Here is a 57,671-nt window from a genome sequence, read left to right as displayed (position 1 = left end):
ATATCCTGCGCTGAAAGGGGCTTCAGTTCAAAGACAGTAGAACGCGAAATCAGCGCTCCGTTCACCTCAAAATAAGGATTTTCCGTTGTCGCCCCGATCAGGGTCACCGTTCCGTCCTCGACGAAAGGAAGCAGATAATCCTGCTGGGACTTATTGAACCGGTGGATCTCGTCGATAAACAGGATCGTCTTTTTACCGTACATTCCCATACGGTCCTTCGCGGCTTTTACGGCCTCCTCCATATCTTTTTTCCCGGAAGTAGTCGCATTGAGCTGCACAAACTCGGCGCTGGTCGTGTTCGCAATGACCTTGGCCAGCGTCGTCTTGCCCGTCCCGGGAGGACCGTAAAAAATCAGCGATCCCAGCTTGTCCGCCTGAATCGCCCTTCTCAAAAGCCTGCCCTTCCCGATGATATGTTCCTGCCCGACGACCTCATCCAGCGTCGTCGGACGGATGCGTGCCGCCAGCGGAGACTCCGTCTGCTGCTGCTCCTGCCGCATGTATTCAAACAGATCCATGCAAAAATCCTCAATTCTGTTAAAACGATCCAGTTAAAGCGATCCTGTTAAAACAAGACTCTTAAAACGATCCTGTAAAAATAAATCCTGTAAAAACAGGTTCTGTAAAATAATTCTATAGAAAAAATCTTGTGGAAACAATCTTGTTAAAACCAGAATGAAGAGCACTCTCCCCGCCAAATACTCAGCGAAGAGAGTGCTGTTTTACTCAAAAATCATCAGCATCTGTCAATACTGCATCTATGAATACTGCATCTGCCAATACTGTATCTGTCTATGCCGTATCTATCAATGCTGTATCTGTCAATACTGTATCTGTCAATACTGTATCTGTCAATGCTGTATCTGTCAGGGATCAGAACTCTGCCAGTTCCTCCATGACCAGATGTCTGGGCAGACCATCGACAAAGACAGGCTCCAGCTCGCCCATGATCAGCGGACGTGCATAGTCGAGGTATGCATCGGTGATGCCGCAGCCGTCCTCGGTGATGAACTCCTCCGGAACTGCCTTCTCGACGTTCGCGATGTCATGGATATCGTGCAGATCAATGGCGCACAGATAAGGATCCTGGCTGACTCTCTTGAAGACAGGCATCATAGCGGTCTTGCCCTCAGCGGCAGCCTTTGCGGAAGCGCGGCCCGCTGCGAAAGCTTCGTTGATGTCGGTCAGGGAAGCGATGTGGGAACCTGCTCTCTGAAGAGTGGAGAACTCGATCGCGCGAGTCTTCAGGCCGGTCTCCTTGGCGATGATCCTGCAAAGGTTGGCAGCCGTGCCGCCCAGCTGTTTGTGGCCGAATGCGTCGACGGGAAGAACCGCACCGCCGGCTTCGCAGACGAACTTGCCGTCAGCTGTCGCGATACCCTCAGAAACCGCGATAACGACGGAGCGCTTGGTCTCAGACAGATATTTGACCTTTTCCATGAAAGCGTCGAGGTCGAAAGTCCTCTCAGGCAGATAGATCGCGTCACAGCCGGAGCAGTCACTGCCCTTTGCCAGAGCTGCAGCAGCGGTCAGCCAGCCTGCGTGACGGCCCATGATCTCAACGATGACGATCGTAGGCTTTGCAGCGCCAAAGGACTCGTTGTCACGGATGATCTCCTTGATGGATGTTCCGATGTATTTGCATGCGGAAGCATAGCCGGGGCAGTGGTCAGTGATCGGCAGATCGTTGTCAATCGTCTTGGGAACGCCCATGAAATATTTGTCCTTGATGCCCTTCTCAGCCGCAAAATCGGAAAGCATCTTGACGGTATCCATGGAATCATTGCCGCCTGCATAAAACAGAGTGTTGATGTCATTGGCATCCATCACATCCAGAACCTTCTGATAGGTCTCGGGGCTGGCATCGATCTTGGGCATTTTGAAACGGCAGGAGCCGAGGAACGCGGAGGGCGTTCTCTTGAGCAGCTCAATTCCCATGGGATCTGCAAGATATTTGTCAAGATCAACGATACTGCCCTGCAAAAAACCTTCGATGCCGTGAATCATGCCATAAACCTTGTCATAACCCTGCTTCTTGGCCTCATAATAAACACCGCCGATAGAAGCGTTGATGACAGCTGTCGGGCCGCCGGACTGTCCGACTACACAATTACCCTTACCCATTCTTCGTTCTCCTTCTTTAAAAACTTTAAAACTTGTTGTTACTGTGTTTAAAACAACAAAAGTAATTTCCCGGCAGAATTTTATTAATAAATAACAGCCGGAATGTCCTGGAACTGCGTATACAGCACATGCTGACTGAACTGCCTAAACACTATTCACAGCATATATAGAATTGTATCCGCCAGTGATAAATCACTTTTCAAGATTATAGCAGAATGAAAATAGACGGTCAATGCACTCCGACAGGCGGACGATTCTTTTATCTTTTGCTCTTTTTATCGGTACCAGCTCCCCTTTCTCAGGCCCTTGGGATAATGGTTTTTAATCACATTTCCTCCGGCTTTGCCCCAGCCGGCTGCACAGCCGTCGATCGTGACAAGGCACCAGCCCTTGAAATTCTTCACATTTTCACTACAGGAAACGCCCAGCGGACTGTTATCTATAAAAGCTGCAGAGACATTATTGTCTTCTATTCCATTTTCATTGCGGGAGATGCCGGCAGAATTGGTTTCTGCAGATTTCGAGCCGTCACAAAGATCCGCTGTCTCACCTATCTGAAGAGATTCCCCTCTAAACCAGGCATAAGCCTGGGGACTCGTCCCCGGAAGGGAAATGCTCCTGAGAGCTTCTTCGCGGCGCAGGGCCATAGCAAGTGCATGAGCCGGCTCGAAGCGGCCGCGAACCACGTTGCCCAGGTGGAGGCCGGGCCGCATGACCTTCAGCCCGTCCAGGTCGGATCCGGAAATATGAGCCGGCAGAGCCCAGAGCGCGTCTCCAAACAGGATCAGGCATTCCTCCCTGCAAAAGCGCGAGACTCCCGCCCCGCATGGAGCTCCGTCCGTTTCCTGTGAATCCTGGAGGAGCAGATTATCCCGGCAGAATTCTTTCCATAGTTTCAGAGCCTCGCTGCGCTTTACCGGCGTATCGCCGGACCGGTTTTCGCTGCCGCGCCCGAAAGATCCGGAATTTTTTCCTTTTTTTCCTGGTCTTTTTCTTCCTGTCTTCACATGCTTTTCCGCAACGGCCCCTGCTGTTTTTTCTGCGGCCTCTATTTCCGCAACAGCCCCTGCTGTTTTTTCCGCGGCCTTTATTTCCGCAGCGGCCCCTACTGTTTTTTCCGCGGCATTTTTTTCCGCAGCGGCCCATGCTGTTTTTTCCGCGGCCTTTTCTGCTGGGTCTGCAGATTTTCCGTCTGAAAAAGGTGTAGAAGAATCGTTTGAAAATGGCTTTGAGGATTCCTTTTTTGATTCCTTTTTCAATACAGCGGCAAAATGGCCTTCTCCTCTTAACCTGTGGGGCCACAGACGGACCGTTCCTTCAGGGATGTCAAAAAAAGCCAAGGCTCCTGCTTCTGCCAAAGGAACAAATCTTTCCGGCTTCCAGCCAGCCCCGGATCGCTGCTCATTTCCCGTATCGGATCTTTCTGAAATACTTCCTGCCGGGCCACGGACAATCCATTCACCCCTGCCTGATTCAAATCCCCATTTTTCCATATCCACACCGGGCAGATCTGAAATGATTTCCACATCGAATTCCGGATGATCTGCGAGAAAATGAAAGATCACCGCCTCATTTTCCTCCGGGGCAAAGGTACAGGTCGAATAAATCAGGGTCCCGCCGGGACGCAGCATAGAAGCGGCTTCCTCCAGAATCTCTTCCTGGCGGGCGGCGCACCTGTACACGTTTTCCATACTCCAGTTCAGCAGCGCTTCCTCTTCTTTGCGGAACATTCCCTCACCGGAACAGGGGGCATCCACGACGATTCTGTCAAAAAAGACCGGAAACCGGGAGGCCAGCCGCTGCGGCGTCTCATTTGTCACTACAGCGTTTCTGACACCCATGCGCTCAATATTTGCGGACAGGACCCTGGCCCGTTCAGGATGGATCTCATTCGCCACCAGAAGCCCCCGGCCCCGCAACGACGCGGCCAGCTTTGTGCTCTTCCCCCCGGGAGCTGCGCACAGATCCAGTATCCTTTCTCCCGGCTGCGCCCCGCAGAGCACTGCCGGAGCCATGGCGCTCGCCTCCTGGATATAATACATACCTGCTTCATGCCAGGGGAGCCGGCCCGGTCGCCATTTTTCAGAATAATAAAAGCCGTCCTGTTCCCAGGGAACCGGAACAAGGCTCGGTGCGTCTGAAGCTCGTTCTTTAGACACAAGCTTCATAAAGAACTCTCTGTCTGTCTTCAGGGTATTGACCCGCAGCGAAAAAAGGCGTTCCAGCCCATAGGAAGACAAAAAAGCCTCATACTCATTTTCTTCCAGAAGGTTTTTCATTCGGGTCAAAAAACCCTCAGGTAAAACAATCTCACCCGAAGACTCTGTCTGACCGGACTCCATCGAAGGAATTGTACCTTCCCTGTTGCTTAGTTCCTTTTTCGAAGGCAGGACCGCTGTTTTTCTCTGCTTTTCTGCTGTTTTTTGTTTTGCTGCTTTTATTTGCTTTACTGCTTTTTTCATCTCATCTCCAAAACTGGTTCTACCGTCAGCAGTCACCCTTTTATTCCGCAAATGATTATTCCGCAAATGATTATTCCGTAAATGATTATTCCGCAAATGGGGTCAGGACCTGGTCATGGTCGATGATAGTCTCCGGGGTCAGCCTGGAGCCGTCCTCGCAGGTCCAGCCGTCGATATTGCCGTATTTTTTGCGGAAGCTGCTGTAGAGGTGCTCCCCGTATTCCTCGACGGGAACGAAGCCGACCGGCTCCCCGCGGGGGATGAAGATTTCCATGTCGTTGAAGCCGTAACGCAGGGTCACGGTGCAGAAGGCGGCAGGGTCTTCCCGGAAGCTTTCCCAGAACGCCACTCTGCCCTCGAGCCAGGAGAGGAGGTTCTGTGCGCTCTGGCAGAAAGAGTCTGTCTCTCCCCAGCGGTGGGCATCCATAGCCGCGGAAGGCGCGAGCGTTTCCATCTGGTCTCTGAATTCCCCGTCCAGATAGTTCTGCAGGGCAGGCATGAACTCCTCGCGGGCAAAAGTCCGCAGAGTCTCTGTAAAGGCGGGGAATTTGTCCAGCTCCGTCAGCCAGCCTTCTCTGTGGCCGCGCAGCCAGTCGCTGTACATCATGACATTGGGAAGCCTGCCCAGACCCGTCGCGCCCATGGAGAGGTCAAAATCCCAGACCGGGCCGCAGTACAGCAGCGGGTCATTGGCATCCTTATAGACAAAAAAGCTGAAGCTCTCGACATCCCACTGGACCATGAAATCCTGCATAACATACATTTTCATCCAAGATTCCATATCCAGATAATCGTCCCAGTTTTTCCCGGTGTCAGCATTTTTCCCATTTTTGTCAAAAAGGGCCGCTTCCGCCTCCCGCAGATAACCGGCAATATACTGCCCCTCTTTTAAAGGAACGGCTTCAGGGCTTTTTACAACAAAATGGTGGGTCTGCGTGGAGAACCAATAATCCTCATCCTCGTAGCGGCCATCGATCTCCAGCAGATAACCGCCACTGATATTGGCCGGCACTTTCTTCTGCGGAGAAGCATGCAGTTCAAGGCCGTTCTCATCGGTTTCCGTCACGATGTGTACGGAATCATCAGCATTTCCGCCGCTATTACTATTATTATTGCTATTACTGTTGTTATCGCTATTACTGTTGTCATCATTATTACTATTGCTATCGTTATTACTCTTTCTGGTATTTTGTTCAATGTCTTCCTGAGAATATTGTCCCTGCCCCTGACCTGTCTTTTTACCGGCCAGCTTTTCATTTTCCTTTTCCAGATCAGCAATTCTCACGCTCCCGCCCTTTGCATTGGGCCTCTGGGCGAGCAGATAAAGCCCATGATAGGAGCCGTTAAAATAGACATTGACAAAAGAAGACTGGGGCGCAGCCGCCATTTTCAGCTGCTCAGACAGGTCAAAAACGGTTTTATTGCGAAGATAGGAATCATCCGAGGTATTTGCGATCAGGGCAAACTTCCGGGCCTCCTCCATGCCAAACACTTTCCGGGAAGAAGCCAGATTGAGGCTGTACTGTTTTTTGTCCTCCTTCCAGCTGCTGTTGCCGCGCCCGTGGATCGTGCACCGGCCCGCGGCGTCCTTCTGCCCGGATTCTGTAAAAAAGGCATACCGGCATTCCTCACGGACAGATTTATCGGCGTTGACAGCATCCAGTCCCCCCGTTTCAGTGTTGATATACAGGGTCGGAACATCTGCATGCGCGGAATAAAAAGCGAGCTCCGCCTCCTCCAGAACCACTCCGTCTTTATCCAGCAGGCGTGCCTGCCACAAAGATCCGTTCTCTAACCCGCTGCAACGAAAAATATCTCCGCTCCGCAAAATAAAGCTGTTTTCTTTTGAATCACGTTCTTCACCGACAGACTGTTCACTATTGACTGTCTGTTCACTATTGACTGTCTGTTCACTATTAACAGACTGTTCACCATCTTCAGAAGATTCCTCCGCAGCTTCGGTCTTTTGCGATTCTTTCCGCAAAGAATTCAGTTCCAGAACTGCAAAATGGTCAAAATTCAGGCGGACTTTTCCGGCCAGATCCGCCGGCAGATAAAGTGACCATTTTCCTTCTCTTCTCTTGATCAGGCGGATCTGCTGCTGCGCCTCAGGGATCTGTACAGCACTTCTCTCATCTTCATCCTCTGCCTTTTCTCCATTCTCAGTACCAATATTATTACCTTCGCTATTGTTACTGTTACTATTGTTACCATTACTATTATTGCTATTACTTTCATTCTGATTCTTATATGCACCGGCATATGCTTCCCCTGTAAACAGGATATTTTCAAAAAGTGAGTGTTCTTTCTGATAATCTAAAGCAGCCTGCTGTTTATACCGGGCAGACCCCCGGTCAGCAAACAGCAGGCATAAAAGCAGTATGAAGGAAGCGGCGATCATCACCGCAGGGATTAATGGTAAGGGTTTTCTCATATCAAGGCAGTTTTTAAGACTTCTGCAGACAATACTTTTTGTTACAGATGAAGGTCTGTTTAATACAAAAAATGAGCCTGTTTAATACAGATAATGGTTTGCATAAAGGCTGTTTCACAGACGACATGGAACCGATTGTGAGTGTTAATAATCGTTAATGCCTGTTAATACACGCCTGTCTGCGCTTCCTCTTCAGCAGTTTCTTCCGGCCCTTCAAGCCCTTCAAGCTCTTCAAGCTCTTCAGTCTCTTCCGAGCTTTCCGGTCCTTCCTCCTCAGCCCACTCAGCGGCCTCCTGTGCGGTCTCTCCCGTTCCTCCGGTCCTGCCGCCGTCAGCGCTGTCAGGTATATATTTCCCGTCAGCTGTTCTCTCGAGATAACACTGAACCAGAAAGCGCTGATCCTCTCTGGTGTTGCAGGTGGAGAGCGTGAGGATCCGGCTCTGGGCCGTCAGTTCCACGCTTTCGTCCACATACCCGAGGTAAACGGATTCTCCCGTAAAGATATCCCGCAGATATTCGATAAAGACCGCGGGATCCCTGAAATGATCATGGGCATCGAGGATGTGATCATCATTGGTGTTGTAGGCGGCGAAGATCCTGTAATGCAGTACTTTGTCCGGCAGATAGACGAGGACCTCTCTGTTCCGGTCAAAAAAGTCCTGGTCATCAAACAGGTGCAGGGTGCGGAACATGGATCCGTCCGACATGTCGTGTCCATAGAGGATCGTATCGGGATCGGAAAAGTCCTTTTTGTTGTAATATTGCGAGTAAATCGAACCGGCGAACTCCGCAGTCCCGTCAGGCCTGTGGCTCAGATAAAAATCCAGTTCCCGGTCCGGCCCGGACTGACAGACGGGATAATTGATATTAGTCTCCGGAATCAGAATCCAGGCATAAGCATCCGGAGCTGTTTTCCAGAGTTCCTCAAAATCGACCGGAATCCTTTCGGGCGGCTCCGCAGGCACGACCGGGATGGCAGTTTCCGCTGTGGCCGCTTCTGCTGTCGATGCAGCATCAGTACTAGCTTCTTTTGCAGTCGTGGAAGCGGTTCCTGCCGCAGAGGCCGACGCCGCTGAATCTGTCCCCTTTTTTTGAGGAAAGAGAATCGACTTTATTCCAAACACAAATAAGAATATGCCCGCCAGGAGTACTGCCGAAGCCGTGAACGCTTTTATCAGGTTTTTCAGTCTGCGCAGCTTTTTCCTGCGCAATTTCTTTTTTCGAGACATAAAACAGTTACTGATATTTATATACTTTATTTACATTCTTACTTTATAGACAGATTACACGAAACATTTTGTAAATTTTTATATAAGGCACCTGCTTCTAAATGTGATTTTGACATAAACAATGCACTTATTCCTGACATTACAAGGTCTCAATGATACATTCATGTTTTTTACTGGCAGAATGATAGGTAACTCCGACCAACAGTATTTTCCCTCCAAATCCCTCAAATGCTTTTGGATACTGCCGCTCTTTAATCTGATCGATCGCGGTATGAAGGGCTTTATCCTGTTTTAGTTCAATCAGCATCAGCGGTTTGTCCGAACCTCTTTTGGGGATGAACACCAGGTCTGCATATCCTTTGCCGGCAGGAAGTTCTTCCACTCGGATATAGTAATCCACATATGTATAATACGCCAGTTTAATCACGGACCGAAGTGCTTCCTCATTGTTATATGTCTTCGGATTAGTATTCAGGAGGTGGGCCAGTTCCAGGGTCTGCGCCACTTTCTCCTGATCTCCCTCCCAGGTACTCTGCAACAACTTTCTCGCATTGGTAAACATCCTGGCACTATCCAAATCACTGCTCTTGGAAAGAGACAGTGCAAATTCCTCACGGATTTCCTTGTTGGGGATCCGTACGGTGCGTTCAGCGGCATCATAAGCCAGATATCCCAAGTGAATCAGCAAAGTGAACGCATCATCCAGGTTTTGTGCCATCTGCATTTCATTGGAAAAAGATTCCACGAAGACAGGTATTCTCTTTCCTGCCATCAGAGAGATCACTGCACTGCGAAGGCCATCCACCGGATTCTCAATCCTTTCCCGCAGGGTCTCATAGGAAGCAGTCTCAGCCCAATAAGAACGGTAATCTCTCCTGCTGACAGCCATCATAACCGCACGGGGATTATACACTGATCCTGTCTGAGGAAATGAATACCCGTCATACCACTCTTTTAAGGATGAAAAGCTGATCTCCGGAAAGTGTTTTATTATCTCCGGGTCTGCACAGAGGTTCTGTACCTCTTTTTCTGTAAATCCGACAAAATCTCCCATCATTCCGGGATCCAGCATAGTGTATTCCTGAAAAGAAGAAACTGCAGAATGCCCTTTTACCTTTTTCATAGGGATTATCCCCGTGAGATAAGCCCCTGCAAACACTTTTTCTGTATATCCATCGCTGGTCTTAAACAATCCCCGGAGCATGGACAGATAACGGGTGTGGAGAGATTCGTCCTCTTCATCCTCGCGGAAAAAGAGATCCCATTCATCCATGATCCAGAAAATCTTTCTTCCCCGGTTATGCCGGACCATGTTCAGTAATGTATCCCGAAACAGTTCTCCGACGATTTCCGGACCGTACGCTTCACTTATCTCAGCCGAAATCCTTTCCTGAAGGAAAGAGATAAAGTCCGTTTGAGGAACCTGATCTTTACCTGAGCGAAGTGTCTCTTCTCTTAAGACATTCAAACGCTCTTCCATCTCCTCCCGCAGGCTGGTCATATCGACATAAATCACATCATACTTACCCAAATGTTTCTCAAAATCAGGGCTTTTCCCAATTTCAAGATCCTTAAACAGATTTTTTGCCCGGTTTCCCTTCCCGTAATATGCGCACAACATCGCGGCAGCATAGGATTTCCCGAAACGGCGCGGACGGCTCACCAGAAACAGCCGGTCCTCAGTGTCCAGGTTTGCGTTTACGCAGGAAATGAGCGCAGATTTATCAATATATTTTTTCTTCCGTATAGACTGGAATTTATCTTTTCCGGGATTCAGATAGATTCCCATCTGTACACCTCCACTGTAAAAGTTTTTCTTTATCCACCTGGTTATTATAACAAATATAAAAGGATATGAGTACCAGAAGATGAGCTCTGCAGCAGACGTTAATCGTGCAGGCCATTCAAACCCTCTCAAAGGATCCTCAAACGATCCAATCAGACAGTAGTCAGGCAGCCGCACGTCCGACAGCACTTGGACACACGGGACAAACCCTTTGTTCCCGGCATGCACAAAAGCGAACACCCGACCGCATTTGACCGCGCAGCCGCCCGTCAGGCCGCACCCGAACCTGCAGGTGCTTGAAAAAAACAGTCCTGTAGTATACTATGAAAACGATTAACGCATTTTTTCAATCACCGCTGAAGGGATAATAAGGGTTGTTTTATGAAGCCTGATCGAAAATTATTCAAGCCGTCTGTGGGGCAAGTCCGGCACCTGCTGATCCTGTGCATTTCCATCGCAGTTTCCGTGATTCTGCTGCTGATCCGCGGAGGGAGTTCCAGTGCATGGCATAGTCCCTTTAAAAATGTATTTACCTTTACTTTGTTTCTCTTTGTCATCCTGGAGCTGGTCTCCCTGGCAGCTGACGGGAGGGTGCGGCGGAGGCTGATGAGTTCCCTGGCGGTTCTTGGCAAGGGTAAAGGCAGAGGCAGAAGCAGGTCTTTTACGCCGAAAAAAGCCCTCATCATTGTTCTGGCCCTGATCGGGATCTCTTTTTTCTGCGTACACACGACCTACCGCTTCGACCTGACTACGGATCCCCTGAAGCCCACCAAGGAGATTGCCCTGGCGAGCGGGGAAATCCTGGAGCAGCAGATCACCGGATTCGAGGAGGAGGCGCTGGCCGCGGTCAATGTCAGGTTCGGCACCTACGGCCGCGACAATGAGGGAACTGTCCGTGTCAGCCTCTATGAGAACGGAAACGAAGTCGATTCCTGGACTCTTCCTTCTTCTATTTTTAATAACAATGTCTACAGGCCGCTGGAGCTCAAATCCGTCCTGCGGATGCACAGGGACTCCCAGTACTTCCTCCGGTTCGTGGAGGAATACGAGGGGGAAAACACCGTCAGCGTCTGGGCGGACAGGGAAGTCGGCGACGGCTATATGCGCGACGGTGTATCCCACAACGGCACCCTCTGCTATACGCTGACCTACAGGAATACCGGTCTGAAGACCCGGTTTATGCTGACCGGCGCCCTGATCGGGATCCTGATCACGGCGCTTATTGTCCTGAACCTGAGAGAAACGGCCGTCATGGCAGTCATTCTGGGCGTCCTCATGCTCGTTTTTATGCAGATCTGCCCGCCCTTCATGGCTCCTGATGAGGAAAATCATTTCAAAAGAGCCTTTGAGGTAGCGGAGATCGGCTATGTCTCCGACCATATCGGCGAAACAGGAGTCGGGGGCAGCGCTATGCCCCTCGCAATTAACGAATATGTTGGACTCTACATAGAAAAGGACGAGGAGGAGGAAAACCAGGGCTCCGGCTCTGCGTCAGGATCCGGGACAGGTTCTGCGTCAGGAACTGTGGCCGGCTCCGGCTCTGCGTCGGGATCCGGGGCAGCCTCTTCCCAGACTTCCGGTACGGCCCCTGTCTCCGCTGATACAGCCGTGGAAACTACTCCCTCTCCTGCCGCGCTGCCTGAAACTGTCACAAACAGGGATAAGGAAAAGCCTGCGATTCCGATAAACTGGAATGAGACAGAGGAAAATGCCTATGGCAACACTGCCCTGTACTCGCCCGTCAGCTATCTGCCCCTGGCCGCGGGCATCCGGATCGCCAATGTCGTTTCGGACAATGTCCCCACCCTCTTTTACGGAGGCAGATGGGCCGGCGCCATCGTCAATTTCCTGCTCTGCGTCCTCGCGCTGCACGCGGCCCCTTTCGGGAAAAGGATCCTGTTCCTGATCATGACCTTCCCGATGACTATCCAGGAGATGGTCGTCATGACTCCCGACGGTTTCACCATCGCAGTCTGCCTCTTTTTCCTGGCACAAATCCTGCGCCTCTCCTACAGAGTAAAAAAAGCCCATTTCCCGGACCTGTTAGTCCTGGGCATCACTTCCCTGGTCCTGGCGCAGCTCAAGATCGTCTATGTCGTCCTGCTCCTGCTGCTCTTCATGATCCCGGCGAGGCGGTTCTCTTCGAAACAGACCGCCCTCCTGTTCAAGGGCGGCACCGCCGGCCTCGCGGTCCTGCTCAACCTCATCTGGCTTAAGATCTCCGCAGGCTTCCTCGTGGAATTCCAGCCTGGCGTCGACACGCCGGCCCAGGTCCGCTACGTCCTGACCCACATTCCTTCCTACTACGTGGTCTGCGCAAGAACCTTTGTCAACGACTTCCGGGCCTGGATCTCCACCATGATCGGCTCCAACATGGGCGCACTGAACATCGGCATGACCCCCATCATCTGGATCGCGGCAGCGCTTCTCTTCATCTATGAGATCAGCACCTGCTGCGAAAACAGGTCGGACGTCCACAAATGGGACCCTGTTCTGCTGATCGCGGCTTTCCTCCTGGGCAGCGCCCTCATCCTGTCCAGCCTGTATGTACAATGGACCCCCTATATGAACCCGGTCATCCTGGGCATCCAGGGACGATATTTCACCCCCATCCTGGGCACACTGGCCTATTTCACCGTTTTCATGCGCCAGAACATACGAAAACAGCAGGGCTTCGACCCTGCCGCCGATTCCATGAGAGAAAATGGGACCTATTGCCACCTGCTTGTTCTTTTTTACAACGGAATCGCCGTACTCGATATCGCAAAATTTTTTATCGCACAGATGTGGTAAACGTTAAAAAACTCGCCCGGATATAGTGTAGGTTACAAAGAATAGAAACACAGTTTTCAGGAAAAGACTATCATGGATAAAATTGCGGTTTTGATCCCCTGCTACAATGAAGAAAAGACGATCGGCAAAGTGTGCGAAGACTTTCGCAGAGCTCTTCCCGATGCGACCATCTATGTTTATAACAACAATTCCACTGACCGGACGGCGGAGATCGCCCGCCAGGCAGGGGCTATTGTTCGCGACGAATACATGCAGGGCAAGGGCAACGTCATCCGCCGCATGTTCAGGGACATCGACGCCCAATGCTACATCATGACAGACGGGGATGACACCTATCCCGCGGAAAGCGCCCCGGAGATGGTCGACCTCGTCCTCAGTAAAAACGTGGACATGGTCGTCGGCGACCGCCTGTCCTCCACCTATTTTCACGAAAACAAAAGGCCCTTCCACAATTTCGGGAACAGCCTTGTCAGAAAATGCATCAACGTTCTTTTCCACAACGACATCCGGGACATCATGACCGGATACCGGGCTTTCAGCTACAGCTTTGTCAAGACCTTCCCTATCCTGTCCAAGGGCTTTGAGATCGAGACGGAAATGAGCATCCACGCCGTCGACAAAAACATGTATGTCGAAAACGTGGTCATCGAATACAGGGACCGCCCTGAGGGCAGCGAATCCAAGCTCAACACCTATTCGGACGGCATGAGAGTCCTGCGCACCATCGCCAGACTCTACAGGACCTACAACCCCATGGGGTTCTTTGGCCTCTTTGCCCTCCTCCTCACGATCGTTGCCGCTGCCTTCTTTATCCCCGTCATGACCCAGTACCTCCAGACCGGCCTCGTCAACAGGATGCCGACCCTCGTGGTCTGCGGCTTTACCATAATCGCCGCCATCCAATCCTTCTTTGCCGGTATGCAGCTCCAGATCATGGTCCAGAAAAACCGCCAGGACTTCGAAATGCAGCTCCACCGCGTCGCGGACCAGTACAAGAGACTGCTGGAAAAGAGCAGGCCAAGGGAGGAAGACTAGAGCTTCTTTATCAACTTGAGCAATAACCAGGACATTAGTCAGGATATTAACCGTCCCCTTCCTTATATTCCGTTATGCCCGCCTGATTGTGCATGAATGGTGCTTAAAAGCGATACTGCCGCTCCTGGCCTCCTTATCGTAATTAACCCCTACCAGCAGAATATTCCCTTTATAGTGTTCCAGCCTGTCCGGGTAATGTATTGTCCCACTCTTTTGATTTTGTGGAAGTCCTGAATTCATCAAGTATTTCCCTGTTAGGAATGAATACTTCTTCACTGCCGTCATCATACCCAAGATAGCCCAGATGGATCAGGAGCGAGAACACGTCATCCCTTCCATGAAAAGTTGTCATGTCATTCTGGTAAGAAGAGGTATCGATCCGGATCCTTCCCCCATCCATCAGTAAGGCGACCGCATTCTTCAAACCGTCATAATCCATTCGTATGTACTCTGCCAGAGCCTCATAGCTTTCCGTCTTATTCCAGTAATTCCTGATCATCCCTGTAGTCATGGATTCTACTACAGAAAGTGGACTGTACAGTGCCAGTACATGCCCGCTGTATGTACCTGATCGGTAAGCCTCACGCTTATCGGCCGGAATCCTGTCGCTTACACGATATCCATCATACCACTTTGCAATGTCCTCATATTTCATATCATATCTGGAACACAGCATTCTTACTTCCTGATCCGTAAAGCCTGTATAGGGGGCAAACTGGCGAGGTGCCATCATGGAATACTCCGTAAACATGTTCAATGCCGAGTGCTCTCCGTATTTTTTGATTGGAAGAATTCCGGTCATATATGCAAGTGCGATTCTGTCATTATCCTTAAGAAGGTCCCTGAGGAAATCCAGATATTCATTTTGACCGTCCCTGTCGTCGGGGCGGATCCGGAAAACAGCATCCCACTCGTCAATTACAAAAACGACCTGTCTGTCTACTGACGTATAGACATCCTCGACAGTCTGAAGCAGGTCATGTTCACTATAATAATCTACTGTCGGATATGTTTTCCTGAACTCCCTGATAACCAGATCCTGCAGCCTGCTCAGCCCTTCCTGCACAGTGGAGCGCTTTTTAAAGAAGCGCGTCATGACGATTCGAACCACATCAAATCTTCCGAGGCAGGCATCCCAGGGAGCAAAACCGACTCCTGCTCCATTGTTTTCCTGTTTCGCAATTTTGTAGTTTTCGAAAACTTCCCGGCTTTCAGCAGTCCGGTCATAATAGGCACAAATCATATCTGCTGCCATGGATTTCCCAAACCTGCGCGGACGTGATACACTCACATATTTCTGTTTTGTGCCCACTACCGCATTCAAATGCAGAATCATGTCTGTCTTGTCCACATAAATCTCTGACCTGACTGCTTCTTCGAAAGCATTTTTTCCGGGGTTCAGGAATGTTCCCATCTCTGTCGCACCTCTTTTTATTGTAAACATCAGGAAACAAATCAAAAAGCACTTACTATTCTATACCCGATCCATTCGATAAGGAATTTCTCGCGTATATATACACTTCATAATACACTTTATGATTAACTTACCATAAAAACAAAGAACATTCCACACCAAGTGCGGCGAAATATAAACCGCTCTCTGTCTCCTTTCCTGTCCCAGTCCTCTTATGTTGAAATGTCATTTAAAAAGACATAATTTCCATTTCTATATTTCTGTTTCTCTGTATATTCACATTTTTCTGTAAAATTCCCACCTATGACCTTGATTTGTATGCCTGTACCTGTTAGTATATCTCTGTTTTCCAAAATATAACTGCGAAATAATGATGTCATTTAAAATAACATTACGGTCAATAAACCTAAACAGGCGATATTTGTAATATCAAACACGTTTAAACTAATTTAGAAAAAACAGTCAAAAACAATAAGGAGGTTCCCCTCAGTATGAAAAAACTCTCCATGCAGCTGCTTGCGGACACTGTAGTCTCCCGGCGCAAGGCGCTGAAAATGACGCAGGCGCAGCTCGCAAAAGCCACCGGAATCCATCGCGGGCTCCTTTCGAGACTCGAATCACAGGACTTTACCCCTTCTATCGACCAGCTCCAGGCTCTGGGAGAAACACTGGGTTTTGATCCGACTGACCTGTTCGTGGACTCGGCATCGACTGCCCCCATCGCCATAGAACGCAGCTACCGGATCGCCGTCGCGGGCACCGGCTATGTCGGACTTTCCCTGGCGGTCCTGCTGGCTCAGCACAATGAAGTCACGGCAGTCGACATCCTTCCCGAAAAGGTTGAAAAGATCAATCAGTTTATCTCTCCTATCCAGGACGAGTATATTGAAAAATATCTGGCGGAAGCGAAAAAAGGAAAACGCCAGCTCACTCTCTCCGCCACCACAGACGGTGCATCGGCCTACAGTAAGGCCGACTTCATCATCGTCGCCGCGCCCACAAACTACGACCCCAAACAGAATTTCTTCGACTGCTCTGCTGTCGAAAGTGTCCTGCAGCTTATCAAGGAAACCACCGCTGATCAGGAAACAAAACCGACGATCATCATCAAATCCACGATCCCGGTCGGTTACACTGTCCATATCCGGGAAGAGCTCGGCATGGACAACATCCTCTTCAGTCCGGAATTCCTGAGAGAGTCAAAGGCCCTCTACGACAATCTCTATCCCAGCCGGATCATCGTCGGCTGCGACGAACAGACACAGGAAGCCGCCCGGACCTTCGCCGGCCTCCTCCAGCAGGGAGCCATCAAGAATCCCGTTGAGACCCTCTTCATGGGCTATACCGAGGCCGAGGCGACCAAACTCTTTGTCAACACCTACCTGGCCCTCCGCGTCTCCTACTTCAACGAACTGGACACCTATGCGGAGGTCAAAGGCCTCAAAACCCCGCAGATCATCAAAGGCGTCTGCCTGGATCCCCGAGTCGGAGACTACTACAACAACCCCTCCTTCGGCTACGGCGGCTACTGCCTGCCCAAGGACACCAAGCAGCTCCTGGCCAACTACCGCGATGTCCCGGAAAACCTGATCCAGGCCATCGTGGAGAGCAACCGCACCAGAAAGGATTTCATCGCTGACCGCGTCCTCGAGATCGCCGGCACCTACGGAAACAGCGAATCCTTCTCCGCCGCAAAAGAAAGCCAGCAGAGAGATGTCATCGTCGGTGTGTACCGCCTGACCATGAAATCCAACTCCGATAATTTCCGTCAGTCCTCCATCCAGGGCGTCATGAAGCGCATCAAAGCCAAGGGCGCCACCGTCGTAATTTATGAGCCCACACTGAAAAACGGCACCACCTTCTTCGGCAGTAAAGTGATCAACGACATTAAAAAGTTCAAAAAAATGTGCGGATGCATCATCGCCAACCGCTACGACTCGGTACTGGATGACGTGAAGGACAAGGTCTACACCAGGGATCTGTTCCAGCGAGATTGATACAAAGAGACTCCTGCATAGAATTAGTGCTTAGACATTACTACATAGAAACAACTGCATAGAAATTACCGCATAGAAAGAACTGTATAGAACTGTCTGCAAAGACATTAAGGCCAAAGAAAGAACGAGGTAACAAAAATATGAAGATCACAGTCGCAGGTGTAGGTTATGTCGGGCTCTCCCTCGCCGTCCTCCTCGCCCAGAAGCATGAAGTCACAGCCATCACCACAACGGAGAAAAAGGCCGAGAATCTCAACAAGTTTATCAGCCCGATTCAGGACGATGAGATCGAGAGATTTTTTGAGGAAGCACGGAACGGACAGAGGACTTTGAACCTCCACACGACCACAGACAAGGCAGCCGCTTACGGCAGCGCCGACCTGGTCATCATCGCCACCCCCACCAACTACGATGATGTCAACCATTTCTTTGATACCTCCGCAGTGGAGGATGCCATTGAATGGACCCTGAAAGTCAACCCCGACGTCCTCATGGTCATCAAATCGACCATTCCTGTGGGATATACCGAGAATGTCCGCCGCAAATACGGCGTCAGGAACATCATTTTCAGCCCCGAATTCCTCAGGGAATCCAAGGCTCTCTACGACAACCTCCATCCCAGCCGCATCGTCGTCGGCTGCGATGACGACCAGAAAGAACAGGGACAGATGTTTGCTGACCTTCTGCTGGAAGGTGCCAGACTTGAAGAACAGAGAGCGGGACAGGCCCCCCAGAATATTCCCGTTCTGCTGACCCACCTGACCGAAGCGGAAGCCATCAAGCTCTTTGCCAACACCTACCTCGCCGTCCGCGTCTCCTACTTCAACGAACTGGATACCTACGCCCAGACCAAGGGACTCGACACCCAGATGATCATCGACGGCGTCTGCCTGGATCCCCGCATCGGCGGCCACTACAACAATCCTTCCTTCGGCTACGGCGGCTACTGCCTGCCCAAGGACACCAAACAGCTTCTGGCCAATTACAGGGACGTCCCGCAGACCATGATCGAGGCTGTTGTCAAGTCCAACACTGTCAGAAAGGACTTCATCGCCGACCAGATCATCGCAAAAAATCCCAACACCGTCGGTGTATACCGCCTGACCATGAAGAGCAACAGCGACAACTTCCGCGCCTCCGCCATCCAGGGCGTCATGAAGCGCATCAAGGCAAAGGGCATTCCGATCATCATTTATGAGCCCACACTGGAAAACGGAAGCACCTTTTTCCGCTCAGAAGTCGTCAACGACCTGGACCGTTTCAAAAAAGAAAGCGACGTGATCCTGGCAAACCGTTTCGATGCACATATCCTGGAGGATGTCGCTGACAAGGTCTACACCAGAGACCTGTTCAGAAGGGACTAATTGAATTTTCTTCAGCCCCTTTTCATAAAAAGCTGCTTTTCACGAAAAATCATTAAGCAGGAAAAACAAATTTTCAGGAGGAACTGAACCCGTGGGAAAAGTAAAAATAGAATTGAACGGCAAAACCATCCTCGTCACCGGCTCTCCCGGCTTTATCGGGGCAAACCTGGTGTTGCGTCTTCTGAAAGAGATGACATCCGGAACCGTGATCTCCATGGACAACATGAATGATTACTACGATCCTGCCTTAAAAGAATACCGCCTGGGCCTGATCGAAGAAGCAGCCAAAGGCTCTCCCGTCAGCCACATTTTCATCCGCGGCTCCATCGCAGACAAAGAACTGCTGGACCGGGTTTTTGCAGAACACAAACCTGCCATCGTGGTCAACCTGGCCGCCCAGGCCGGCGTCCGCTACAGCATCGATCATCCCGACGTCTACATGGAATCGAACCTCATCGGCTTCTACAACATCCTGGAAGCCTGCCGCCACCACCCCGTGGAACACCTGGTCTATGCCTCTTCCTCCTCTGTTTACGGCGGTAACAAAAAGGTTCCCTTCAGTACAGACGACAAGGTTGACAACCCTGTGTCCCTCTATGCCGCCACAAAAAAAAGCAATGAGCTCCTGGCCCACTGCTATTCCAAGCTGTATATCATCCCGTCCACCGGCCTGCGTTTCTTCACCGTATACGGTCCCGCCGGCCGGCCGGACATGTTCTATTTCTCTGCGACGGACAAGCTCTCCGCGGGCAAGACCATCCAAATCTTCAATTACGGCAACTGTAAGCGCGACTTCACCTACGTGGATGACATCGTCGAAGGCGTTGTCCGCGTGATGCAGGGCGCCCCCGAAAAACTCACCGGAGAAGACGGGCTCCCCCTGCCGCCCTACGCCGTCTATAACATCGGCGGCGGCACTCCCGAGAACCTCCTGGACTATATCTCCACTCTCCAGGAGGAGCTTGTCAGCGCCGGCGTCCTCCCCGGGGACTATGACTTTGACGGACACCGCGAACTGGTCGGCATGCAGCCCGGCGACGTCCCGGTCACCTATGCCGACAGCACCGGTCTCGAAAAAGACTACGGCTTCCGCCCCTCCATCGGGATCCGCGAAGGACTTAGAAACTTTGCCAGGTGGTATAAGGAGTATTATAAATCCTGAAGCTCACCTTGTGAGGAAACCATGCGAACCATGAAAACATGAAAGGGACAGACTGGTTTCGCCCTAAAAGAAATCACTTTAAGAAGATTGGAAGGAGACAGGGAGGATGGTTCTCTGTCTCCTTCCTGTCTTCTTCCCTGATCCTCTCAGGTCCTATAGAACGAATTTCACACGGTTCCTTCAAACAGCACCTTCTCCCCGATCTGTACCCGTTTAACACCGGTTTCCTTTTTTTTGTTGAAATTGAAGCTCAACATGTAACCAGTGTCAAGGTTCCAATAATCGAGATACTCAAGGATCTGTTTTTCTTCTTCAGCGTTGTATCTTTCTCCTCTCCAGATCTTCAACTCGAAAATATATTGCTGACCCAGGTAATCTACGATCACATCTGTCCTGGTCTGATCCCTGGTCTGTGCTTCAATATAATAGTTGCCTGTTCCGTTGATAATTGGCTTCAAATATAGCAAAAATTGTTCTCTGCCGTCCTTTTCTTTAAATCTGTCTTTAAGTGGACCGAATACCTGGATATAGGTTTCGATAAATTTCTCCAGGATCAGCCGCATATTGAGCTTTCCTCCGGAAACGAACCGGTTCTTTGCAAAATCACCCTCTCTGGAAAACACATTGCGCTTCAATTCCTCTTCCGACAGGAATAAGTTATATAACATGGTTTCAAATATACGATTTGCAACCCTCACGTTGCCTCGATCGTTCCGGATAAGCCCGTACATTTGCAACTGGACCACATCATCCTGCTGCGCATTATATGCCATCTTGGTGCCTTCCATCAGAATACTACGGATGGAAGCTTTCAGTTCCGGGCAGTTGTTGAGAACTTTGGTCTGGGACTGGAACAGAGTATTATTTTCCGAAAGGATCATCTTGACGGCTTCATCAATCCCATTTCTGGTCCACGCTTCCTTCATGTCCATTTTCTTACTGACTTCCTGATCAATAAGCTGGCAAATCCGGCTTACCAGGAAGGGATAGCCGTCTGTGTACTCATGGATCAGGCCAGAGATTAAACCCGTATCCATCCCGGTATGGTAATCTTCCTCATACTCCTCCAGCATACCCTGTATACCTTCTCTAGACAGACTCATATCGACATCAAAATCAGAAGCGATATTCCAGGGACTATTCTCCTTATGCTTATCTTCCGGACGTATTTTTGCTTTTAAATGTTTTATGTCCGTCACACCAGCCAGGATCACCGACTGGAATGTCGAGATTCCCTTTGTGTCTCTGCTGATATAACTGTCGCGCAGCTGCCCCAGAAAATCCAGGAAAACCTGATTATTAGAAGCACTGTCCACTTCATCGATCATCAGAACAATCTTTTTTTCAGATTCATCACACCAGTCTAAAAGGGCATCAAACAACTCATCCAGTTCTGCTTTTTCCTCTTTTCTGGAAAGAAAGTCTTCCAACTGATCTCTGACACTTTCCGGTATATTAAGACCATTACGATACTCTCGCTTCAGTTTACGACAGAAGGCTTTTACAAATGACTGCTCCGTCTCAAACCCGGCTTCTCCAATCCCCTCAAAGCTCAGGCTGATCACTTCATACTCGGGAACCAGATATTGCTGCAGCGCTGCGAGGGTCGTAGTTTTGCCATATTGCCTGGCGCGGTTAATCGCAAAATATTTGCCGGCATCAATGAGTTTTTTGATTTCTTTCATTCTCCCGGAAAGATCTACCATATAATGCTTTGAAGGAATGCATACCGCCGTAGTATTAAATTCTTTCACCGGTTCATTTTCCTCTCTGTAAATCGAATCAACAAACTCACTATAAGGTTCTTCAAGCTCATTTGCCAAGTACTACTGCATTTCTTCTTTGCTTCTTAACGCAAAGTAATAAGGGCGGCAACTGCCTCCAGACAAACAATTTAGTTCATCTTCAAAACTCATTTTAGCATATAAATGAGCTTTGGTAATAAAGAAATCCAGGCCATTATATTTTCTGTTTAACTCCCGGCAAGATGTTTGCCGTTGTGAATACCCGATGCATCTGCTATCCTGAACCCAGAAACAGCAACTGCTGAAAATAAAATCCAGCAATACGCCAGCGAAACCAGCCTGACCTGGCACAGGCATTCCGAAGGACTATTCCATTCCACAAAGGTAATCCAACACACAAAGGTAACCAATCATGGCAAAAACATCCCCGGCCAGATCCGCCGCGAAGTTCATCCTGCCTGATCTCCCGAGAGAAAAATGGTGTGATTTCCGGGTCGGCTATTCTGAACACAATAAGACGCTTGTGCAGCTCGCGGAAGAATATATGTGTGATCCCAGAACAGTCCGATCCTGCCTGCTCAGAAACAAGCCGAGCAGTTCTCTGGGGAAAAAGACTGTTCCCACACAGATTGACCTGTACAGAGACGAGATCCAGGATGCTCTGGAAAAAGCGCTTCCGGAGCTGCCGGATGGAATCCGGTCAATTTATCAGCTCAGCTGCTTCCTGCTGCCTGTTCTCCAGGAACGTGGTTACAAGGGCAGTGAACGAACGCTTCGAAACTATCTGCATCTCCATCCAAGAGTAAAGGCAAAGTTTGAAAAAGCGAGTATAAAGTAACTATAAAATAGCCTTATCGAAACAAGATGGGGTATCAAAGCAAGAGGTTTTATCGAATAAAAAGGTTTTAACAAGACAAGAGGAGGACCGTTCCCATGCTCATTATTGAAAACACACCTCAGTTGGCAGGAATCACTATCAAAGGTGACTATCAGGATCTTAAATCGCTACACAGGGCGATTTCTAATTTTTCCGAATTCTATTTTCCGCATCAAGATAATGTGAATGCAGGTAACTGTCACGAATGTCTGCTCGGTCTGTGCTATGATCTCCGGCATGCCTTCCAGGGAGACCGCAACTTTGAAAGTATGGAAAACAATGCTGATCGAATCGCCGGAATGGTCGGCATTATCACTGAACCAGCCAAAGGCGAAATGGAGCTGATCAAAGCTGCCAGAGCTGCCTACGGGAACGGAAATCTATATTTCAGTGTAGAGGTCCTGTATCCCTGGGCGTTGTACTACACACAGGTCTTGCATTCCATCACAGATGTCGCCTATTCAAAAGCCTGGTTTGAAAATCTCGATTTCCCCTATGACGAATATCAGGCGGAAAAAGATGTTGCTTCAATCCACCAATTCGTCCTGCTTATCTGGGAAGCCATCAGAAATGTTCTGCCGCCTCAGGACGTCAAAAGCATCTACGATTATTGCAGGATGTTCGCTAAAGAAGATTACTACATGTCCTACCCGGACATGTACCTCGAATGGCTATGCTCATGGTGGGTCAGTGCTTTGTGCAACAGGGAAGACCGTCAATCCATGCTTTCATTATTATGCCTGGAACTGTCCTCAGTAAATGAGGAAGATGAGCTGGAGATTCAGGATGAATTGGATGAGATTCAAGATGAGTTGAATAAAATACAAGAGAAATTGGACAAAAAACAGGAAGAACTGAAAGAAACACGCCACGAATCTGAAGAAGGAAGCGAAACAAAAAAAGGTGAGCAAGAAGAAGCTAATAACAGCCGTTCTTCTATCCAGGACAAGAATTTCCTTCTATTCAATAAAGAGCTTCATGAGCTCACACTCTCCTGCCTGCAGATGTACGACGGATATATCGCAGAAGCCAACCTGAAGTGCCTGATTCCCTTCCAATCCATGGACGAATATATGGATGAAATCCACGAGTATGTGAAAACACACGGCCAGTTCTACCAGGATTCCTATGACGAATATATTGAAAGAATCTTTGGTTCTATAGACTGGGATAGACTAGAGTGGTGAGTTATCTCCATATATGGTATTATCTATATAAATGGATTTCGTGTGCAAAAAAAACAGGCCTCGATGGTTTCCCTCGTTCCTGTCCCCAACTCCATCCCCTGTGAATTATCCCTAAAGGCACAGGGCCCCTGTGCAAATTATCCCGAAAGGCAACGGGCACAATATTCTCTCTCACAAGCATGTCCCTGTCCCCTTCCGATAATAAAGGAAGGGGGCGGCAGCCATCATATTCCCGCATACAGCACTCCTGTCCATCCATGACACAGACAGGAAAAAGAAAACCGGTCAGACTCCATTCTCGATTTTCTTTCCCTGTTATGTCATAGATCCGGTCAGGACAGCTTCGATTCGGATCACTTGTAGATGATCTGGCCCGGGAAGCCTGCTGCACGGAGTTTCTTTTTGATCCTGTTGAATGTGACCTGGGCAGCGCAGCTTTTTTGTACGATGACCTTTGCATTGCTGTTCAGACCGTCAAAGCAACCGTCTTCAAATGTGAGTCGGCCGGAATATTTTACCTCATCATCAAGAGTGATAGTAAGGGCCTTGTACTTTGTCCCTGTAAAGCATCCTGATTTAAGCGTGAAGAAAGAACTGCTCAGATACAGTCTCGCAACATAGGAATTCTTAAAGGCGTTCGCACGAATAGTAACCCTTTTCTTAGATTTGAGTACGACATCCTTCAAAAATGAACCCGTTTTACTGTCGAAAAGACCAGTTTCACCGTTACCAATATGGGTAATCGGCACACGATTATTGTCTTTATCTCTGGCGAATCTGAGGTGAATCTCAGATTTAGCATCGCCTTTCAGAGCTGTGACAGACCTGACAACGACTGTCTTCTGACCAATCTTGGTCTTGACGATATTGTGGATGTGATCCTGATGATTGACGTCAAAACTACTGGACCTGACCCAGCCGGGGTTTTTCGGCTTGTTATCGGGAGGTGCTACAGGACTTCCTACCCCGGTTGCGAAGACAGACAATCCCATGCTCAAGATCATAAGCACGGTCAGTACAACAGACAACAGTTTCCTTTTAATGCACATATTGACATTTCCCTCCTTTCCTGGTTTATTTTATTTACAGTGAACCCGCGGTCGACGGGAATCTGTTTATGTAACTAATCTATGGTGGTGGTTTCCCAGTTCCGGAATAGAAACGGAGTATAAGAATATTATAAAGTATAATAAACAAAAAAAGCGACAAAACTCCAGGGAATCAGGAATAACCGTCCCAAAGTTTTATCGCCTATCGTTCATAAACTCTCCCATCTCGAACTGCACTGTTCGATTGGTAAGATTCACTAAAAGTCCGCTCTCACTCAACTATTATATAGTAAACCCGTACTATCTTCAAGCAGTTTTATGTTTCTAACAGAAATTAGGAGCCACACTGTTACAGTACAGACCGCCACGAAATTCGAGGCGTTTTTGCGTGATTTTCAACGCAAAACCCGAGTGGAACGGCGAAAATCCCATTGCGAAGCGATTTGGAATGGGATTTTCGCAGGTTACATGTTCACGCCCTCGATAGGGCGTGAACTGTAACGCCACACTGCCACATTTACTGCATCACCACAACATTCCCTGCGGCATCATAGTATGTGTCTGTCTTTGTACCGTCCTCAGCATAGGAGGAACTCATGGTCACATAGCCCTTTGAGCTGACGTAGGGGGTTTTGGACTGGTCGAACCAGGAGGTCCGGATCTGTCTGCCCTGATCGTCGTATTCAAAAGTCTGTATGGCAAAACCGCTGGGGCCGTTTGCAAACATGTTATCTACTGTACAGTATTCCGTTTCAACAACTTTGTTGTCTTCGTTATAGAACTTGCGAATCTCCGCGTAGGCATAGTACTTATCGGGGTTCGGGCTCTCGATCGTATGCCGGTTTCCTGAGAGATCCAGATAGGTCTCGGAAATCATATTTCCCGCATCATCATATTCATTGCACAGGACTGCTGTTCCGTTCTCCAGGGCGATGGGGTTACCATTCTCTCCCAGATATTCGGTGCGGATCACCTTGTTCTGTTCATTGTAGGCTTTGCGGAAGCCTGCATAGCCTGCAGCCAGTGTGAGCGGCTTGTCGTCTGTGTCATAGTAGGCCTCGTAGGTGACATTGCCCTTGTCATCATACCCATTACGGATCACGGCAGAGCCGTTGCTGGTACCGGGTACACGTTTTCCGTCCGTATCGAAATAGGCAGTCTTTATCGGGTTTTTATTCTGGTCATAATCCTTCTCCACAGTGTGATATCCTGCAGGGAGGAGAACGGGGGTGCCTTCTGCATCAAAATAAGACTGGCTGGCTACATTTCCAGTGTCGTCATAGCTTTTAGTCACAATAACATAGCCGTCCGGCGAGCCGGTGAAGGCAGAGCCATCCGCATTACAGAAGGTCTCCCGGATGGACTGTTTTTTTTCATTGTAATCCTTGCGGATATAGGCATAACCCTTAGGATCGATTATTATATTGCCCTGATTGTCGTATTTCTTAGTCAAAACGACATTTCCGGCATCGTCGTACTCTTTGTCCACAACTGCGGCACCGCTGACCATGATCAGGGACTCGTTGTTATCATACCAGGCCGTACGGGTCTCCTGTCCTTTCTCGTTATATTCATGGGTCACAATGGCGTAGCCTTTATCCTGTGCCATAACCGCATTTCCCGCGCCGTCCACGAAACGCTCAACAATTGCCCTGCCGTTCTCATCAAAGACCTTTTCAACAGAATTATAGCCGTTCGACGTTTGCATGGAATTGCCGGAGGTATCCAAATAAGTCGTCCCGGTCTCTTTACCATTTGCATCAAAGGTCCTGGCGATTCCTGCATACCCCAGCTTTTCTACAACCATCATATTGCCTTCGCCGTCCAAGTAGAGTTCTTTGATACAGTGTCCGCTTTCGTCATACTCATAACGGACGCCGGCACAGCCCCTGGCTGCGATCATGGGTTTATGGTCCCCATCAAAAAACATCTCTGAATGCAGTTTCCCCTTTTCATCATAGGTGTTTTCCACCGCGGCATATCCCGCTTTTTTGGAGATTACAGGTTTTCCTCCCCCGTCAAAGTAAGCTTCCGTCAGCACTTTTTTCTTATCATTATAGGTACGGGCAATCTGTGCCACTCCGTCGCTGTTGACCAGACTTTTCTTTTTCCTGTCAAAATAGGATTCTTTCGTCACGTTGCCTGCATCGTCATACTCCTTGGTTATCATGGCATATCCTTTGGAGCATGCTGTCAAATTATCCTCCTTATCATAATAGGACTCTCTGATGACATTCTTCTTGTTATCAAATTCATCCCGTACAATGACATAACTGTCTTTCTCATAGGCAGGTTCTGATTCTGTATTGAAAAAAGACCGCTTGCGCACGTTCCCGTTTCCATCATATTCCTTTTTTACGATACAATAGCCACGATCTTTATGTATGATCCTTTCATTCGTAGGGTTTCGATACTCCTCCCGGATTACCTGATGCTTTTCGTTGTACTGCCTGAGTATAATGGCCGTGCCATCCTTGTTCTCGGATATCTTGCCATCCGCACCGTAAAAGGCTGTCCGGATATCGTCGCCGTTCTCATCATACTTATGGTCTGCACCAGCATAACCTTTGTTGGCGACAATCAGGTTGTCCTCTATCCCATAATAGCGCTCTGTCAGGACATGTTTCTGCTCATCATAGGTATATTCAGCACGATGATATCCATCCGGGCCAATGATGGGACTAACCTGGGTGTCATAATAGCTCTGGCTGGCGATATTACCCGCTTCATCATAGGTATATCGGAGTCCGGCATACTCCTGACCGGCCTTGACCACGACACCGCCATTGGCATCAAAATAAGTCTCACTGGTCTTCTTACCGTTTTCGTCATAAGTCATAGCCATACTGGAATAGCCCAGGCTTTCCACCATAACAGGCTTGTCCTTCTCGTCAAAATAGGACACTTTAATGGTGTTCCCGGCGGAATCATATTTCTTGCGGATCACCGCGTAACCGTCTTCACTAAGGGCAAGTCTGCCGTTGGAAGCCACAAACCGCTCCTCCACAACATGACGCATGTTGTCCATGATATCTACGATTTGAGTATACCCCTTGCCGGATCCCGTTGGTTCCTCAGAAGCTTCAGCTGCTTTCATAGCGGTGTAATCCTTTGCCGCATCATCCGGATGTGCCGACTGAGTCACGATCACGTTTTCACCCTGAGGGGATGCCGGAGCTGTCGCCCTTCCTATAACAAAACCTCCTAAAAGGGCTCCAGCCGTGACCAATATAATTCCCATTATCAGGTCAAATGTCTTTTTATCACTCATGAAATATGCTCCGTTATGCAATGATCTTCCATTTGGATCTAAACACAGTATAGCAAAAAATGATAATTATTTCTGCTACTATTCTGTATGGCTCAATTATTGGCTCAATTATTGGCTAAATGAATGTAATAATGCTTCCAAATATATTATCTTTCAAACAGCCTCAACTTTGTGTACAGTTTCTGTCTATTCATTGCATCGTTCAAAATCTTTTTTTCAAATACATTATTTCGCTTGCCGCTTATAACTCGAATCGCATACTGACCTACTACAGCGGCCCAGCCAACCGGGCGAAGGAACACTTTCTGTCTGCAATAAGCATAATCCCGTTTTGCCTTCTCATTTATGCTTACCATCCCGTTTTTCAAAATACTTCCCTGAGGGCTTTTTGTAACTTTATTCTGAATCAGCTTTGCTTGACTGCCACGTGTATTATCTTTCGTCCCAAAGTTCCCACCAGATAAAATATCTTCAAGAAGAGCAAGACATAATCCATCATCTGCGTCTCTGCACCAGCTCCGAGCAGTACCAAAATACAACACCCCAATCTTGGTCATCACTTTCGCAAAAGTCCACAGGCCAATATCTTTCAACGGTTTTTCAAAAAGCGTTAGGAACTCTCGTTCAGAAAGTGAATTCTCGAACACAAGCCAATCGCAAAGATGCCGGAGCCCGATTCCCCCTCCGGTCATATGGCTGATAGAATGCAGGAGAAGCACCAGTCCATGGTGAAAAGGCGACGGGAACATCATCACTTTGTTCGATATATTCCTCTCCTCTGCATTGTTGATCACATCTGCTGAATATTGATTTACCAACGATGGCGGTACTCCCGGAATATCCCAGTGGAGTTCAAGTGATGCCCTATCTTTCTTATATGCCCAGTGATACTCATGTTTTTCCGCATAGTCCAACTTCTTAAATCCTTCAGCTTTCAGCAGATAATCTACCTTTTCTATATCTGCTCTGTGAATCAAGAAATCCACGTCACCCATCGATCGAAGCATAGGATCAGGGTAATAAGAAGCAGACACTTGCCCTTTGAGGATGGCATAGGGAATCTCGTTGCCTGTAAGAAGTCGATGTAACTCTGCATGATAATACAAATTCCGGATATTTGTTGCCTGATTTGAAGCATATTCTTTTGCATATTGTGGCTCATTATCTGTCGATATAAATGACTGGAGGGCTTGATAAGCCAATGGAAATACTGCCTGTAGTCGCGCTTCTTTCAGTATGGAATGCCAATCAGCATCGTCAGTGAACTCATTCTTTATAGCGAACATTTGATAAGCGATTAAATGAATCAATTGTTTTTGGTCATCAGTCATTATATCTCTTTTCCACTCTATATTAATACCGTCATAGAGCTTGTCTTCAGAATAAAAGTCAACAATAAATCTTTGGTGTTGTATGCATTTATCAAAATTCGGATAATAACCAGAATCTGCCAGACATCTTTTTCATATCTCATGGAGCAGTCTTCTATATAGAGAATATCCTATCAAGGCTCCTCCACTATTGTATATCAGATCAGCTATGTCAAACCATCCTCTTTGGGTAAAATACTGAATCGTTTCAATGCCAAGGCTGAACAGGATGGCTAAAGTCAACACTTCCCGCCATGATTGAACATGTCTGAAAGTACATGGAACCAAATAGCCAAATGGAACAAGAAATAATATATTTAGAAGCAAACTTGCCACTGTGTCCCTGACCCAGCTGATTCTCCTGACTGCTTCGGCAATCCCTCCCTCTTTATATCCGGAAGCCATCCTCCTAAAGATCTGGCGAAAAGCCCATAAAGGATCTATAATGACCCCCGTTCCATTGATTTCAGATCTAAAGATAAACGCATACATCCAAACACATATTAAAAAGCCAAGCAAAGACACAATGTTGATCTTCTTTCTCCATTTTTCCTGTAGCCGGACATGCATTGCCTTTAGGAGATGAGGAAAGCCAAATACAGCGAATGCAGATAGAGCAATCCGTATCAATATGGCAATATTCGCTTTGCTCATTTCCAAAGGCTCCCTCTTTCAAGTATACGGCTAACAAATCAGGCTACAATCTCAAGCCTCATTGATAAATTTTGTGAGATTCACATATCGATTTCTTCCAAATGGCTCATGGGATGCTGTCACGCAATCATCGTGCGTATGCTGCCTGATGACACAGTACCCCTCCCACTTGGGTACTGCCCAGTTATGGATTGTGAAGAAGAGCTTGTTCTTAAATGGCATCGCTGCAAATGCTTTTGCATGTTCTTCGGTACATCCATTTTGATCATTGAATTTCACAATCAGCCTGTCCCAGTTGATCCGTGTACATCTGCGTTTCCATTTCTCTTTTGCTTCCTGCTCTGAATGGTAGTGTAGAAATGCAATCTCAATGTCATCTATTACACCAATAGGATAAGAGCCGAAACGTTTATCTTTACTAAGTTCATCAGCATAACGGGATGATTCGGGTAAAATGAATGTAAGTTCTTTTAATGTATAGCCTTTGATATCGCTAAGAAACTTAATATACTCATCTGCCATAAAGAACATTCCTACGGTGGGCGACTCTTTCGGGAGATCATAGCTCTCATACATCATTCCCCCCCAGCAATTATTAGAAATAATTGTAAAATCCGTGTTCTTAAGTTTTTTCCGTCTTCCTTTTGCAAATATCAGCCTATATTTTTTTAACAACTTTAGACGCAGCCCTTCATAAGTCATATACTTCAAACCTTTCTGTTTTCACTATATCCACTCATTCCAGGGGATTATATTTCCCTGACTTTCTAATCCTTAGCGAGTAAATGTTCTTAGCATAACTCATTATTCCTTTGCATAGCATTCAACCGCATGTGTAATCTGCTTTTCAACCGGTGGAATTGTCATATAGTCGCCATAAGCCATTTTTAAAACATTATCAAAATCTGCTGGACCAAAAAAACGATATCCTTCAAATGAATACTCTGCTCTTCTTGTAAAACTTGCAGCATGAAATGCAGTACCGAAAGGAACCCCAACCCAGTTCGTTTGAATGTGGTCATTCTCTTGAAAGTCTCTGTGCATTTTTTCAAGTATCTTTCTTGTATCAAACAAATGCGCATAGTAAAAACCGATATATATAAGCAATGTTTGCTTAAATCCTTTTCCCTTATATGGTCTCAGATGAGATGAATGTTCTACCAGTCTCTGCATGTATAAAGCTCTGGCTTTGTAATTTTTTCTTTTTTCCTCATCATCAGGCAGATAGTCCAACGGAAAAATATCGATGAAGGCACCATAACCTTCCAATGGACGAAAATGAGCGGCTTGCGTAATGATAGTGTGGGCATCACACACCTTAGCACAATAATATATAGTATCTTTCCTGTTGGAAATATCTATATAGTTCAAATCCAACTCAGGGTGATTGATTATATACTCTCCTAATTTATAGTAATCATCCCTGGGCATAAGAATATCGATATCGTCATCCCACGGGATAAACCCTTTATGCCTTACTGCACCAAGAAGAGTTCCGTAGCAAATCATGTAATTAAAACTATTTTCTCGACAAATACGGTCAACTTTTACAAGTATGCCCAGTATTCTCTCTTTATACTCTTTAAGTGAAAGCTTTCTCATAAACCGGCTCCAAAACAATCTCCCGTTGTAGTTATTTTCTGATTCTTCCAAGAATCCTGCGACTTATTGAAATTATCATCTGATATTGCAAAAGAAAATAAATTATGACAACAACACCAGACGCCAAATATCCATATACATCTAACGTAACAAGTGTCGCTTGCACTAATAACAGGAAACATATAAGACCAAAACGGCTCTTGTTGATGCGAATATTGATAAATCGTCCAACATCGATCATTCTCGCAAATGCCATAACAATGTACGCTACTAATGTTCCGATTGCTGCTCCATATATTCCAACCAGTTTGATTCCCACATAATTCACAAAAATATTAACAACTGCAGCAAGCAAGGTCGTGGCCATGTTTCTTCCTGATTTTTTCAGTGCACTATACAATGAACCGTAATAATACGCTATTGATGCAAAAGCAGCAGAAGCAAGTAAGATCGGCACATAACGCCACGAATCGAAAAAAGACGCAGAAACATACAGCCGCATAAACGGCTTGATGATTGCAATAAGAACAATACTTGCGCCAAAGCAGATAAATGAAAAAGCTTCCAACACCGATGAATAAAACTTTGAATCATTCGAGTTTTCAAATTCTCTTACTGAAGAAATCCCCCAAGCTTGAGAAAAAATGTTTATTAATACATTAATCAGCGCAGGAATTTTCGCAGATACAGTGTATAACCCCAGTGCTGCAGCATCCAGCATCATCTCAACCATGACCTTGTCCGATGAGTGAACAACCCACCAGGAAATGTTGTTTAAGATTAACGGAGCGGAAAACATAGTCATATTAATTAACAGATCTTTGCGGAATTTTGCTCTTCTAAGATCTGTCGGAATTCCTGCAACGATTATTGACAGAAGCACTGACACACCCATGGAAACAATGTTTGCCGTCAAGTATCCATCAATTCCAAGATGGTAAACCGCTAGAAGAATTATATTTAAAACCGCCATCAATGCAGTATGTGTCAAGCCGATCACAGCATAACAAACATTTTTTCCCTTTACCTTTAAGTAATTCATATTGGATGCATTAAATGCACTGAGAACAATATAAATAGACAACTGCCATTTCCAATTACTGATCAGCTTATACACGCCAAATAACGGTGTAATGACGAAGGTGACCACCGTTCCAGTTACAAGCACAATATATGCCGCTAATAGTACATCTTCAGATTTCTGATCTTTTGATAATCCAAATCGAATTAACGCATCATATATTACTACAGATACGAAAGGTAATACCAGCTGTGCAATAGTGAATATCAGATCAGAGGTTCCATATTGTTCCTTCGTCATTGAAGCAGTGTACAACGGAACCAGAAAAAAAAGGATTAATTTTGAACCAATATTCCCGACAGCAAAGATTACTGTATCTTTGACCAGATCCTTATATTTATTCGCCATACTTCCATCCTACTTTTCTGCTGTATTGTATAAAAACCTTTGAAAACCTTTATCACTATGACTGCAATCATCATCTTAAAACATCCGTATTATTTGATAACATACGGTACAACCAACGTCCACTCAGGGCGGAATACCAGAACAATTAGCATGTACAGAAAGGAAAAACCAGTTATGGCGAATTCAATAATCCGTCTATTATTCCTTAATTGAATCTCGTTAAGAAACTCAGGTACCCAAAGCAAATATGTATAAATGCCAAAAAGGCTTGCAATCCTTCCCCATATTTCCATTCTCATAGCCAGAACCTGAAATACGATATTTAATCCCAGCATAATCACGGAGAACCTCTGCGCGTTTGTGAGCTTCCGACCTCGCAAGACGAAAGAACCTACGATCAGAAACACAACGCTGATTAGCATCTTAAAAAGTGAGGCAAAATAATTTGAATCACTCCAGGTTCCATAAAAATAATTCGCATACCATGGCAGAATAGCTATCACCAATCGCATAACAACCGAATATGCCACGAAAAATATGCCTGCAATAAGTAACATCCTCATGACTGCCCATTGCATAGTCAGTTTAGTCTTATCCTCAATTTGACCTTGTCGAATTAAAAGAACCCATGCTATAAAACAGACTGCTGCAATCGTATGGAAACTTGTAGCGAGCAGAATAAGAAGGGCTGAAATTACCACTCTACGCAAACTATGCAGCTCAATCTCTCTGTCGTCCAAGATGAGCATAAAACTCCACATTGTAATCGAAAGAGCAAGCGATTGTCGCATTATATTCATCTGTGAAAAATATGAGCCTAACAACACATATAAAAGGACACTAATCGTTGGTTTTTTTGAATATCTGTTAGCGAAAACACAGAATGTTCCAATACATACTATTGACGATATAAAGAGCAAGAATGATGGATTGGATGAAATTTTATGCAACGCCTTCATAAAGAGGGTAAATCCAGCTTCAAAACGACCATTGTTGATTGCAATATAGTCTATATTCTCATACCAACGTACATAAACTTTTGTATCCGCACCTACTGTATATCCTCTGATTCCCGAAACAATTGTGAGCAAAGCAAACGAGAGAAAGAGAAACCTTCTCTTTCCTTTTTCATTACTTGCAGGATGGAGCCCTGCGCTCATAAGTAGAATCAGAAATACCTGGACTAAGTAAATTGTCATTCCTTTTTACGTCCTTTACTCTTTAGTCATAACCCGTCTTGCAGTAGTCTTCTATAATACCCTTCCAAAAACTTCCCAGCAGTTGTACTTGAAAACCTACTATTCAGGAGTTCTCTTCCTCTATCTCTACGTATATTAGTTTCCTCCAGTTTCTGGCACACTACATTTGCCCAGTCTTCTTTACTGCTGCGTAGACTGACAAATTCTACCAAGTCTGTATAGACCATTTCTCTTGTCACACTATCAGATATGATGCAAGGCAACCCCATTGCTTGAGCTTCAACTCCCGTTACTGGAAGTCCTTCAAAAAGAGATGGAAGGAAGAACAAATCAATTGCCTGATACAAATCTTTCATATCATTCCTACTGCCCAGTAACTTCACTCTGTCTTTATGTTTCAGCTTACCAACAAATTCAGAAACATCTTTATCAAGAGGGCCGCTGCCTATCCACCAGTACTCTGCATCAGGTTCTCTTTCCGCAACTACTTCAAACACATCCAGAGCAAAGAAAGGATTCTTTTGCGCAGCCATACGACCGACAGTAGCAATAATCTTCTTATTTCCGACTTTCATATCACGTCTTATGCGTTGGCGCACAGATTCGTCAAAATGATAATTCCCTGCGTCAACGAAATTTGGAATAAATTCATAACTTGCATCACCAAACATGGCTTTAGCTGCAAGATTCGAACACGACGCATAAGCATCTGCTTGTCTAAGTAAGAACGGGAGAAAACAGGCATTTCGCTTCTCTTTTTTTGCAGTTTCTCCCAGCTTTGAATTATGGCTGTGGAGAATACGTACAGGGACATATTTTTTTGCAATCCGCATGATCGGGTAGGTCACCAACATACTGTTATCATGAATTATATCGTAATGCTCATTTTTCAAAATATCAATGCAGGCTTTAACGTGTGCAGGAAGATTCTTGACTGGTGGAAGCAAAAAAATCTTGCTCCCTGAGCTTAAAATTTCATCTTCATATGGGCTTTCTTTCTTTTTATATATAGCAAAATCCATATGAACAGAATTGTGATTAATTCTATTGAAATAGTTCATCGCATAACTGGTCACACCATTTGAAACTCTCAGATTAGGAAGTAACATTAATACTCTAATTTGATCCCTCATTCTCTTATCAGTTCCTCTCATTCTTAGCCAGCCATGTTAAAAATCACAATCGAACCTGTATACTTATTAATGTTAGCTTCTTCCTCTACATCACGCTACATATATTTCAGTATTTCTCTCTTTTTGCCAGTATTACTCGGTGTTTGCATAAAGCCAGGATCCCCATTATAGTTTCCTTCAATCATTTCAAACCCATTTTCAAGAACTGCAACATCCCAGGCAATCATTCTAGCCGAAGGGAAAACTTGAGTGGCGCGATATATATAATTAACAAGTCCTTTCCAATTCGGAACTTCAAAACCAATAACCTTTGTTTCTGTGCCCGGATGATACAAACAGTTTTCCCCGGTGATTGTCCTGCCAGCAGCCATTACCACACCGTGCTCTACATCAAGTGGATAGCCAACTCCACCGGAATGATAGTTGTCCACTTCGCTGTTTACCCCCCCTACCCGGATAGAGGCGGATAAAATGTGTGGGGTGTTGCTTCTGTCAAGAATGGTATAAACTCGCACAGTGTTAACACTCGAAGGATTCAGTTCAGACATTTTGTGGTGCTGAACTACGAACTCTTCCAGAAGAGCCTTTTGATTTATGAGATCAGTAATCGCTTCTCCCTTGTACACATGGATGCCGTGACCTGAAGACGCCGATGTCGGCTTGACCATAACCTTTGCATGTCCATCCAAAAATGCCCGAATTTCTTCCGGAGTCTTTCCTTCGCAATACATCCAATCACGATGGATAAATTCGGAGAAAGCCTCATTAAACTCTTGCTTATTCCAAAATGTCCAATAATGTGCCGGATCGTTCAGTTTCTTTTCAAATGCCTTATGTTGCCGATGCGTGTAAAACTCTGCACGTTCTCTTCCGTTCTTCTCATATATCCGAAAACCAATATACTGGTTAGGAGTAATACCGTATCGAAGATAAGCCCAAAAATAATCTATCCAGAAAACCATTTTAGGTTTTCCATAATGCTCCGCTATCGGAGCTAAAGTATGTGTTAGCCTTTTCAATCCGTTGGTATAGCTAGAAATAGCCATCGATTTTTCTCCTCAGTCCTTTAAATACTCTGTATAGTCCTTTTCAGTATCCCAAACATATGTATGCGTCTGATACTCCGCCTTTGTTTCTTCGCTTGGCATTTCCATATACTTAGGGCCATATCGAAGCGTCAGGTACTCCTCCACGCCATTCGGGACAGCTAATTGAACCTGCTCGAAAGGTACATACCTTTGGCTCGTAAATAATCGAGCCGGATAATACGCATTCTTAAACTTGGCCCTGCCAAATACATGGGCAACATCAACAGTGGACTCGTTGTTATATTTTCTGATAACTTTTAACAGATGTTTTTTTACACCACCATTAACAAAAGTTTTTGCAATCCATAAAGCAACTGCTCTTTTCCCTGTAGCCTTATACTCAGGCAAATGTGTAATCGCGCTTGCCCTAAGGAGTGTTGCATACTGATATTGTGCTTTGCGGCGATATCCTTCTGGCGCAGCATTATTTAAGCACATGATATCGACAAAAATACCTTGATGGATATTTTTTCGATTCCGATGAACTTCCTCGATATACGTAGTTCCATTCATACGAAGCTTTGAATAAAAATAGGGTAGTTCCTCAGTATTCTCAACTTGAAGATAGTATTTCTTTTTATCGAGCTTTGTCTTGCACAGTTCAATAAATCGCATATAATCCTTATATGGCATAAAAATGTCAAGATCATCATCCCAGGGGATAAAGCCACCATGCCTCATAGCGCCTAGCGCTGATCCCCCCATAAGAAAATATGTGATGCCATTTTCCTGGCAAAAATGATCAAGATCCACCATGATCTCAAGGATCTTGTCCTGCAGTTTCAGAAAACCGTATGTATCTTCAAGTTCATTACGAACGTATTTATAAGTGTTTCTCACTGTTCAGTCTCTCCCTCAAAATTGTTGAACTTATTCCATCCGTGTGATCAAGATAGACAACCTTGCAACCTACCTCTGCAAACTCCTTTTCATATTGATTCCATGAGGGAGTATCTTTCCAGTCGGAACCAACAAACACCTTATTGACATGATATTCCTTCACAGCTTTCAGCTTATCCATATCATTCTGGGGAACAACCTGGTCAACATAGCGGATGGCTCTCACTATGGCGATACGATCTGCTTCCGGAATAACAGGGAGTTTATTCTTTCTCTTCATACATAACTCATCAGTTGTAACACCAACAATAAGATAATCACATTGCTCTTTTGCCCTCTGAATGATATTCAGATGACCAATATGAAACATATCGTAGACTCCTGTTGTATAGCCAATAACCATCCTTTTAACTCCGAGTATTTTCTATTATTATTATTTATTTCTTCCGCATTACTGTCTTAAACATGAATTCCCGCAGCCAGTTCGGCGTGATTGACGACACAGTCCGTACAGCTACACTTTTTAAGTATTGAGTCTCGCTTATGAACCCGCTATTCTTCATGTACTTGAATAACGCCTTCTGACTCTTTGCATATTTCCATCCGGCACGTCGCTTATACATATCTGAACCAGCTCGCATCCAAAGCAGCGGCTCCTGCAGGTTATATCCAAGGCTCTCTTTCTGCAGCATCCGAATCCACAAGTAGTAGTCCTCTAATAGATAAAAATCTAGATATCCTCCCGCTGCTTCAACATCTGATTTTCTGTACATCACGCAGGGATGATTAAATGGATTGCGTTTCTTAGCGAAGAACTGTATTTCCTGCTGAGTCTCCGGCGGTACACGGCGGGCTTCTATCTGATCTGTAGACATCGTGAACTCTTCTACGATTCCGCTGACAATACTTACGTCAGGATGTGCCTGGAATACCTTCAGTTGTCTCTCACACCGGTCTGGTCTGCTGATATCGTCTGAATCCATACGAGCAACAAGCTCATGCTTGCAGTGTTTAATCCCAACATTCAGCGCATTTCCCAGCCCGCCGTTAGTTTCCAGTCTCACTACATGCAATGTGACCGGATGCGCAACCTGCATCTCGCAAATCACAGTATCCAGTTCTTCATTCAGTGGTCCATCACAAACAAGCACAAAATCATCAGTCGGCATGGTCTGATTCCATATGCTATCCATTGCCTGCTTCAGATACTCTGCTTTTTCTTTTGCATAAACACTCATTAAGACAGAGTAGCTGTTATCAACACCATCCATTGAAGAATCTTCTCCCCTCATTAGACCTTACTCGGCCAATTCGTCGAGGAATGCAAATTTCCCCTAAACATAGTGAAACGCTCTGAAACGAATTCCACGCTTCGGAGCAGTTATCACTCTACTTTCTCGTACCAAGTTAAGAAACTCATTTCTGACAACATTCACAGGCACTCTCAGCTTGAATCGATATCGTTGTCCGCCCTGTTCCTGTCTGGAACTATCGAAAGCACATAGCAAAAGCCGATGAGTTGGTATGTGTTTGCTACATAAACCTCTGCTCTTCTATAAGCAGAGTACTTATAGCACACATACTTAAAATCTTCGGAAGCCGCCTTGAGTTTTGTCTATTTTATCTAAATATCCTCGCTATTTTCACCATCTTTTGATCGAAATGCTTCATTTCTATAGTCCATCGCAGTGGTCTGTCCTTCTGCAATCCCTTCAGTACTCTCCGGCAAAAAAAGGATCTTCACAGTAGCAAATATTATCTTCAAGTCCTCAGCAATGCTCGGTTTTGCAATATACTGGAGATCCATCAAGAGCTTGTCCCTAGGCGTCGTATTATACTTCCCATATATCTGAGCATACCCCGTAAGCCCGGCTTTCGCCTGGAGTCTCAACGAGAATTCTGGGAACTTCTCTTCATACTGAGCTGCAATCTCCGGCCGTTCAGGGCGCGGACCCACCACGCTCATCTCTCCCTTCAAGATATTGATCAGCTGAGGGAGTTCATCAATGCGGCAAGCACGTATAAAACGGCCAATTCGTGTAATGCGCGGGTCATTCTCTCCCGCTGAAAGACGGGCTACGCCGTCTTTCTCTGCATCCATCCTCATACTTCGGAATTTCAATACGTAAAACTCTTTTCCATTTTTTGTCAGCCTCTTCTGACGGTAGAATGCGGTTCCCCCGTCACGACGGATCATCAGCGCAACAATAATCATAAGTGGAGAGAGAATGATTAGAGCAATACCGGAGGCAAGGATGTCAAACACACGTTTAATAAAGAGATACTCCGGTGCGGGATTGTAACGTTCCAGCATAAGGATAGGCAAGTGGAACAAGTGTAATGGCTGCGCGCTCTCCATTAATACGTCCCCCACCCGGGGGATAATATACGCACGGATCCCCCTTTGTACGCAGACCTTGATAATCTGGTTTCGCTCATGGCTATGTACTCCTATCAAAAAAACTGCCTCAGCCTGATCCAGATATTGATCAGGATTCTTAAAAACATCCCAGATATTCGGAGTAGCGACAACATTAAAACGTATGTCCAGCCCATAGGAATTAATCAGATCCATAAGTCCTTTTCGCATATCCCAGATAATGACTGTCCGAATCGGTTCCTGCCTCCTAAAATAGAGTGTATGCGCTCCACCAGCCCACATGGCGGACAAAAGAACCTCCACCGCCATTGACAACAATAAAGGAATAGGATTGGGAAAGTGCTTAGTAAGCAACAAAGTTACGATATAGAGGATTCCATTTGTAAAAAAAATCGCCAGTGTCTGACTGTAGACAATCTCTGAAATCCTGTTCAAGGAAATAGTGAACCCGGAGTATATCCTGCCAAACAGGATATAGAGAACCATAAACAGAGCGACAATAATCCTGTCGCCTCTTGCATAAAAAGGGGAATATAATCTCTCTGCGTAATAATAATACCAACAAAACGCAAAAGGGACAGTGATCAGGATAACATTGATCATCTTGATAAATCGAAGCCAGAGCCTGTGCCTGGTTTTATCTCTATCTTTAATAGGATAACGAACTCTAGAAGACATATATCTTCTCCTTGTATTAATAGAAGAAATTAGTCTGGCTACAACAGGGCAGCTACTGCCGGGCGGAAGTTACTACTTGCTAAATACTACACTACATCCCCGGCAATCCCCCTCTTCGGCAACGACAAAAGGCGCGATTAAAATCGCGCATCAATAAACAAAACAGGAGCTTCCATTATTACGAAGAAGCCCCTGTATTACAATTAATACAAAAGGGTTCGCCGTAACTCTTGTGTCTGACTACTGCTTGCCCTCTTAACTCCCTGAGATAGTCCTGTATTATGATGCCTGCCCTACAAAACTATTTTATGTTAATACATGATTCTATTTTATGCAAGAAAAAAATAGAAATCTCCAGGAAAGCCAGGAAATCTCTCCAGCGAAAATCTCTCCGGGCAGGGAAAACTTCCCCGCTGCACAGTTCGATTGCCTTGGCAGGTGTGTGGTTTGCAAAAGGTTTTACCGATCCCCATCAGGTCGTCATAAGACTCTGTAAAACCTACAAAATGGCAGTGCAAAAATTACATAATCCATTTTATAACGTACTTTCTTTCCCACAAAAAGTTTTGCAAAGAACTATGAGAAAGTATATGCTCTAACAAGCGGATGCAGTGGTAGAGAAAAGGACACTTCATACCCAAAATTTACTTGAAGGATCCTTCAGTTTCGCGTCCATCAAATGATTAAAAGCCTCTGGTGTTTGCTCAAAAATATTATAAATGTGAGCAGCATAATTGATATCATGAATAGAGACGCCGATATTGTACGCAAGAATTCTCTCTTTATCATTTCCGCGGCCTATAGCATTACCACTAATCACATCACTTATTTCCGCGTAATATCGGAACTTAGCAAAATTCTTAAAATGATCCACATGTCCTGTGTCATCAGCAAATACTTTATCAAAGAATAAATCGCAGTTGGTAAATCCACGTGTATGTACAGGAACAACTAAGACACCTTCTTCAAACCAATCATCAGGCGCAATATCATTCTCAAAATACGTCGCGCAAGATATAATAATATCTGACTTTTTAATACACTCTTCGATGGTATCAACAATTTGAAAATTTAGGTTTGAAAAATCTTTAAATCTCTCAGCAAATAGCTCAGCTTGATCTTTGTATCGTAACAACTTTACAGTAATATGCTTGTCTGTAACTAATGAAGCCAATATAAGCATGGTGGCTCTGGCAACATTCCCAAGACCTATCATCCCTATAGTACACCAATCTTTTTTTGCTAGATGAATTACTGAATGAGCAGCTACCGCACCCGTACGCATTGCCGTTATCCAGTTTCCATCTATCAATGCTAAAAAATTTCCAGTATCTGCATTAAAAAGCAAAATTTTACTATCTAACGAAGGTTTCCTCTGTGGATATCGGGTAACAACTTTTACGCCGCCAATTAGGCCCTGAGAATTAGGAACTAAACATGGCATTACATTACAAAAAATATTCCCTGGCATATTCATATGTGTCTTAGGAGGAAGAAATGCACTTGACTTATTGGATATCATTTCACTAACCCATTCATAGCAGTGCACTGGAGAGATTTTCAGAGAACTGACGTCCTCAAAACTAATAATCTTCATTTCATATATCCTTTCTCTCAACTAAAATACACATGTGGTTATTCATCAGCTGATCCTAATTCTGCTTTCATAGCAGCAATTAACACATCATTATCTTTTTTATCTCGTACAGCCAGTCTAAGATAGTTACGTCCATTTGTTTTCGTTGTCAGCTCCTTAATCAATAAATCATATTTGATAAGGAGGCATTTAAGCAGCTCTTTCGGAGAAATTCCCTTTTCAAGTTCTACCATTACAAAATTCGCTTGTGAAGGAATCACCCGAACACCTTTAATCTTTGATAATTCCTTTTGGAATCTTGTACGTTCTTCTCTAAATTTTAAAAGTGAATCAGTATAATCTTTCTTGTATTTTTCCTCAATTTGCATATAAAACTCACCAAAGGAGTTTATATTCCAAATCGATACATCCTTTTTCATCTTTGAGATGGTTTTTTCATCGCCAGAGGCCAGAACGCCTAAGCGCAACCCGGGAACACCATAAGATTTGGAAATGCTTTTCATTACAAATAAATGGGGGTTATCACTAAGAATAGCTTGGTTAATCAGTGTATTATCCGGCTCATCCGCAAAATCCACAAAGGATTCATCTATAACAATATGAATGCCTTTTGTTCTGCTCCAGTATATCAACCTAAGAAGATCCTTTTTGGGGATGTAATTCCCACTTGGATTATCAGGGTTAACTAATATAATATTTTGTATATCCTTTTCATTAAAATAGGCAATAATATCGTCTGCTGTATAGGAATAGTCTTCATTGTCTGGAATATAATCCACAGAGTTTTCCCTGTCATACCGATTCGGATACTCATCGAATGTTGGACGGATAAAACCGACCTTTCCATCTATGTATCCCATAAGACTCTTAATAAGTTCAGCAGCACCGTTACCTACAATGATATTTTCCTGATGTACTCCAAAGTTTTTAGCCGCAAGAAGACTATTAACCTTCATTCCGCTAGGGTACTCGGTAAGAAGAGTATCGAAATTTGCTCTCAACTCATCTTTCATTTTTGCTGGCGGGAAATAGGAATTAACAAGGTAGCAAAAATCGAGAAGCTTAGGATAACGCCAATACCCTCCATACCGACCTTGAAGTAACTTCACACGCTCATCCTCATCCGGAGTGAAAATTGATTCTGCAATATCCAGATCCTGGATATCATCAATCTCATACCAGCGCTGTCCGCTTAACCTTTTTGCTTTTATTTCAGGTTCGTCCAGCATTGTAATAACGCGCAATACCTGTTCATAATATTCATTCTGCCCAAGAGCGGACTGATATGCTTCTAAGAAAGGCACATAATGCGTTTTCGAGAAATGCCTGCTAAATTTATAGATGTTAACCGTCTTATAATATTCCTTTATTTCGTTAAATTTGAATTTCTTTCCGGGAACAAAGGCTTCGATAGTATCATCGTCACCAAGCTTTACACATGTTCCATCCATCCAGGATTCATACCTATCCACAAGCGCAAGTGTACCCCGTGGATCAAAAACAATTGCATCAAGTACTGAATCTTCGAAAATCAAATCAGACTCAAAAAGAATAGTGTCGTCTTTGCAGAGCCAATCTTTAGCAAGGGAGAGAGAATAAATATTGTTAGTCTTATCGTATATTGGGTTATTAATATACACAATTGGTGTTTGAATGTCCAATGTATTGATGTAATCAATCAGTTTCTGTCCCTCATAACCGACAACAATAACAATACGTGACAAATGATGTCTTTCAATCTGATGCAACATACGATCAATAAGCGTTACACCGTTTACCTTTACCATACACTTCGTGTTGTTTTTGGTTAATTCTTTAAGCCTTTTTCCCATTCCAGCTGCTAAAATAATTGCCTGCATAGTGGTTTCTCCTTGCTTTTCAACTCTCCGAATACACAGTCAGGACCACCAGCTCCGCTGGTGGTTTGAGTTAGCCCCTCCAGGGCATTGTTGTGATTCCGCCTAAAGGCGGTGGTTTAGCAAGCCTGTTCCATTTGTTACTGGTGGCCGCTTAAAAGCGGCTTTTCATGGCTTGCCTCAGCGGGGCTCTCCTTCCAGTCGATTCCGCTCGTATTGCTCTGCTATATATTTTGTTATTGTTGCCTCATTTACATTACCGATTGCCTGACTACGTTGGTAGGCTGACACTCCCGCCGAATACCGCTGTTTCCAAGGCAGTCCTGCTCCGGCTGTCTGTTTGCCATGTCCAAAATCTGATAGAATGGAGACGTTTCATACCGGGAAGTAACGATCTGCCGGTTTTGTCCGGCTGTTCGATATCAATCGAACAACTGGCTAAATGGCATTGCAAAGGCAGGTAACTACCTTGACAAATAGCGATTTTCTTTACTTTTCTACGATTGTTTTTCGAGTCGGAATTCCGTTTAGTCGGAAATCCTCAGGAAGTTAAGGCATTCATCTTTGAGCAGCCGGCGGAAAAGTCGCCCGAATCCCCATCTTTCTGAGATTCTCAATATATTCCATGACATCTCTATCCCCAGAAAAAGGATACACCGTATTGTTATCCGGATCTGTCAAAGCTTCATAAATCAGAGCATATTCAAACTCAAGTGTCGTATCAAATACACCGAGATCATCGGTATTAATGCTTACATGCATCTGAGGTTGCTGGCAGTCATTAGAGGGGTTCGATTCAGACCGTTTGTACCGATCCAGATGCCGGTTATTAAATCTGAAAACAGGATGTAGTCTGTAATCTCCAAATGTTCCGATCAAAACATTGGAAGAAGGATTGCATTCAATTATAATACGCTTCCTTCCAACCTCTTCCATCATTGCCTTCTGCACGGCATACATCAATGTGCGATATTCCTCTGTAACTTTGAATGTGTATGTCCTGGATCCACAGATTGCTTCCTCGATGCCATATTGATAGTAATAACACATACCTGCAATTCGCTCGTTTACCCTATAATGTTCCAATATCTCGTCAGTAGTATCTACATAGTAACGAACAATTTCATCTCCGCTCATGCGGGGAGGAACATATCTTCTCGTTTGGTATACAGAAGGATCATCTCCCCGCAACTTCATACTGTACCTGTAATCCTGCAGGTTGCATTCCCATCCATTACTATTAACAGCAGTTCCATAAATATCTCGAAACAGATGATTCGCTTCTCCAGTCAGGGAAGCTTCCAATGAATACGGTATAGTCACTCCAAGTTCCTTTGAGCGAAACAGCAGCCATACCAAATCATCCAGCCGTTCCTGCTGCGTGGTAACCACCACAAGATGCTTCTTGTGATAATGGACCTCAACATCTACTCCCAAGGCCAGTGCATGTCCGATCCTGCACCCGGAATCCAGATGCAGGAATTCCACTGCCTCGTCAATCGCACGAAGTCCTTCCACTATATCCAGAAAATCCTCTCCTGCATGAAAAGTCTTTCCAAGACGGATCGGAACAGAATCCTGCATACCATCATTAAGGGCATTCCAGTCCGTTTGCATGGCATCCAGAAATCGATAGGCTACAGCAAATACTTCCGGTCTGCACAAAAACTCATTCGAAGCGGCATCAATTCCACGTACCCTGCTCCGAAAATATGGAGAAGTGTTTAATGCATCTGCAAGCGCGCGGGCCTGTTCAATAACAGTCTGCCTAAGATTCTCATGTCGACATTGTATCATCCAAAACGAGGGGCCCCTTAAAGGTCGGTCATCACGTCTTTTGATAAAATGAAATACATAAAACCATGGCGCATTCGAAAATTGTCTCCACTCTGTGTCAGAATCAAATTCATATAAAGAACGATTCATTGCCAATGATTCTCTGCAGTCGTTAAACCGCTTTGCTGTATCATACAACTTCAAGATCCTTATATTTTCCCTGGGACTGCGATCCGGCACCATCCTCCCCTCTAAAGAAATTATCTGCTCTGCACTGAGCCTGTTGTTCAGAGCAAGACGAACAGCTTCACTGAAATAAGGTGTATAGTACCAAGTATCTCCCTTTCGATTCTGATAATGTTGGAAGTTTTTAAATCCGACCTGCATATTATTCTGAATCATTTCACTTCGAAACTTACACTGCAAAACAATATATAGATAAAACAGCTTTTTCTCAAATGCCGTGAACCCGTTTTCAGACAGACATTCCTGCATACATCTATACAGAAATGCCCGCTCCCCGATCAAGAGGCGAACACCCGAATCCGCATGTTGCTGCGCAAACTCCGGTTCAAGAGCATAGTCCAGACAGTATGAGGAATGCCCCATCACATTCAATTTCACGCCATAATCGATGCGAAGTGAACCCACAATACGCTCAAGGATATTATTTCCCCTTTCCCCCCAAAAGCTGCGGTACTCTTCCCCAAAAGCCTGCTCTCCGCTAAAAGCGAGACTTTCATGAAAAGCACTGTTCCCATGTAGAAAACCTGTGCTTCTATGATCTGTCAATCTCCTCCGACTGTCATCATTAATAAATGCATCCCTGTGTAAGCACCTGAACAATATACTCCTGAGCAAAGCAGCAAGTTCCAGAATCTCATAGAGATCCATTATTCCCTCTCTGCTGCCACGATGTATCCCATAGGTAAGGTTCCCGTCTCTGAAGCTTATCAGTTCCTTCCTAATCTGTTCCGGATAGTTCATCAACCGGCACCAGGTAATCTGAAAAGACAGTGTCCCGCCGTTCAAGTGGTTATGATTCTCTGCGATTCCTTCTCCCAATATAGTATAAAGCTCAGAGTTATCAGTTCTCAAAATAACAGGCCAGGTAAAATCTTTCCTTTTAATAAGGTTCCTGTAATCCCGGTTGACAAGAAACGCACAGACAAGCAAATCCTGTCCAATCCGCAGGTACGCATCTCTCCAGTCTAGTGCCATCCCTGTTCGGCACACAGGTACTCCTCCTTCTATCTTAAGATGCCTTCCGGAAAATGCCATAAGCGGAACAAGGAACTCACACTGTACCCTTTCCAGCCCCCCGCACCAGTCATCTGCCACCTGTTGTACATAGTCATATAACAAGCTCTGTTCATCCTCTGAAAACCCATATAAAGTAGACTCTGCGTACTCAAGGAAAAGAGTATTGTCTCTAAACACTCCAGCTTTTGAATTTTCTATACCATCTATTGATCCATCAAGCAGCTCTCGAAGAATCCTACCGGGCTCAATCTTCCTGTATAATAAGTCCAACACCCGCACATCTGTAAGCATGCCTCTTGTTCCTCATTGATTAAGCCAAATCCATAATTATCTTAACTCTATTGTAATATGCATTAGTATGTCTCGAATTTGGCCCAAAATCTCTTTTAATTCCTGAACATCGTGCTGTGCGTCTCCTTTATCAATATATGACTGCAATCGAGCCTTTTCCATCGAGAGCGGTAATGTCCATTTTTTAACTATCCCTGTCGCATTGCCCAGAGAATCATTAATAATATTTAAATCCGAATTTATATTCTCCAACAAGATCTTCAGTTTGTCTTCCACTATTGGACTAATGAAGGAATAGTCCAAAGTCTCTATAAGATTCTCGACATCGTTTTTATCCCTGGTTAATCGAGCTAAGAGCTCTTCATTTCTTTTAGCAACAGCCACATTTTTCTCTATTACTTTTCTACTATTCTTTTCCTTTTCAAAGTCAAATGCAGCATAGACCTTCTTAAGATCAATCGTTTTCTTCTCAAGCATCCCACAATTTCTGGAAATTATGGCAGTCATGATTTCTTCAAAGAGATACTCTCCTTTAAACAATTTATATCTTCTCCACATCTTTTTCTGGATAAAATCACGAAGTACTTTACAGAAGATTTCCTGTGCATCCCAATCGCAGAACAGTATCCCGGCAATCTCCTGCACCCTAAACAACGTGTGATTATCCAGTTTAGTTTCGGTAACCTTTCCGGATAGGATATTTCCTATCACATTAAGCGTCGAGGTCAGAAATTTAATATAAACATTATCATCCGATTCTTTCGAAGAATACTTAGATCCGGTCACCGCATCGAGAATCCTCAACACACATCCTTCCTCTATTTCCCCGTCTTCTGTAAACACATCAGGAAATGACCTATTCTCTGTACCAATAAGATAATTGATCAAGGGGAATTTAGGATTTTCTATCTTCCTAGATTCCATCCATTTTAGAATCATTCTTTCCTTTACATGAAGCAGATGCCTGGTATTCTGAATCGAGAAAATCGTATGCACTGCAAAAGTACAGAAATAATCTTCAGACTTTGTATGGGGATCTATTAAAATCTCAGAACTACCGTTTTTCCCTCTTCCATTGTTCTGGGCCAGCAACTTCATCAATTCTATATAAGAACCACTTCTTTGTCGTGAATTCCTAACCATAAGAGCAGACGATTCATATAAAGCAGAAGGACTGTCGTAATACTTGGCAAGCAGTTCTGTCAGTGTATAGTTCACAATATTTTCCGGCACTTGCTCAGCAATCCCTTTGAGTAGCTCAACCATTTCAATGGGCAGTTTTGTCGGAATCCATTCTGAAATAAAGTACTTTTCAAACTGGTTCAGATTGTACTCATAGGAACGAAGCTGCTTTTCCAGTTCATCCGCACACTTCAACTTATTATTAAAGACAGAAACATCCAGATCTTTTATCTCTTCCATTGAATGCAAGAAATTTAGAAGATAACCCATTCCCCGCAAAGTGGTCGGAATCATATGGTTGATATATGCAGAATGTTCTGCATAGTATATTCCTGTTTTTTTGAAAATATACGTAAGAATCTTTGCCTGAAAGTTAACATCCAGACAGGTACTTTTTCGAAGCTCCCATGTATATGATTTGTCCGGCAGTAGTTTTTCTCTTTCACCTTTTGTTGTCCCGCTAATCAGGTCTAGATCTTCTGATTCATCCTCGTAGTAACCAAGCAAAATAACCAACGATTGCTTGATGAAGTCTTCAAATTCCGGAAGGTAGATTCTGTGCCTCACAGGAACCAGCTTGGAAAAATGCTTTCCTGCAGTCTCATACACCACATTACTGGAAATAGATGTCCGCTCCATCCCAAATCGAAACTTTTCTGCAAAATGTTGAGTAAACACTATCCGCAGCATCTCGAGGTCTGTCGCCATCAAAATGATGACATTGGGAATCGTTAAATATCTACGGATGTCTTCCAGCACATCATATGCTTTCTGAATCTGGCAATCAGTATCATCAATCGGTATAACGAGAAATTGATTATTTTTCTTATAATCGGAGCCTTTGCCTGAGGAGCAAAATTCCAGAGCCATGTCTACAAGTTCATAGAAATCCAGCTCGAGTACAGCGCTGTCGCTGATCTTCTGTATTTCCGCCAATGAACTGACAATTCCGTCACCCTTTACAGCCCGAATTCCACTCATACAGGCACTGGCTTTCTGAAGAAGAGCATTCTTCGCCTGTTCCCGATCTTTTGGAATCCTGTGAAAATCCATACAACTGTTCCACTCTTCTTCCGTAGCAAATAGAATGCGAGCCAAAACCGTATTCAATATATTCTGCTTTTCCTCCAGGGCAGTAGGATCTATTGGATTCAACACAAAAAACCTGGCCGAAGAAAGAGATTCTTCTTTTGACACAGAAACAGCATCAGAAAGGAATTCCGTAAAAGAAAGCATGGTGCTGGTCTTTCCAGCACCACGTCTTCCTGAAAACGCAAAAATATTCTGCGGTGAACGATAGAGAATATTATTCTTTTGTGATTCACTTGTCTCCGGTTTGTTCAGTTTCCTTCGCACAGGCCCAGTCTGTTTGATATATACACCCAAAGCATCAAGTGCTTTCCGATAACACTGCTCCATTATGCCATGCTTTGCAAAAGACCTGCCGACGTCTTCAATGACTATTTCGATTTCCTGTCCATGAATAAAACTTACCTGCACGATATTATTGCTCATCGTTCTGTCTCCCCGTCTTTTTGAATGCAAGATAATCCCTTATGCAAGATATATAATAAGCTCTACGTAAAGACTCCTCTACATACTTTAATAATTCCTCATAAAAAACCGCTCTGTTTTCCTCTGTCTGCTCCGGTCGTTTCAAGGATAAATCCCAGTCGGAGAACTTCTGACCAATTGAATAAATCTGGAGAAGGCGCTGTTTATCCTCCTTTAGGTTCTTTAAGCATTTCAAGTCTTGGTTCTTTGGTATATTATCTATCGCAAAGCAATGATCCTGTAAATAATCGATAAAACCACTAATCTCCCCCTGTAGAAAAGGTTCTTTTAATCCACATGTTCGCTCAAGCATGGAAAAAGCCGGAATAAAGACAGAATAACGCATTGGCAGGACATATGTGGCCAGTTCACCCGCTTTCAAGATCGTACGAATCGTACAGTCCTCCATATTACCTTCAATATTCAAGGTGAGCTGTCCCTCATCCATCAATCCGTACATATAACCTATGCCGGGAATATCCTTTACCCCATATTTCTCGATCAATTGCAGATATTTTCCCAAAGTAATGTTATCATACCCTGTTGATCTGCTATCAAATATCTTTCTGCCTGTCTTGCATTGATATGCATCATACTCCCCATCCATTCCGACATCGTAGAATATATCCTGAACATATCGATACGGCAAGGAAAGTGAATCCTCTTCCATGTCATCTGTGTGACCATCCTCAACAATTGGCTGAAAAGAAACTGTACTGTTCTCCTGATTAAAAATCAGCCTCCCAATGGAGACTCGTGAAAGCATCTGTTTTAAACACCTGACAAACTGATGATCCTGACTTATGGTATTAATCAACGCAACAATTTCAAACACGAAGCGCTCGCCTCCCGCGAAATTGGCTGCCACCTTTTCATAGTCACTGGACAGGAGTACCCTTACCAGGTCATTATCATCTAAGTGCATCTTCTCCCTAAGAAAATCAGCGAGAGCAATGGTAGAATATAAAAATGTCACAAGCTGTCCACGAGAACGTATCAGCTCCTTTTCTTCAGTTTCCAGAGCCAGCAACTCCGTCATACGTTTATAGACAGCAAAAGTTCCCAAATAATCGGACAAATCCCGACATAATGAATCAAAACTGTCAAAAGGAATGTCCCCAAACAAAGTTAGCCCCGTACAAATCTCTTTCTGCGGATACCTTTCCCTGGAGTATCGAATTCGTATCGTATCTAGTATGCTCTCTCTCTCATAGCGCGCAAACAACTTCTGCCTAAAGCCCATATATGCAAACGATCCTTCTGCACCCGTTGGCATTTCTTTCTCCCAGGATAAACTGCCAATGGGCAACGTAATGGAAAGGACATAACTTGTATTGGCTACTCCGCATCTCTGAATATAGTGAGAAAACTCCTTAGAGAGGCTTCGCAGCTCCTTTAGCGACAGACGCTGTGCCGCAAGCAGCTGGTAGTCTGAAGAAATCAGAACTCCTTCCGCATTCTGGGCGAACACATAAATCAAAATCGACTTTCTCAGTTCATGAAGAACAGTCTCTTTCTCAAACTGACTTTCTGTTTTGGATAAATAATAAAGAACTATCCCTTCAAGAGAATTAATCAGCCTCAGGATACTCCTTCCATGAAGAAGTATATCATCGCATATGAGGATCCTCGGAAATTCCCCTCTTAGCAGGTAATAATATACGATATTCTTTCCGGATAACAAAAAAGCAGTATTAGACATAATCCCTTTCTGCAAATACTGTTCATTATTCTCCGCCTGGATACTTTTTTTCATAGCAAAATGTAGATTGAACATCCTTCTTGCCATGAGGACTTTATACTCTGCTGGACTGTTCCATATGTTGTTAAAAAAAGTTTTTAGTTTTTCGGCTGTGTTTCCATCAAACTCTGCTCCCGAAAACTTTATAGCCCAATCGTTCAACTGCATCGCACTAACCTGTCCTTCAATTATGTTATCGTGGAGCGATAACATATACTCACGTATTTAACTCTTCGTTTTATCGCCAAATCAACGATCACACTCAGACATACATCTTAAAACATCAGAAATAAAAAAAAATTTAAATAATTGTACACTTTTAAATGCAAATCGTCAAACTTTATCCGCTGAAGCTCATCGATATAAAAATCGATTCACATGACCCTCGATTCCCAAACTTTTTAGCCATCAAATAGAGCCCTCAACACTCCAACGTATGATCAACTTAACGTTTTAATAGTCCTGGTCCACATATTTGCCCCTTGGGTACAGCCTCCGCAATTACTTTGAAAAACTCTGAAACCCTCTTTTCTGAGTCCCCTGATCGATTTCCTCTTTTGACAGACATAATACCATCAGAAATATGGCAAAAGCACATCTTCACTGGTACCATATGCTGTCTATTTATTAAAGTTCTCTTTCAGTCAACGAGCTCATACGTCGTTTCAATACGAGTAACCCGCATATTTACTGGGTTTTTAAAGTAACACGGGGAAAAATGTAACTTTTAGTGGAACTTTTATGCAAAGTTCTCATCCAAAGTAATCATAGTTTATTATATGACGGGATTTATATAAATTTTAACCGCGTTCATGTTTTATTCATATTCCAGACACATTGGTGTAACGGTGTCAGGCTCCAACGTCCCGAAGCCGGTCCATCCTCTTGTTTCGGACATGCTCAAAGGCAGTATTAAATCACAGATCAGCCAGCTTGTCCCTGCGGTCAGTAACATAGTCATCAAATAGGAAATGTGATCCAGCCAGTATTCCTTCAGTTTTCCGTTCTTAAAATACCGGTTGAATAGAACCCGGGGACATAGAAGGCAGTTGGCGGCAAATACTAAAAATAACCATTGCCAGTGCTATTCTAAATACTCCCATCACCCTGCAAAGCACAAAATCAGGACTATGTTGGCGATAGTTTCCTGGTCTTTATTTGCTGTCCAGCCAGATTTCCAATTCTTTTCACTTCTATTCTATCCTGAATTTCCTGCAGCAGAAGAGTCGATTCATATCATAGTCTGCAGGTCCAATAACAGGCAGGATTTCATCAGGGTAGTCCTCGCCTTTAATCACCGTAACAGAGAAACCGGCATCAGCCAGCAGGTGATCTGCCTTCAGACCGAAAAGCCTCTTATGGTCATTTTGTCCGTAACGGGAAAGGCGCATCTCATCGGTCTTAATGCCTTCATCTTCGTCCAGAGTTTCTACTTTCGGGTCCATCGGGAAGGAACAGATGAAAAGGCCGTCTGGTCTCAGGATGCGGTGTATCTCTTTCAAGGCTTTTCTGAAATCATCCACGTGCTCCAGGACATGGTTCGCGATAATCAGATCATAGGATTCGTCCGGCAGCCCTGTCTTCTGAATATCCAGGGTAAGATCCGCTTTTTGAAACAGATCTGCTGTGGTGCACTTTACTCTGTTTCTTTTCATCCACAGCATCATATTTGGTTCCGGAGCAAAGTATAGAATCGTCGATGATCGGAGGAGTTCAGTATGTTTTTCACACCAGGCCGCAAGAATCCGGTGTCTTGGCATAGAACCGCAAAACGGGCACAGGACAGATTGATCAATGTTTATATATCTTTTGGGATCATATCTATCCGGCCGGTTTAAAAAGGGGCCCTCCTTAAACTCACGGAATTTCATGCCACAACATGGACAGAAACATTTTGTCTGCTCAGGATGAGATACCATATCCACTTTATATCGCATTCTCCGGGATAAACGTCTTGTCCTGTTACGCAATCCCCACAGTGGAGAGTGAGAAAGCCTCTTTCTCAAATCATACAGCCGGTAACCCTCATGCAGCCCCAAGAGGTGGATGACACAGTTAAGCCTGGATTGCTGCCCTACATTCTGAGAGATGTACCTTTCCAGTTCTCTCCTTGACATCTTCAGCCCGAGCGTTTCAATTATTGCATCCAGCTTCTCATTGTAAGAAATACCTTTAACATCCATGAAAACGATCTTCAGATATGTTCGGGTGATATAATGAGAGAATGATTCTTTATATTCTGTGTCGATCACATTCTGCCCAATGTTTGAAACAATGTGTGGAATCGACAGCAGTAATATCTTCTGTTTTTCAAAATATTCTCTGGTGTTTTTCTTCTCATAAAGGGTATTCATTATAGAGACAGGAGTCTTTATATGGACATGGAGGGGCTTCCCTATATATGCTATTGTATCCGCTCTGTTGAGAAGACAGGGAAAACCATATACATCCTCATGGAGAGAAATGCCAACAGGGAAAACGGATTCTGAAAACAGCTCACGTTTAAACCACCGGAGCCAGTAGTTCACTGGTATTTTTACACCGTTAAAATAATCTGCCAGGACTTGTCCGGCCTCCATAATCCCGGAATAGGGCGATTTGGAATAATAACCTTCCCGGATCGTCTGAAACTCGTAAATATCAGCTTCATTGTTCTCCATAAACTGAAGTATTGTTTTATAAGCACCTTCAAGAAGATAATCATCCGCATCCAGAAAGGTGATGTAACTTCCAGTGGAATTCTTTACTCCCGTCCATCTGCCCTGTGCAAGCCCTCTGTTTTCCTGCTCAATGATCCTGATTTCCGGAAATCTGTTCTGGTATTCATGCATGATCTCTGATGTACCGTCTGTAGATCCATCATTCACAAGAACGATTTCCATAGAACTAATATCCTGAGAAAGGACCGAATCAAGGCATTTTCTCAAGTGGTCTTCTCCATTATAGACTGAAATACAGACTGATACCAAAGGTCTTACAGTACTTTTTTCTTCACGGAAAGCCATATTTTTGTTCTCATCTGTCATTGTCAACTACCTTCCGGCAAGGCTTTTCATTTTTCTAACAAATAAAGAGTAATATTCTGCTCCCACTACAATCATCAGGAAATACGCCCGCACCGTCTCTCCTGACAATTATTCTGACATACAAGGCTGGCTTAGTTCAAACGACCCCCTCATACAGCAGCTTTTCTCCAATGTGTACCGGGTGAACGCCCGGCTGCTTGTTTTTGTTGAAATTGAAGCTTAGCATATAACCTGTAGAAAGGCCGAAATAATCAAGATACTCACTGATCTGTTTCTCTCCTTCGGCATTATAGCGCGGCCCGCGCCATATCTTCAGTTCTATAATATACTGCTGCCCCAGATAATCGACAATAACATCCGTTCTGGTCTGATCTCTGGTTTGGGCTTCAATATAATAATTACCTGTGCCATTAATGATTGGCTTCAGATAGAGCAGGAAATGCTCTCTTCCGTCTTTCTCCTTGAATCTTTCCTCCAGTGGTCCAAAAATCTCTGTAAATGTGGCAATGAAATGCTCCATGATCAGCCGCATATTGAGTTTTCCATCCTGCACAAACAGATTCTTTGCCAAATCACCTTCCCTGGAAAAAACATTGTTTTTCAGTTCTTCTTCTGACAGGAAGAGGTTGTACAGCATCGTCTCAAAGATTCTGTTGGCCACACGAACCGTGTTATGGTCGTTCCTGATCAGTCCGTACATTTGCATCCGGAGTATTTCATCCTGCTGGGCATTGTATGCAAGTTTTGTTCCCTCCATCAGGATACTGCGAATAGCGGTTTTTAATTCAGGGCAGTTGTTCAGATTCTTTGTCAATGATTGGAACAGTGTATTGTTTTCCGCCAGGAGAAGTTTGATCGCTTCATCAAAGCCGATTCCGGACCATGCGGCATCCATCCCGAGTTTGCGGCTGACCTGCTCATCAATCAGCTGGCAGATCCTGCTTACCAGGAAAGGATATCCATTCGTGTATTCCCGAATAAGCTGCGCGATGGCTGCCATGTTCATCCCGGAATGATGGTCTGCTTCGTATTCGTCCAGCATACCTTTGATGCCGGACTCCGAGAGGCTCATATCAATATCAAAGTCTGCCGCGATGTTCCAAGGGCTGTTGACCTTATGCCGGTCTTCCTCTCTGATCTTTCCTTTCAGATGTTTCACATCTGTCACTCCGGCCAGAATAACAGACTGAAAAGTCTTTGTTCTTGGATTCTTTTCCCTCTTAAGATACAGAGAACGAAGCTGCGCGAGAAAATCAAGAAAAACCTGATTATTGGCGGCGGTATCTACCTCGTCAATGATAAGTACGATCGATTTTTCTTCCTCTTTAAACCAACTTCGAAAAACCCGGAACAGATCATCCATTTTGACTTCCGTGGTTTTTTTCTCATTTAAAGCCTGAAGTTTCTCCTTGATATTCTCCGGCAGCACCAGATCATCAAACTCAGAGGCGTCCAGCAAAATCCTGGCAAAAGCTTTAGAGAACTCCCCGCCATTTATAAAACTGCCGTACTCAATATCCTGGAAGTCAAGACTGATAACAATATACTGCCCCCGGAGTACTCGACAGAGGGCATCAATCGTTGTTGTCTTCCCGTACTGTCTGGCGCGGTTAATGGTAAAATACTTGCCGGAATCGACAAGTTTTTTGATCTCAGTCACTCTTTCGGAGAGATCGACCATATAATGCTTTTCCGGTATGCATACCGCTGTCGTATTAAATGTTTTCAAGCAATATCCCCCTGCTCCCAGCTTCCCGGTGTTATCACATCCGCTTTAATCTTTTCTGATTATAGCAAAAAGCAGATGCTTTCACACCTGCTTTTTCCATTTGTAATTTGAGGGTTGTTCTTTGACGAATCCCAAATAATCGGGTGACAATTCCGTCCTGACCTGTATTTTTACTGTTTTATAAATTTTTCAATCCGGCAAGTGTGTGTCTTCATCTTTTCATCGTAGGAAATCCCGACAAACAGGAGATTGCCCTGATAATGCTTGAGAGAATCGTAATACTACCTGTCCCTTATCTGCCGAAGTGCGCTCCCGGCACTGTCATTTCGTTTCAGTTCAATGATCAGTGCCGGATCTCCAGTATAAAAAGGGATAAGAACGACATCGGCAAAGCCTTTTCCGGAAGTCATTTCCCTGATCACAGTATAGCGGTTCAGGGCATAGATGTAAGCAAGATAAACAGCGCTCTGCAGTGCGTCCTCGTTATTATAGCTCCTGTTGCTTGTTACATGTATGTGAGAGATGTCCAGCGCCCTTGCTACACTACAGCTTCTTCATCCATGTTCAGCGTATCGGACAACAGCTGTCTGGAGGACTGGATAATATCTGATGTTACAGCGTATTCGGCTTCCGTCTCAATTGCATTAGACCACTCCCCGCGAACTTCCCGGTTCGGAATCCGGCAGGTGCTGTCCTTCATGTCGTAGGCGAGATATCCGAGATGGATCAGGAAGGTGAAAAGATCATCCTTTGTATGAAATGAAGACATCGTATTCAGAAAACGTGTCACATTCACTTCTACACCTTCCCCTGCCAGCATTGATATTACGGCATCTTTTGTCCCGGCAAAATTCTGCCGGATCCTGTCAGATATGGCTTCAGACCGTTTAATAAAGATAAATATTCTTCAAACAGAGGAGCGGCGGCTTCTTCTCTTACAAGCACATCATATTCATCGATCAAAATAATGAATGTTTCTCCTGTCGCAGCATAAACATTGAGGATGCTTTCGCCAAGTGTATCTTCCTGCTCTTGGAACAGTAGTGTGTAAATCCGAGAAAGGAGAATGTCTCCGGTCTTGTTCCTCTCTTCGCGCAGTTCTGCTCCGCAAATCTCCCGAACTCTATCAGACGGCTCTTCTCTTCCTCAAGACTCAGTCCAAAGTTTCCCATCCTACGTTTCAGTTGCTCATAGAACCACTCCGCTTCATTCTTGTGCTGGAATGTCGCCACAAAGTCATCAGCGTACACCACGAGCCCGCTGTATCCTTTCAGTAATGGCTGTATCCTCTCCTTGAACCACCATATCAGCACGTAGTGCATGTACAGGTTTGCAATTATCGGAGAACAGACCG

Annotated in this window: 39 protein-coding genes (1 of these 39 running past the window's edge); 7 read left to right on the top strand and 32 right to left on the bottom strand. The window is 45.0% G+C overall.

The features are described from left to right. From BLT02_RS00200 to BLT02_RS00175, 6 genes are all read right to left on the bottom strand, one after another. Nucleotides 1-518, bottom strand: partial view of a replication-associated recombination protein A gene (locus BLT02_RS00200; protein WP_092990844.1) — the beginning only. It extends 847 nt beyond the left edge of the window; the window shows 518 of its 1,365 coding nt (coding positions 1-518); the start codon lies at nucleotides 516-518; its stop codon lies beyond the left edge, outside the window. A 355-nt stretch (nucleotides 519-873) separates the two neighbouring features. After that, on the bottom strand, nucleotides 874-2,124 hold the full coding sequence (locus BLT02_RS00195) for a 6-phosphofructokinase (RefSeq protein WP_092990843.1): 1,251 nt from the start codon (nucleotides 2,122-2,124) through the stop codon (nucleotides 874-876). Between the two features lie 275 nt (nucleotides 2,125-2,399). Further along, nucleotides 2,400-4,586, bottom strand: a complete 2,187-nt coding sequence (locus BLT02_RS17635; protein ID WP_092990842.1) for an RsmB/NOP family class I SAM-dependent RNA methyltransferase — start codon at nucleotides 4,584-4,586, stop codon at nucleotides 2,400-2,402. Nucleotides 4,587-4,671: 85 nt separating this feature from the next. Beyond that, nucleotides 4,672-7,020, bottom strand: a complete 2,349-nt coding sequence (locus BLT02_RS00185; protein ID WP_092990841.1) for a CotH kinase family protein — start codon at nucleotides 7,018-7,020, stop codon at nucleotides 4,672-4,674. Between the two features lie 164 nt (nucleotides 7,021-7,184). Further along, nucleotides 7,185-8,144 carry a class B sortase gene (locus BLT02_RS00180; RefSeq protein ID WP_175453606.1) on the bottom strand — a complete coding sequence of 320 codons (960 nt, stop codon included), beginning with the start codon at nucleotides 8,142-8,144 and terminating at the stop codon, nucleotides 7,185-7,187. Nucleotides 8,145-8,388: 244 nt separating this feature from the next. Beyond that, nucleotides 8,389-10,038 carry an AAA family ATPase gene (locus tag BLT02_RS00175; protein ID WP_092990839.1) on the bottom strand — a complete coding sequence of 550 codons (1,650 nt, stop codon included), beginning with the start codon at nucleotides 10,036-10,038 and terminating at the stop codon, nucleotides 8,389-8,391. Between the two features lie 378 nt (nucleotides 10,039-10,416). Here BLT02_RS00175 and BLT02_RS00170 point away from each other — a divergent pair, with 378 nt between their 5' ends. Then, complete coding sequence (locus BLT02_RS00170) at nucleotides 10,417-12,828, top strand: DUF2142 domain-containing protein (protein WP_092990838.1); 2,412 nt, start codon at nucleotides 10,417-10,419, stop codon at nucleotides 12,826-12,828. Between the two features lie 72 nt (nucleotides 12,829-12,900). Next, nucleotides 12,901-13,863, top strand: coding sequence for a glycosyltransferase family 2 protein (locus tag BLT02_RS00165; RefSeq protein ID WP_092990837.1), 963 nt, complete (start codon nucleotides 12,901-12,903; stop codon nucleotides 13,861-13,863). Nucleotides 13,864-14,032: 169 nt separating this feature from the next. Here BLT02_RS00165 and BLT02_RS00160 read toward each other — a convergent pair whose 3' ends face one another. Then, the gene (locus BLT02_RS00160) at nucleotides 14,033-15,277 is read right to left on the bottom strand and encodes an AAA family ATPase (RefSeq protein ID WP_175453605.1); all 1,245 of its coding nucleotides are present in this window, start codon (nucleotides 15,275-15,277) and stop codon (nucleotides 14,033-14,035) included. Nucleotides 15,278-15,768: 491 nt separating this feature from the next. On the opposite strand from BLT02_RS00160, the gene BLT02_RS00155 reads away from it, so the two are divergent. The 3 genes from BLT02_RS00155 to BLT02_RS00145 all read left to right on the top strand — a co-directional run bounded on the left by BLT02_RS00155 (nucleotide 15,769) and on the right by BLT02_RS00145 (nucleotide 19,800). Next, entirely contained in the window at nucleotides 15,769-17,274 is a 1,506-nt protein-coding gene (locus BLT02_RS00155) for a nucleotide sugar dehydrogenase (RefSeq protein WP_092990835.1), read from the top strand. 140 nt (nucleotides 17,275-17,414) lie between these two features. Further along, on the top strand, nucleotides 17,415-18,638 hold the full coding sequence (locus BLT02_RS00150; protein WP_092990834.1) for a nucleotide sugar dehydrogenase: 1,224 nt from the start codon (nucleotides 17,415-17,417) through the stop codon (nucleotides 18,636-18,638). Between the two features lie 91 nt (nucleotides 18,639-18,729). Then, a complete protein-coding gene (locus BLT02_RS00145) occupies nucleotides 18,730-19,800 on the top strand; it encodes an NAD-dependent epimerase/dehydratase family protein (protein ID WP_092990833.1) in 1,071 nt (356 codons plus the stop codon). A 167-nt stretch (nucleotides 19,801-19,967) separates the two neighbouring features. On the opposite strand, the gene BLT02_RS00140 is transcribed toward BLT02_RS00145, so the two are convergent. Beyond that, entirely contained in the window at nucleotides 19,968-21,623 is a 1,656-nt protein-coding gene (locus tag BLT02_RS00140; RefSeq protein WP_347474844.1) for an AAA-like domain-containing protein, read from the bottom strand. Nucleotides 21,624-21,957: 334 nt separating this feature from the next. Here BLT02_RS00140 and BLT02_RS00135 point away from each other — a divergent pair, with 334 nt between their 5' ends. After that, nucleotides 21,958-22,383: a hypothetical protein gene (locus BLT02_RS00135; RefSeq protein WP_092990832.1), complete on the top strand. Its 426-nt coding sequence runs from the start codon at nucleotides 21,958-21,960 to the stop codon at nucleotides 22,381-22,383. A gap of 95 nt (nucleotides 22,384-22,478) precedes the next feature. Then, entirely contained in the window at nucleotides 22,479-23,609 is a 1,131-nt protein-coding gene (locus BLT02_RS00130) for a DUF6904 family protein (protein ID WP_092990831.1), read from the top strand. A 353-nt stretch (nucleotides 23,610-23,962) separates the two neighbouring features. Here the strand turns inward: BLT02_RS00130 and BLT02_RS00125 are convergent, their stop codons facing one another. The 24 genes from BLT02_RS00125 to BLT02_RS00005 all read right to left on the bottom strand — a co-directional run. Next, nucleotides 23,963-24,658: a hypothetical protein gene (locus tag BLT02_RS00125; protein ID WP_092990830.1), complete on the bottom strand. Its 696-nt coding sequence runs from the start codon at nucleotides 24,656-24,658 to the stop codon at nucleotides 23,963-23,965. A 517-nt stretch (nucleotides 24,659-25,175) separates the two neighbouring features. Next, entirely contained in the window at nucleotides 25,176-27,929 is a 2,754-nt protein-coding gene (locus BLT02_RS00120) for a hypothetical protein (protein ID WP_092990829.1), read from the bottom strand. 146 nt (nucleotides 27,930-28,075) lie between these two features. Further along, the gene (locus tag BLT02_RS00115; protein ID WP_092990828.1) at nucleotides 28,076-29,260 is read right to left on the bottom strand and encodes a nucleotidyltransferase domain-containing protein; all 1,185 of its coding nucleotides are present in this window, start codon (nucleotides 29,258-29,260) and stop codon (nucleotides 28,076-28,078) included. A 132-nt stretch (nucleotides 29,261-29,392) separates the two neighbouring features. Continuing rightward, nucleotides 29,393-29,953, bottom strand: coding sequence for a VanZ family protein (locus BLT02_RS00110; protein ID WP_092990827.1), 561 nt, complete (start codon nucleotides 29,951-29,953; stop codon nucleotides 29,393-29,395). Nucleotides 29,954-30,004: 51 nt separating this feature from the next. Further along, on the bottom strand, nucleotides 30,005-30,655 hold the full coding sequence (locus BLT02_RS00105; protein ID WP_092990826.1) for a DUF1919 domain-containing protein: 651 nt from the start codon (nucleotides 30,653-30,655) through the stop codon (nucleotides 30,005-30,007). Between the two features lie 102 nt (nucleotides 30,656-30,757). Then, entirely contained in the window at nucleotides 30,758-31,555 is a 798-nt protein-coding gene (locus BLT02_RS00100) for a LicD family protein (protein WP_092990825.1), read from the bottom strand. A 31-nt stretch (nucleotides 31,556-31,586) separates the two neighbouring features. Next, nucleotides 31,587-32,984, bottom strand: coding sequence for a lipopolysaccharide biosynthesis protein (locus BLT02_RS00095; RefSeq protein ID WP_092990824.1), 1,398 nt, complete (start codon nucleotides 32,982-32,984; stop codon nucleotides 31,587-31,589). A gap of 89 nt (nucleotides 32,985-33,073) precedes the next feature. Next, entirely contained in the window at nucleotides 33,074-34,183 is a 1,110-nt protein-coding gene (locus tag BLT02_RS00090; RefSeq protein WP_092990823.1) for an EpsG family protein, read from the bottom strand. Between the two features lie 26 nt (nucleotides 34,184-34,209). Beyond that, nucleotides 34,210-35,316: a glycosyltransferase gene (locus tag BLT02_RS00085; RefSeq protein ID WP_175453604.1), complete on the bottom strand. Its 1,107-nt coding sequence runs from the start codon at nucleotides 35,314-35,316 to the stop codon at nucleotides 34,210-34,212. Nucleotides 35,317-35,411: 95 nt separating this feature from the next. Beyond that, nucleotides 35,412-36,362 carry a sugar-transfer associated ATP-grasp domain-containing protein gene (locus tag BLT02_RS00080; protein WP_092990821.1) on the bottom strand — a complete coding sequence of 317 codons (951 nt, stop codon included), beginning with the start codon at nucleotides 36,360-36,362 and terminating at the stop codon, nucleotides 35,412-35,414. A 12-nt stretch (nucleotides 36,363-36,374) separates the two neighbouring features. Continuing rightward, nucleotides 36,375-37,244 (bottom strand): LicD family protein, encoded by an 870-nt coding sequence (locus BLT02_RS00075; RefSeq protein WP_092990820.1) that lies wholly within the window; start codon nucleotides 37,242-37,244, stop codon nucleotides 36,375-36,377. Beyond that, entirely contained in the window at nucleotides 37,228-37,647 is a 420-nt protein-coding gene (locus BLT02_RS00070) for an FAD synthase family protein (protein WP_092990819.1), read from the bottom strand. The genes BLT02_RS00075 and BLT02_RS00070 overlap by 17 nt, the downstream gene beginning before the upstream one ends. A gap of 34 nt (nucleotides 37,648-37,681) precedes the next feature. After that, nucleotides 37,682-38,515, bottom strand: a complete 834-nt coding sequence (locus BLT02_RS00065; protein WP_092990818.1) for a glycosyltransferase — start codon at nucleotides 38,513-38,515, stop codon at nucleotides 37,682-37,684. Nucleotides 38,516-38,868: 353 nt separating this feature from the next. After that, the gene (locus BLT02_RS00060; protein WP_092990817.1) at nucleotides 38,869-40,302 is read right to left on the bottom strand and encodes an exopolysaccharide biosynthesis polyprenyl glycosylphosphotransferase; all 1,434 of its coding nucleotides are present in this window, start codon (nucleotides 40,300-40,302) and stop codon (nucleotides 38,869-38,871) included. Nucleotides 40,303-40,933: 631 nt separating this feature from the next. Further along, complete coding sequence (locus BLT02_RS00050) at nucleotides 40,934-41,899, bottom strand: ornithine cyclodeaminase (RefSeq protein ID WP_092990815.1); 966 nt, start codon at nucleotides 41,897-41,899, stop codon at nucleotides 40,934-40,936. A 38-nt stretch (nucleotides 41,900-41,937) separates the two neighbouring features. Further along, nucleotides 41,938-43,758 carry an aminotransferase class I/II-fold pyridoxal phosphate-dependent enzyme gene (locus BLT02_RS00045; RefSeq protein WP_092990814.1) on the bottom strand — a complete coding sequence of 607 codons (1,821 nt, stop codon included), beginning with the start codon at nucleotides 43,756-43,758 and terminating at the stop codon, nucleotides 41,938-41,940. 555 nt (nucleotides 43,759-44,313) lie between these two features. Then, nucleotides 44,314-47,085, bottom strand: a complete 2,772-nt coding sequence (locus BLT02_RS00040; RefSeq protein ID WP_092990813.1) for an amidohydrolase family protein — start codon at nucleotides 47,083-47,085, stop codon at nucleotides 44,314-44,316. A gap of 36 nt (nucleotides 47,086-47,121) precedes the next feature. Beyond that, the gene (locus BLT02_RS00035; protein WP_092990812.1) at nucleotides 47,122-49,782 is read right to left on the bottom strand and encodes a P-loop NTPase family protein; all 2,661 of its coding nucleotides are present in this window, start codon (nucleotides 49,780-49,782) and stop codon (nucleotides 47,122-47,124) included. Then, a complete protein-coding gene (locus BLT02_RS00030; RefSeq protein WP_139187331.1) occupies nucleotides 49,772-51,730 on the bottom strand; it encodes a hypothetical protein in 1,959 nt (652 codons plus the stop codon). The genes BLT02_RS00035 and BLT02_RS00030 overlap by 11 nt, the downstream gene beginning before the upstream one ends. A gap of 1,025 nt (nucleotides 51,731-52,755) precedes the next feature. Then, on the bottom strand, nucleotides 52,756-54,567 hold the full coding sequence (locus BLT02_RS00025) for a glycosyltransferase (RefSeq protein WP_278277361.1): 1,812 nt from the start codon (nucleotides 54,565-54,567) through the stop codon (nucleotides 52,756-52,758). Between the two features lie 157 nt (nucleotides 54,568-54,724). Then, complete coding sequence (locus BLT02_RS00020; protein ID WP_092990809.1) at nucleotides 54,725-56,317, bottom strand: P-loop NTPase family protein; 1,593 nt, start codon at nucleotides 56,315-56,317, stop codon at nucleotides 54,725-54,727. A 538-nt stretch (nucleotides 56,318-56,855) separates the two neighbouring features. Beyond that, the gene (locus tag BLT02_RS00010; RefSeq protein WP_139187329.1) at nucleotides 56,856-57,113 is read right to left on the bottom strand and encodes a hypothetical protein; all 258 of its coding nucleotides are present in this window, start codon (nucleotides 57,111-57,113) and stop codon (nucleotides 56,856-56,858) included. Nucleotides 57,114-57,142: 29 nt separating this feature from the next. Further along, the gene (locus BLT02_RS17000) at nucleotides 57,143-57,280 is read right to left on the bottom strand and encodes a hypothetical protein (protein ID WP_175453602.1); all 138 of its coding nucleotides are present in this window, start codon (nucleotides 57,278-57,280) and stop codon (nucleotides 57,143-57,145) included. Continuing rightward, the coding region (locus BLT02_RS00005) for a reverse transcriptase domain-containing protein (RefSeq protein WP_242869644.1) at nucleotides 57,277-57,671 on the bottom strand (395 nt) is incomplete at its 5' end. The genes BLT02_RS17000 and BLT02_RS00005, both read right to left, overlap by 4 nt.

The organism is Sarcina sp. DSM 11001 (assembly GCF_900101015.1).
Classification (GTDB): Bacteria; Bacillota; Clostridia; order Lachnospirales; family Lachnospiraceae; genus CAG-791.
The sequence above is the reverse complement of the archived record's forward strand: the minus strand, read 5'-3'. Positions and strand labels throughout refer to the sequence as shown.

Excerpts from the sequence above, each read along its gene's own strand:
- BLT02_RS00025 (WP_278277361.1), bottom strand. The coding sequence starts at position 54,567 with ATGGCTTTCCGTGAAGAAAAAAGTACTGTAAGACCTTTGGTATCAGTC.
- BLT02_RS17635 (WP_092990842.1), bottom strand. The coding sequence starts at position 4,586 with ATGAAAAAAGCAGTAAAGCAAATAAAAGCAGCAAAACAAAAAACAGCA.
- BLT02_RS00185 (WP_092990841.1), bottom strand. The coding sequence starts at position 7,020 with ATGAGAAAACCCTTACCATTAATCCCTGCGGTGATGATCGCCGCTTCC.
- BLT02_RS00115 (WP_092990828.1), bottom strand. The coding sequence starts at position 29,260 with ATGACTGATGACCAAAAACAATTGATTCATTTAATCGCTTATCAAATG.
- BLT02_RS00175 (WP_092990839.1), bottom strand. The coding sequence starts at position 10,038 with ATGGGAATCTATCTGAATCCCGGAAAAGATAAATTCCAGTCTATACGG.
- BLT02_RS00195 (WP_092990843.1), bottom strand. The coding sequence starts at position 2,124 with ATGGGTAAGGGTAATTGTGTAGTCGGACAGTCCGGCGGCCCGACAGCT.
- BLT02_RS00160 (WP_175453605.1), bottom strand. The coding sequence starts at position 15,277 with ATGGGAACATTCCTGAACCCCGGAAAAAATGCTTTCGAAGAAGCAGTC.
- BLT02_RS00045 (WP_092990814.1), bottom strand. The coding sequence starts at position 43,758 with ATGCAGGCAATTATTTTAGCAGCTGGAATGGGAAAAAGGCTTAAAGAA.
- BLT02_RS00060 (WP_092990817.1), bottom strand. The coding sequence starts at position 40,302 with ATGTCTTCTAGAGTTCGTTATCCTATTAAAGATAGAGATAAAACCAGG.
- BLT02_RS00130 (WP_092990831.1), top strand. The coding sequence starts at position 22,479 with ATGCTCATTATTGAAAACACACCTCAGTTGGCAGGAATCACTATCAAA.
- BLT02_RS00125 (WP_092990830.1), bottom strand. The coding sequence starts at position 24,658 with ATGTGCATTAAAAGGAAACTGTTGTCTGTTGTACTGACCGTGCTTATG.
- BLT02_RS00040 (WP_092990813.1), bottom strand. The coding sequence starts at position 47,085 with ATGCTTACAGATGTGCGGGTGTTGGACTTATTATACAGGAAGATTGAG.
- BLT02_RS00080 (WP_092990821.1), bottom strand. The coding sequence starts at position 36,362 with ATGGCTATTTCTAGCTATACCAACGGATTGAAAAGGCTAACACATACT.
- BLT02_RS00150 (WP_092990834.1), top strand. The coding sequence starts at position 17,415 with ATGAAGATCACAGTCGCAGGTGTAGGTTATGTCGGGCTCTCCCTCGCC.
- BLT02_RS00120 (WP_092990829.1), bottom strand. The coding sequence starts at position 27,929 with ATGAGTGATAAAAAGACATTTGACCTGATAATGGGAATTATATTGGTC.
- BLT02_RS00090 (WP_092990823.1), bottom strand. The coding sequence starts at position 34,183 with ATGACAATTTACTTAGTCCAGGTATTTCTGATTCTACTTATGAGCGCA.
- BLT02_RS00165 (WP_092990837.1), top strand. The coding sequence starts at position 12,901 with ATGGATAAAATTGCGGTTTTGATCCCCTGCTACAATGAAGAAAAGACG.
- BLT02_RS00065 (WP_092990818.1), bottom strand. The coding sequence starts at position 38,515 with ATGGATGGTGTTGATAACAGCTACTCTGTCTTAATGAGTGTTTATGCA.
- BLT02_RS00085 (WP_175453604.1), bottom strand. The coding sequence starts at position 35,316 with ATGAGGGATCAAATTAGAGTATTAATGTTACTTCCTAATCTGAGAGTT.
- BLT02_RS00105 (WP_092990826.1), bottom strand. The coding sequence starts at position 30,655 with ATGACTTATGAAGGGCTGCGTCTAAAGTTGTTAAAAAAATATAGGCTG.
- BLT02_RS00030 (WP_139187331.1), bottom strand. The coding sequence starts at position 51,730 with ATGCAGTTGAACGATTGGGCTATAAAGTTTTCGGGAGCAGAGTTTGAT.
- BLT02_RS00155 (WP_092990835.1), top strand. The coding sequence starts at position 15,769 with ATGAAAAAACTCTCCATGCAGCTGCTTGCGGACACTGTAGTCTCCCGG.
- BLT02_RS00070 (WP_092990819.1), bottom strand. The coding sequence starts at position 37,647 with ATGGTTATTGGCTATACAACAGGAGTCTACGATATGTTTCATATTGGT.
- BLT02_RS00035 (WP_092990812.1), bottom strand. The coding sequence starts at position 49,782 with ATGAGCAATAATATCGTGCAGGTAAGTTTTATTCATGGACAGGAAATC.
- BLT02_RS00050 (WP_092990815.1), bottom strand. The coding sequence starts at position 41,899 with ATGAAGATTATTAGTTTTGAGGACGTCAGTTCTCTGAAAATCTCTCCA.
- BLT02_RS00170 (WP_092990838.1), top strand. The coding sequence starts at position 10,417 with ATGAAGCCTGATCGAAAATTATTCAAGCCGTCTGTGGGGCAAGTCCGG.
- BLT02_RS00135 (WP_092990832.1), top strand. The coding sequence starts at position 21,958 with ATGGCAAAAACATCCCCGGCCAGATCCGCCGCGAAGTTCATCCTGCCT.
- BLT02_RS00110 (WP_092990827.1), bottom strand. The coding sequence starts at position 29,953 with ATGAGCAAAGCGAATATTGCCATATTGATACGGATTGCTCTATCTGCA.
- BLT02_RS00100 (WP_092990825.1), bottom strand. The coding sequence starts at position 31,555 with ATGAGAAAGCTTTCACTTAAAGAGTATAAAGAGAGAATACTGGGCATA.
- BLT02_RS00095 (WP_092990824.1), bottom strand. The coding sequence starts at position 32,984 with ATGGCGAATAAATATAAGGATCTGGTCAAAGATACAGTAATCTTTGCT.